This is a genomic window from Celeribacter ethanolicus, assembly GCF_001550095.1.
GTDB lineage: Bacteria > Pseudomonadota > Alphaproteobacteria > Rhodobacterales > Rhodobacteraceae > Celeribacter > Celeribacter ethanolicus.
This window is the reverse complement of record NZ_LRUC01000010.1, coordinates 222,034-276,045: the sequence shown is the minus strand read 5'-3', so window position 1 is coordinate 276,045 and position 54,012 is coordinate 222,034. Positions and strand designations below refer to the sequence as shown.

The 54,012-nt window shown below is 61.2% G+C and carries 63 protein-coding genes (1 of these 63 only partly in view); 29 read left to right on the top strand and 34 right to left on the bottom strand.

Annotated elements, in window-relative coordinates:
* Positions 1-303 precede the first annotated feature (303 nt).
* The 5 genes from NH195_RS05825 to NH195_RS05805 all read right to left on the bottom strand — a co-directional run bounded on the left by NH195_RS05825 (position 304) and on the right by NH195_RS05805 (position 2,312).
* Positions 304-465 carry a hypothetical protein gene (locus NH195_RS05825; protein WP_155846082.1) on the bottom strand — a complete coding sequence of 54 codons (162 nt, stop codon included), beginning with the start codon at positions 463-465 and terminating at the stop codon, positions 304-306.
* A gap of 63 nt (positions 466-528) precedes the next feature.
* Positions 529-747 (bottom strand): hypothetical protein, encoded by a 219-nt coding sequence (locus NH195_RS05820; RefSeq protein WP_066704459.1) that lies wholly within the window; start codon positions 745-747, stop codon positions 529-531.
* 56 nt (positions 748-803) lie between these two features.
* A complete protein-coding gene (locus NH195_RS05815) occupies positions 804-1,010 on the bottom strand; it encodes a cold-shock protein (RefSeq protein ID WP_066704457.1) in 207 nt (68 codons plus the stop codon).
* A gap of 222 nt (positions 1,011-1,232) precedes the next feature.
* Positions 1,233-2,054: a transglutaminase-like domain-containing protein gene (locus tag NH195_RS05810; protein WP_066704455.1), complete on the bottom strand. Its 822-nt coding sequence runs from the start codon at positions 2,052-2,054 to the stop codon at positions 1,233-1,235.
* Positions 2,055-2,117: 63 nt separating this feature from the next.
* The gene (locus NH195_RS05805) at positions 2,118-2,312 is read right to left on the bottom strand and encodes a hypothetical protein (RefSeq protein WP_066704453.1); all 195 of its coding nucleotides are present in this window, start codon (positions 2,310-2,312) and stop codon (positions 2,118-2,120) included.
* A gap of 748 nt (positions 2,313-3,060) precedes the next feature.
* On the opposite strand from NH195_RS05805, the gene NH195_RS05800 reads away from it, so the two are divergent.
* Complete coding sequence (locus NH195_RS05800; RefSeq protein ID WP_066704452.1) at positions 3,061-3,324, top strand: DUF982 domain-containing protein; 264 nt, start codon at positions 3,061-3,063, stop codon at positions 3,322-3,324.
* Positions 3,325-3,617: 293 nt separating this feature from the next.
* Complete coding sequence (locus tag NH195_RS05795) at positions 3,618-4,442, top strand: glycosyltransferase (RefSeq protein ID WP_066704451.1); 825 nt, start codon at positions 3,618-3,620, stop codon at positions 4,440-4,442.
* Positions 4,443-4,547: 105 nt separating this feature from the next.
* Here NH195_RS05795 and metG read toward each other — a convergent pair whose 3' ends face one another.
* Both metG and NH195_RS05785 read right to left on the bottom strand, forming a co-directional pair.
* Positions 4,548-6,266, bottom strand: coding sequence for a methionine--tRNA ligase (gene metG, locus NH195_RS05790; RefSeq protein WP_066704450.1), 1,719 nt, complete (start codon positions 6,264-6,266; stop codon positions 4,548-4,550).
* A gap of 138 nt (positions 6,267-6,404) precedes the next feature.
* Positions 6,405-7,160, bottom strand: a complete 756-nt coding sequence (locus NH195_RS05785; RefSeq protein WP_066704448.1) for an SDR family NAD(P)-dependent oxidoreductase — start codon at positions 7,158-7,160, stop codon at positions 6,405-6,407.
* A gap of 208 nt (positions 7,161-7,368) precedes the next feature.
* Here NH195_RS05785 and NH195_RS05780 point away from each other — a divergent pair, with 208 nt between their 5' ends.
* From NH195_RS05780 to NH195_RS05765, 4 genes are all read left to right on the top strand, one after another.
* A complete protein-coding gene (locus NH195_RS05780) occupies positions 7,369-8,409 on the top strand; it encodes an aldo/keto reductase (protein ID WP_066704446.1) in 1,041 nt (346 codons plus the stop codon).
* 35 nt (positions 8,410-8,444) lie between these two features.
* On the top strand, positions 8,445-8,798 hold the full coding sequence (locus tag NH195_RS05775; protein ID WP_066704444.1) for a hypothetical protein: 354 nt from the start codon (positions 8,445-8,447) through the stop codon (positions 8,796-8,798).
* 50 nt (positions 8,799-8,848) lie between these two features.
* On the top strand, positions 8,849-9,301 hold the full coding sequence (locus NH195_RS05770) for a lipocalin family protein (protein WP_162265850.1): 453 nt from the start codon (positions 8,849-8,851) through the stop codon (positions 9,299-9,301).
* 99 nt (positions 9,302-9,400) lie between these two features.
* The gene (locus tag NH195_RS05765; RefSeq protein ID WP_066704442.1) at positions 9,401-10,768 is read left to right on the top strand and encodes an MATE family efflux transporter; all 1,368 of its coding nucleotides are present in this window, start codon (positions 9,401-9,403) and stop codon (positions 10,766-10,768) included.
* Here NH195_RS05765 and NH195_RS05760 read toward each other — a convergent pair.
* The gene (locus tag NH195_RS05760; protein WP_066704437.1) at positions 10,765-11,169 is read right to left on the bottom strand and encodes a hypothetical protein; all 405 of its coding nucleotides are present in this window, start codon (positions 11,167-11,169) and stop codon (positions 10,765-10,767) included. The genes NH195_RS05765 and NH195_RS05760 overlap by 4 nt on opposite strands.
* Positions 11,166-12,368 (bottom strand): pyridoxal phosphate-dependent aminotransferase, encoded by a 1,203-nt coding sequence (locus tag NH195_RS05755; protein ID WP_066704510.1) that lies wholly within the window; start codon positions 12,366-12,368, stop codon positions 11,166-11,168. The genes NH195_RS05760 and NH195_RS05755 overlap by 4 nt, the downstream gene beginning before the upstream one ends.
* Before the next feature lie 134 nt (positions 12,369-12,502).
* Here NH195_RS05755 and NH195_RS05750 point away from each other — a divergent pair, with 134 nt between their 5' ends.
* Positions 12,503-12,781 (top strand): succinate dehydrogenase assembly factor 2, encoded by a 279-nt coding sequence (locus NH195_RS05750; RefSeq protein ID WP_066704435.1) that lies wholly within the window; start codon positions 12,503-12,505, stop codon positions 12,779-12,781.
* 139 nt (positions 12,782-12,920) lie between these two features.
* Complete coding sequence (locus NH195_RS05745) at positions 12,921-13,418, top strand: MarR family winged helix-turn-helix transcriptional regulator (RefSeq protein WP_066704433.1); 498 nt, start codon at positions 12,921-12,923, stop codon at positions 13,416-13,418.
* Between the two features lie 24 nt (positions 13,419-13,442).
* Here the strand turns inward: NH195_RS05745 and NH195_RS05740 are convergent, their stop codons facing one another.
* Together NH195_RS05740 and NH195_RS05735 are read right to left on the bottom strand one after the other, a co-directional pair.
* Complete coding sequence (locus NH195_RS05740; RefSeq protein ID WP_162265849.1) at positions 13,443-14,180, bottom strand: DUF1194 domain-containing protein; 738 nt, start codon at positions 14,178-14,180, stop codon at positions 13,443-13,445.
* Positions 14,174-14,596: a VOC family protein gene (locus tag NH195_RS05735; protein ID WP_066704429.1), complete on the bottom strand. Its 423-nt coding sequence runs from the start codon at positions 14,594-14,596 to the stop codon at positions 14,174-14,176. The genes NH195_RS05740 and NH195_RS05735 overlap by 7 nt, the downstream gene beginning before the upstream one ends.
* Positions 14,597-14,740: 144 nt before the next feature.
* Here NH195_RS05735 and NH195_RS05730 point away from each other — a divergent pair, with 144 nt between their 5' ends.
* The 4 genes from NH195_RS05730 to NH195_RS05715 all read left to right on the top strand — a co-directional run bounded on the left by NH195_RS05730 (position 14,741) and on the right by NH195_RS05715 (position 16,887).
* Positions 14,741-15,535 carry a thymidylate synthase gene (locus NH195_RS05730; protein WP_066704427.1) on the top strand — a complete coding sequence of 265 codons (795 nt, stop codon included), beginning with the start codon at positions 14,741-14,743 and terminating at the stop codon, positions 15,533-15,535.
* A gap of 10 nt (positions 15,536-15,545) precedes the next feature.
* Entirely contained in the window at positions 15,546-16,019 is a 474-nt protein-coding gene (locus NH195_RS05725) for a dihydrofolate reductase (protein ID WP_066704425.1), read from the top strand.
* A 123-nt stretch (positions 16,020-16,142) separates the two neighbouring features.
* Complete coding sequence (locus NH195_RS05720; RefSeq protein ID WP_066704424.1) at positions 16,143-16,457, top strand: hypothetical protein; 315 nt, start codon at positions 16,143-16,145, stop codon at positions 16,455-16,457.
* Between the two features lie 91 nt (positions 16,458-16,548).
* On the top strand, positions 16,549-16,887 hold the full coding sequence (locus tag NH195_RS05715) for a hypothetical protein (RefSeq protein ID WP_066704422.1): 339 nt from the start codon (positions 16,549-16,551) through the stop codon (positions 16,885-16,887).
* Here NH195_RS05715 and NH195_RS05710 read toward each other — a convergent pair.
* Both NH195_RS05710 and NH195_RS05705 read right to left on the bottom strand, forming a co-directional pair.
* Positions 16,862-17,497, bottom strand: a complete 636-nt coding sequence (locus tag NH195_RS05710) for a GDSL-type esterase/lipase family protein (protein ID WP_066704509.1) — start codon at positions 17,495-17,497, stop codon at positions 16,862-16,864. The two genes, NH195_RS05715 and NH195_RS05710, sit on opposite strands and share 26 nt — an antisense overlap.
* 76 nt (positions 17,498-17,573) lie before the next feature.
* On the bottom strand, positions 17,574-17,780 hold the full coding sequence (locus NH195_RS05705) for a cold-shock protein (RefSeq protein ID WP_066704420.1): 207 nt from the start codon (positions 17,778-17,780) through the stop codon (positions 17,574-17,576).
* 245 nt (positions 17,781-18,025) lie between these two features.
* Here NH195_RS05705 and NH195_RS05700 point away from each other — a divergent pair, with 245 nt between their 5' ends.
* A complete protein-coding gene (locus NH195_RS05700; protein WP_066704418.1) occupies positions 18,026-18,337 on the top strand; it encodes an arsenate reductase family protein in 312 nt (103 codons plus the stop codon).
* 52 nt (positions 18,338-18,389) lie between these two features.
* Positions 18,390-18,758, top strand: coding sequence for a hypothetical protein (locus tag NH195_RS05695; protein WP_066704416.1), 369 nt, complete (start codon positions 18,390-18,392; stop codon positions 18,756-18,758).
* Here NH195_RS05695 and NH195_RS05690 read toward each other — a convergent pair.
* The gene (locus NH195_RS05690) at positions 18,755-20,257 is read right to left on the bottom strand and encodes an SLC13 family permease (protein WP_155846081.1); all 1,503 of its coding nucleotides are present in this window, start codon (positions 20,255-20,257) and stop codon (positions 18,755-18,757) included. The two genes, NH195_RS05695 and NH195_RS05690, sit on opposite strands and share 4 nt — an antisense overlap.
* Before the next feature lie 116 nt (positions 20,258-20,373).
* The gene (thrS, locus tag NH195_RS05685; RefSeq protein ID WP_066704414.1) at positions 20,374-22,320 is read right to left on the bottom strand and encodes a threonine--tRNA ligase; all 1,947 of its coding nucleotides are present in this window, start codon (positions 22,318-22,320) and stop codon (positions 20,374-20,376) included.
* A 190-nt stretch (positions 22,321-22,510) separates the two neighbouring features.
* Here thrS and NH195_RS05680 point away from each other — a divergent pair, with 190 nt between their 5' ends.
* From NH195_RS05680 to NH195_RS05670, 3 genes are all read left to right on the top strand, one after another.
* The gene (locus NH195_RS05680; RefSeq protein ID WP_066704411.1) at positions 22,511-23,182 is read left to right on the top strand and encodes a DNA-3-methyladenine glycosylase I; all 672 of its coding nucleotides are present in this window, start codon (positions 22,511-22,513) and stop codon (positions 23,180-23,182) included.
* 93 nt (positions 23,183-23,275) lie between these two features.
* Complete coding sequence (locus NH195_RS05675) at positions 23,276-24,043, top strand: alpha/beta hydrolase (protein ID WP_066704409.1); 768 nt, start codon at positions 23,276-23,278, stop codon at positions 24,041-24,043.
* Between the two features lie 57 nt (positions 24,044-24,100).
* Entirely contained in the window at positions 24,101-24,814 is a 714-nt protein-coding gene (locus NH195_RS05670) for an alpha/beta fold hydrolase (RefSeq protein WP_066704408.1), read from the top strand.
* Between the two features lie 56 nt (positions 24,815-24,870).
* Here the strand turns inward: NH195_RS05670 and phaZ are convergent, their stop codons facing one another.
* On the bottom strand, positions 24,871-26,145 hold the full coding sequence (gene phaZ / locus NH195_RS05665) for a polyhydroxyalkanoate depolymerase (protein WP_066704407.1): 1,275 nt from the start codon (positions 26,143-26,145) through the stop codon (positions 24,871-24,873).
* Between the two features lie 191 nt (positions 26,146-26,336).
* On the opposite strand from phaZ, the gene phaC reads away from it, so the two are divergent.
* From phaC to NH195_RS05645, 4 genes are all read left to right on the top strand, one after another.
* Positions 26,337-28,154 (top strand): class I poly(R)-hydroxyalkanoic acid synthase, encoded by a 1,818-nt coding sequence (gene phaC, locus NH195_RS05660; protein WP_066704406.1) that lies wholly within the window; start codon positions 26,337-26,339, stop codon positions 28,152-28,154.
* Positions 28,155-28,340: 186 nt separating this feature from the next.
* Positions 28,341-28,784, top strand: coding sequence for a Phasin (locus NH195_RS05655; RefSeq protein ID WP_066704405.1), 444 nt, complete (start codon positions 28,341-28,343; stop codon positions 28,782-28,784).
* 335 nt (positions 28,785-29,119) lie between these two features.
* On the top strand, positions 29,120-29,659 hold the full coding sequence (gene phaR / locus NH195_RS05650) for a polyhydroxyalkanoate synthesis repressor PhaR (RefSeq protein WP_066704403.1): 540 nt from the start codon (positions 29,120-29,122) through the stop codon (positions 29,657-29,659).
* 101 nt (positions 29,660-29,760) lie between these two features.
* Entirely contained in the window at positions 29,761-30,705 is a 945-nt protein-coding gene (locus NH195_RS05645) for a LysR family transcriptional regulator (RefSeq protein WP_066704401.1), read from the top strand.
* Between the two features lie 54 nt (positions 30,706-30,759).
* Here the strand turns inward: NH195_RS05645 and NH195_RS05640 are convergent, their stop codons facing one another.
* The 11 genes from NH195_RS05640 to NH195_RS05590 form a co-directional block, all read right to left on the bottom strand.
* The gene (locus NH195_RS05640; protein ID WP_066704399.1) at positions 30,760-31,962 is read right to left on the bottom strand and encodes a DegT/DnrJ/EryC1/StrS family aminotransferase; all 1,203 of its coding nucleotides are present in this window, start codon (positions 31,960-31,962) and stop codon (positions 30,760-30,762) included.
* A gap of 164 nt (positions 31,963-32,126) precedes the next feature.
* Complete coding sequence (locus tag NH195_RS05635) at positions 32,127-33,479, bottom strand: glutamine synthetase family protein (RefSeq protein ID WP_066704395.1); 1,353 nt, start codon at positions 33,477-33,479, stop codon at positions 32,127-32,129.
* Positions 33,480-33,481: 2 nt separating this feature from the next.
* On the bottom strand, positions 33,482-34,174 hold the full coding sequence (locus NH195_RS05630) for a type 1 glutamine amidotransferase (RefSeq protein WP_066704393.1): 693 nt from the start codon (positions 34,172-34,174) through the stop codon (positions 33,482-33,484).
* Between the two features lie 107 nt (positions 34,175-34,281).
* Entirely contained in the window at positions 34,282-35,625 is a 1,344-nt protein-coding gene (locus NH195_RS05625) for a glutamine synthetase family protein (protein WP_066704392.1), read from the bottom strand.
* A gap of 9 nt (positions 35,626-35,634) precedes the next feature.
* Entirely contained in the window at positions 35,635-36,441 is an 807-nt protein-coding gene (locus NH195_RS05620) for an ABC transporter permease (protein WP_066704389.1), read from the bottom strand.
* Entirely contained in the window at positions 36,438-37,328 is an 891-nt protein-coding gene (locus tag NH195_RS05615) for an ABC transporter permease (RefSeq protein ID WP_066704385.1), read from the bottom strand. Before NH195_RS05615 ends, NH195_RS05620 begins: the two co-directional genes overlap by 4 nt.
* Before the next feature lie 63 nt (positions 37,329-37,391).
* Positions 37,392-38,105, bottom strand: a complete 714-nt coding sequence (locus tag NH195_RS05610; protein WP_066704378.1) for a transporter substrate-binding domain-containing protein — start codon at positions 38,103-38,105, stop codon at positions 37,392-37,394.
* Positions 38,106-38,138: 33 nt separating this feature from the next.
* A complete protein-coding gene (locus tag NH195_RS05605; RefSeq protein WP_066704376.1) occupies positions 38,139-38,930 on the bottom strand; it encodes an ABC transporter ATP-binding protein in 792 nt (263 codons plus the stop codon).
* Positions 38,931-39,150: 220 nt separating this feature from the next.
* Complete coding sequence (locus NH195_RS05600; protein WP_066704374.1) at positions 39,151-39,591, bottom strand: tellurite resistance TerB family protein; 441 nt, start codon at positions 39,589-39,591, stop codon at positions 39,151-39,153.
* 99 nt (positions 39,592-39,690) lie between these two features.
* Positions 39,691-40,602, bottom strand: a complete 912-nt coding sequence (ppk2, locus tag NH195_RS05595; RefSeq protein WP_066704372.1) for a polyphosphate kinase 2 — start codon at positions 40,600-40,602, stop codon at positions 39,691-39,693.
* 86 nt (positions 40,603-40,688) lie between these two features.
* Complete coding sequence (locus tag NH195_RS05590) at positions 40,689-41,282, bottom strand: LysE family translocator (protein WP_066704370.1); 594 nt, start codon at positions 41,280-41,282, stop codon at positions 40,689-40,691.
* 110 nt (positions 41,283-41,392) lie between these two features.
* Here NH195_RS05590 and NH195_RS05585 point away from each other — a divergent pair, with 110 nt between their 5' ends.
* The 3 genes from NH195_RS05585 (at position 41,393) to NH195_RS05575 (ending at position 43,021) form a co-directional block, all read left to right on the top strand.
* On the top strand, positions 41,393-41,836 hold the full coding sequence (locus NH195_RS05585) for an Lrp/AsnC family transcriptional regulator (RefSeq protein WP_066704505.1): 444 nt from the start codon (positions 41,393-41,395) through the stop codon (positions 41,834-41,836).
* A gap of 132 nt (positions 41,837-41,968) precedes the next feature.
* Positions 41,969-42,598, top strand: a complete 630-nt coding sequence (locus NH195_RS05580) for an FMN-binding negative transcriptional regulator (RefSeq protein WP_066704367.1) — start codon at positions 41,969-41,971, stop codon at positions 42,596-42,598.
* 75 nt (positions 42,599-42,673) lie between these two features.
* Entirely contained in the window at positions 42,674-43,021 is a 348-nt protein-coding gene (locus NH195_RS05575; RefSeq protein WP_066704364.1) for a gamma-glutamylcyclotransferase family protein, read from the top strand.
* Positions 43,022-43,088: 67 nt separating this feature from the next.
* Here the strand turns inward: NH195_RS05575 and rpiB are convergent, their stop codons facing one another.
* The 3 genes from rpiB to secG form a co-directional block, all read right to left on the bottom strand.
* A complete protein-coding gene (gene rpiB / locus NH195_RS05570) occupies positions 43,089-43,538 on the bottom strand; it encodes a ribose 5-phosphate isomerase B (RefSeq protein WP_066704359.1) in 450 nt (149 codons plus the stop codon).
* A gap of 12 nt (positions 43,539-43,550) precedes the next feature.
* Entirely contained in the window at positions 43,551-45,194 is a 1,644-nt protein-coding gene (locus NH195_RS05565; protein ID WP_066704353.1) for a CTP synthase, read from the bottom strand.
* Positions 45,195-45,409: 215 nt separating this feature from the next.
* A complete protein-coding gene (secG, locus tag NH195_RS05560) occupies positions 45,410-45,775 on the bottom strand; it encodes a preprotein translocase subunit SecG (protein ID WP_066704351.1) in 366 nt (121 codons plus the stop codon).
* A gap of 134 nt (positions 45,776-45,909) precedes the next feature.
* Here secG and NH195_RS05555 point away from each other — a divergent pair, with 134 nt between their 5' ends.
* Complete coding sequence (locus tag NH195_RS05555) at positions 45,910-46,455, top strand: GNAT family N-acetyltransferase (RefSeq protein WP_066704348.1); 546 nt, start codon at positions 45,910-45,912, stop codon at positions 46,453-46,455.
* Here the strand turns inward: NH195_RS05555 and NH195_RS05550 are convergent.
* Positions 46,413-47,498 carry a bifunctional transcriptional activator/DNA repair enzyme AdaA gene (locus NH195_RS05550; protein WP_066704346.1) on the bottom strand — a complete coding sequence of 362 codons (1,086 nt, stop codon included), beginning with the start codon at positions 47,496-47,498 and terminating at the stop codon, positions 46,413-46,415. The two genes, NH195_RS05555 and NH195_RS05550, sit on opposite strands and share 43 nt — an antisense overlap.
* A gap of 208 nt (positions 47,499-47,706) precedes the next feature.
* Between NH195_RS05550 and NH195_RS05545 the strand changes: the two genes are divergently transcribed.
* On the top strand, positions 47,707-49,002 hold the full coding sequence (locus NH195_RS05545; protein WP_066704344.1) for an adenylosuccinate synthase: 1,296 nt from the start codon (positions 47,707-47,709) through the stop codon (positions 49,000-49,002).
* Positions 49,003-49,015: 13 nt separating this feature from the next.
* Positions 49,016-49,249: a DUF2842 domain-containing protein gene (locus tag NH195_RS05540; RefSeq protein WP_066704342.1), complete on the top strand. Its 234-nt coding sequence runs from the start codon at positions 49,016-49,018 to the stop codon at positions 49,247-49,249.
* 47 nt (positions 49,250-49,296) lie between these two features.
* Here the strand turns inward: NH195_RS05540 and NH195_RS05535 are convergent, their stop codons facing one another.
* Complete coding sequence (locus tag NH195_RS05535) at positions 49,297-51,582, bottom strand: hypothetical protein (RefSeq protein ID WP_066704337.1); 2,286 nt, start codon at positions 51,580-51,582, stop codon at positions 49,297-49,299.
* Positions 51,583-51,716: 134 nt separating this feature from the next.
* On the opposite strand from NH195_RS05535, the gene NH195_RS05530 reads away from it, so the two are divergent.
* A complete protein-coding gene (locus tag NH195_RS05530) occupies positions 51,717-52,403 on the top strand; it encodes a thiamine diphosphokinase (protein ID WP_066704503.1) in 687 nt (228 codons plus the stop codon).
* On the opposite strand, the gene NH195_RS05525 is transcribed toward NH195_RS05530, so the two are convergent.
* Both NH195_RS05525 and NH195_RS05520 read right to left on the bottom strand, forming a co-directional pair.
* Entirely contained in the window at positions 52,400-53,335 is a 936-nt protein-coding gene (locus NH195_RS05525; RefSeq protein WP_066704333.1) for a DMT family transporter, read from the bottom strand. The genes NH195_RS05530 and NH195_RS05525 overlap by 4 nt on opposite strands.
* Before the next feature lie 38 nt (positions 53,336-53,373).
* Entirely contained in the window at positions 53,374-53,730 is a 357-nt protein-coding gene (locus tag NH195_RS05520) for a YbaN family protein (RefSeq protein ID WP_238379700.1), read from the bottom strand.
* Between the two features lie 183 nt (positions 53,731-53,913).
* On the opposite strand from NH195_RS05520, the gene rpiA reads away from it, so the two are divergent.
* Positions 53,914-54,012, top strand: the 5' end (the start) of a protein-coding gene (gene rpiA / locus NH195_RS05515; RefSeq protein WP_066704329.1) for a ribose-5-phosphate isomerase RpiA. Its footprint extends 687 nt past the window's final position; 99 of the gene's 786 nt are visible here — the first part of the coding sequence; the start codon lies at positions 53,914-53,916; its stop codon lies off the right edge, out of view.

Below are 54,012 nucleotides of genomic sequence, written 5' to 3'. Positions count from 1 at the left end.
CCCATTCGGGAACCGCAAATTCTGCGCTCGCAAACATCAGTTTTTCAACAGAATCGGCGGAGAGCCGCCATTCGCTGCACAGCAAACAAATGACCGCATGCGCAACGAAGCGAAAAACGTGGATAATTTAAAGCACAGCATCCCATGAAACGCGGTTTGTAAAAGCAAAGCGGCAGAGGCTATGCTCTGCCGCTTCACCTTCCGGTGGTGCATCAACGAATGCTGATCGGCTCTATCGTCGCCTGATCGCGCTCAGTCGGACCACCGAAAACGCCATCTTCCATACGTTATAGAGAGATGACGTCATTCCTGGACGTTTTGCGGCAAGGCTTGTCGCGTGTCCAAAGTTTTGTCCGCTACAAGGTGTTCAAAAAAATGATGCCAACCGAGGTCGGATTTATTCTTTTGAGTAAGCGTCATCATCGCAGAGCTTTGCGCGCCTGCGGGGGTCTTTTTGAGTGTCATGTTTGGCCCTCCATCGTATTCCGAAAACATCCCGGAATTTCATCTTGAGCCCATGAAATCGGCTCAAGTGCTTTTCTTGTCGAAAGCAGGTGGAGCGTCAGTTGCGTCCTTGCCTGCATCGCGCGCCAGTCGTGCGGCCTTGAGGCTGGCCGTCAGGTCGGCACGTCGTGCTGCCTCCGTTTCGATGATCTCGCGGGCCGCCGCAGCCGTACGGTCATGCGGCGTGGCTGGCTTGCTCGTCGTTTGGCGAAACAGGGAAGCGGCCTTGTCTTTATGGGGCATGAAGCCTCCTTGATCGAGGGACCCGGCGATGAACGCCGGGTCCGAAACCGGTCAGATCAGGCGAGTGCCAGATTGGTTGCGGACTCGCGTCCGTCGCGTCCGGCTTCGACATCGAAGGTCACGTCTTGACCTTCATCCAGCTGCGCGATGCCACCGCGTTCCATCGCCGAAATATGGACGAAAATATCGCGACCACCGGATTCCGGTGCGATGAAGCCGAAGCCTTTAGTTTGGTTGAACCATTTCACAGTGCCATTGGCCATTGTGATGTCTCCTTGAGTATTTTGCAGCCCACGTGAATGCGGTTGCCCGGCACAGTCTGATCGAAATGGCAGACTGGAACCGATAAGGGAGACAGGATGCAGATGGAAAAAACGTTGCTCCTATTGGGTACAGGACGAGGCTCCGAATAGCAAAGGAAAAGAAATAAAAGATTTTTTGTGCGCAGCGCGCCCCGTCTCTCGGAATTGTCTTATAGCGGCACATCAGCTGATCTGATCACTCCAGACTTCGAACCCCGTCAGGACGTTCTCGCCGAAAGAATGGGTCAGAGGCACGTCCGCGGCATCGCGCCCCTGCGCGACCAGAACGCGCCCAATGCGCAGCATGTTGTTGCGCGGATCGAACACCCACCAGCGCCCATCGAGCCAGACCTCCATCCAGGCGGCGAAATCGCCCGGCGGATAGGGCGGCTCCATGCCGATGTCGCCGAGATAGCCGGTGCAGTAGCGAGCCGGGATGTTCATACAGCGGCAAAAGGTGATCGCCAGATGCGCGTAATCGCGACAGACGCCCTGCGCGTCGCGATAGGCCTGCGCGGCGCTGCGGGTGGCATCCGCAGCAAGGTAATCGAAACGGATATGTCCATGCACGAAATCACAGATCGCCTGCACCCGAGCCAATCCGGGGGGCGTGTTTTGAAACAACTGCCAAGCCGTGTCGGATAGCGTGTCGGTGTCGCAATACCGGCTGCCCAAAAGATAGACGAGCACCTCGTCCGGTAGGGCCTCAACGGGGGCCTGTGCGCCGATTTCGGGGCGCGCATCGGGCAGGCCGCTATCCCGGATGATCGTCTGCGTCTCGACGGTGAAACGCCCTTGTGGTGCAACCAGCCTCGTGCACCAATTGCCGAATCCGTCACGATAGCCGCTCATCGGTACGCGAGGCATGGTGGTGAGGTGATCGGGGTATTCCAGATCGCTGACCCGTGAGAAATGGACGTTCAAAAGAGCGATTATCGGGGTCGGTTGCGGTAGCTCGAACTGGAAACGGCAGCCGAGTTTGATGCGAAGATCAGGCGGGGTCATGACATGGCTCCTGTCCGGTGTCATCAAACTCTACGGGTGTCAGGAAGGACACCTGCGTCGGCTTCATGATTTGCGATTATGGCGCGACCATGCCTTGCGCAATTCGGAGCCGACGGGGGCATAGGACTCATCGAAAATCGAGCGACGCGGTTTCGGTGCCTCGCCAGTGGTCGGCTTAGTGGTCTTGATCTGGGGCTTTTGTGTGATGGGTGTTTTCTCGGCGTCGGTTTCGGTGCCGTGAGCAATGTGTTTTGTCATGTTGAGTGTCCTTTCCGGGAGCAACCTGCGGATGCGGAAAAGACGCCACAGACATGTGGCAGCCTCCTCGGGATCGGCAACTTGGGACCAGTTCGTTTGGTGTGTCGTCCGGATACGAGGAGAAACTGGGGGCATATTGCGCACCGCAGCGATGGCGCGGGTCGTCGCCCGCCTGTGAGAATTTCCTTGTAACCTCAATAGATATGGGGGATCGCGCACCGCATTACCAGTGAAATGACATGCGAGCGGCGCAACTTGTCCCCAAAGTCACCGTGGGATGGCAAGACGCAGCCCCACTTGCCCAAGTTTCAGAAAATAATAGTGATTGTTTTCCATAGCTAAGGCGGGTTTCGAGGCTTTCTCAGAAAAATGCCTCGTATTTCGGTGGCAGAGCATCTATCTATGCCTCATACGTCTGGCCCGTGGCGCATTTACCGAATGGCCCGCAGATGTGTCGATGTCTCTCTGTAATCCGCGCGAGGCAGACGACGCGATTGATTGCTCAATCGCAAAATTTATCACCTGACCAGAACGATGGGTCCGCAGCACGGTGCAATAAGCCCGTGCGACGCAGGTGCATGGTGGAGACATTCCCCTGCGCCGTGCCCACGTCCGGTCATTTCTCTTGAGTTCATCTGAACCAAGTCACCCAAAAGGGCGGATGCCGTTGGCCGCACGCCACGCACTGCCCAAAACCGCGCTCCCGTCTTCACGGCTTCGCGGTTTGCATCCGAGAAGGAAGAAGATCTTGATAGAAATTTACTGGGGCACCCCCCTGTCGCTCGTCACTTCACCCGAGGGCGACGTGCATAAATTCGGCACCATCGAAAAAGCGCGCCACTGGCTTCACCGTAAATGGCCCGTGTCAGACGACGCGCGGCAACGCGCGCTAGAGACAATTGAAGCGGCAATGGATTGCATGGCCCCTGTCGGCGAGGCGCGCAAAGCGTTTATGATGGCCGCGAAAACCGCAGGTTTCTTGCCTGTGGTGGCAACGCAGACAGTCGCATAGCCGAGTTATCCCTCAGGTGTCTGCTTTCGGCTCCCACCGGACATTTTCTGCTCAATGCGTGAAGGTCGGGTCAGGGCCGGGTGCGACACGTTGTACGAGAAAAATGCCTATTTCCTAACTTCCATAGGCCTCTTTTGTTCTATTTTTGTTTGCGTGAGAAAAAGTTTCTAAGCCATTGTTTGTATTGTGAGCGAGCTTGACTTAAAATCCTTAGGCCGTATAGGCCGTGCCGGTTCGAGTCCGGCCGCGGGTACCAGGGTCTCCGGAAGACCGTCTGAGCAAAGGGATGCGCCGTGCAATTCACGTCCGAAGTCATCATCGCGACCTATAACAAGCCGGACTATCTGCGCCTGTGTCTCAAGAGCATTGCGGAGCAGAGCCAGCGTCCCACCTCGATCTGTCTGGCCGATGACGGCTCCGACGCCCGGATCGCCCCGGTGATCGAAGCTTTCCGTGAGGCCCATCCTGATCTGCCGCTGCGCGGGTCGTGGCATGAGGATCTGGGCTTTCGCAAATCCGTCGCGCTGAACCGGGCGATTGCTGGCTCGACCTGCGACTATCTGGTGTTTCTCGACGACGATGTGATCCTGCACCCCGAGGCTCTGGCGCGGCATTTCTCCTGTGCCACGCGCGGGCGCTATCTCACCGGCTCGCTGATCCGTCTCGATGCCGATCTGACGGGGCGGCTTCTGGAGGCGCAGAGCTATGGCTGGGCAGAAGGCCGTCTCGCGGGCTGGACTCCGAAAGGCCGCTCGCAATGGCTCAAATCCATGCCCTTTCCGTCGGCTGTCATGGCGCTTTTCGACCATCTCTCGCCGGTCGCACCGAATTTTCAGGGGGCCTGTGCTTCGGTCTGGCGCGAGGACGTTCTGCGGGTCAACGGCTTCGAGGGCAACATGTCCTATGGCGGGCTCGACAAGGAGATCGGCGTGCGGCTGCGCAATGCGGGCATTCGTGGTCGCCATGTGCGCTACACCGCCCCGGCCTATCACCTCGATCACGGGCGTTCCTATGCCGATCCGAAGGTCAAAAGCGCGAACCGGGACTATATTCTCGCGCTGCGCAAATCCGGTGAAACGCGCGCCGTGAACGGCATCGCCGAGCTGGACGCCGTCTGAGCGGTCCGACAAAAGTCCGACAGGTGTCCGACGCAAATCCGACACTAAAAAAGCCCTCCGTCTGGAGGGCTTTCTTGTCTTATTCGAACATTTGCGCGATGCGGCTTAGCTGCGAATCCCGGCGAATTTGGCCTGCCACTCTTCGCGCTGCTCGTCGTCGATTTTGGCGAAAAGATTGTCGGGAACGACGAAAGCATGACCGGGTTTCAGCGCCTCAAGCGCCCCCGCAACGTCCTCCGGCCAATCGAGATCCGTCAGCGCCAGAGCGGTCTGGAGCTTGCCCGCCGTGTCGGGGATGAAGGGCGCGGAGAGGCGCGCGTAAAGCCCGATCAGGTTGAGGCCCAGACGGACCTGTGCGGCAGCCTTCTTCGGGTCTTCCTTGAAGGTCGACCAAGGGGCGGCCGATTGCAGATACTCGTTGCCCGCGACCCAGATGGCGCGGAGCGCATTGGCGCCCTTCCGCACGTCAATTGCGTCCATATGGCTTTGATATTCCGCCACTTTCGCGGTCAGGTCGGCAATCAGCGCCTGTTCCTGTTCGCCATATTCCCCACCTTCCGGCACGGTTTCGCCAAACTTGGAGCGGCAGAATTTGGTGATCCGCGAGACGAAGTTGCCCAGCACATCGGCGAGGTCTTTGTTCACCGACACCTGGAAGTTTTCCCATGTGAACTCGCTGTCCGAGCTTTCCGGTGCGTGGGACAAAAGCCACCAGCGCCAGTAATCCGAGGGCAGGATCGACAGGGCCTGATCCATAAACACACCGCGCCCGCGCGAGGTGGAGAACTGGCCGCCGTCGTAGTTCAGATAGTTGAACGATTTGATGTAATCGACCATCTTCCACGGTTCGCCCGCGCCCAGCATGGTGACCGGGAAAGACAGGGTATGGAAGGGCACGTTGTCCTTGCCCATAAATTCCACATATCGAACATCGTCCGCGCCCTTATCGGTCCGCCACCAACGTTCCCAGGCCTCGTCCCCAAGCCCTTGTTTCTCGGCCCATTCCGCGCCGCAGGCAATGTACTCGATCGGGGCGTCGAACCAGACATAAAACACTTTGCCGTCCATGCCCTCCCAGGGCGCGCCCTCGAATTGCACCGGCACGCCCCAGCTCAGATCGCGGGTGATCCCACGGTCCTGCAAGCCGTCGCCGTCGTTCAGCCATTTCTTGGCAATCGACGTGGTCAGAACTGGCCAGTCGGTCTTGCTGTCGATCCAGTCATTGAGTGCATCACGCATGTTCGACTGTTTAAGGTAGAGGTGTTTCGTAACCCTTTCCTCAAGGTCCGTTGCGCCAGAGATCGTCGAATGCGGGTTGATCAGATCGGTCGGATCGAGCTGTTTGGTGCAATTGTCGCACTGATCACCGCGCGCGCTGTCATAGCCACAATTGGGGCAGGTGCCCTCGATATAGCGATCCGGCAGGAAACGCCCGTCTGTCACGGAATAAATCTGTGTCTCTTCAACCACTTCGATCAGGCCGGCCTCGTAAAGCCGGGTGGCGAGATATTGGGTCAACTTGTGGTTCTGCGCCGAGGACGACCGCCCGAAATGGTCGAAGGACAGGCGGAACCCGGCGGCAATCTCCGCCTGAACGTCGTGCATCTCGGTGCAATAGTCTGCGACAGGCTTGCCCGCCTTCTGCGCCGCGATTTCGGCCGGCGTACCGTGTTCGTCGGTGGCGCAGAGGAACAGGACCTCGTCGCCCCGCGCCCGGCGGTACCGCGCGTAAAGATCGGCAGGGAGCTGGGAGCCCACGAGATTGCCGAGATGCTTGATGCCGTTGATATAGGGCAGGGCGGAGGTGATGAGCGTGCGTGCCATGTGGGTCGTCCGGTCGTCCGTTACAGATATCTTCCCGTTTCTCTATCGCGCCTGACCGCAAAGAGCCAGAGGGCAGGGGGTACAGACGAAAAAAGGCGCGCGGGGATGCCGCGCGCCAGTGTCCAACAGGGAGTTGAATCAGAGTGCCGTGTAGCCCGAATCCACGAGGTGATAGGAGCCGGTAATGAAGCTCGCCCGATCCGACAGGAGGAAGGCGACAAGCGCCGCAACCTCTTCGGGTTTGCCAAGCCGTTTCGCGGCATGGCGTGCGCGGAGATTTTCGAGCACCTCTTCGGGCAGGGAGCCGACCACGAGCGGGGTTTCGATATAGCCCGGCCCCACGGAATTGACGCGGATATTGTCGGCGGCCATTTCGAGGGCTGCCGCTTTCGTCATCCCCACGACCCCGTGTTTCGCGGTCACATAGGCGGAAATGTTGAGATCCGCGACGGAGCCAAGGATCGAAGCCATGTTGACGATTGCACCGCCGCCGGTGATCTTCATCGCCTGCGCGCCGTAATGCATGCCGTAGAACACACCCATCAGGTTGATGTCGATCACCTGTTTCCATTTTGCCGGGTCCACATCGGTGATCGGTGACAAGGGGCCGCCGATGCCTGCGTTGTTCACCAGAAGATCGAGCTTTCCTGTCTCAATGACGGCGAAATCCACCATGGCTTTGACGCTGTCGGGATCGGAAACATCCCCTGCGAAGGCCAGAGCCTTGCCGCCGGTTTTCTCTATCTTGGCTACTTCGGTCTTGGCCGCATCGCCGTGCAGATCGGCAACGATGATCGTGGCTCCGCCGCGCGAAAGCTCTTCGGCAACCGCCGCGCCGATCCCGGATGCGGCCCCTGTGACAATCGCGGTTTTGCCGTCGAAACGAAGGTCCATGATCCATTCTCCAATAATATCGGTCTTGTCTTTTCAAAAGATCAGATAAGCTGTTCCGGCACTTTGACGAGGCGCAAATCTGCATCGCAGATATGCGCGAATGTGGAGTTTCGGAAAACGTCGCGAAAAACTTTGTGCCGACGGCTTGCTCTGCGGCGCAGCGAGGCTAGTGTGAGCCGCAACTCGCACTGACACAGGACAGCTCCCCATGAAAATGCGCAAAATTGGCCGCAGCGATCTTCTGGTTTCCGAAATTTGCCTCGGCTCCATGACCTGGGGCAGCCAGAACACCGAGGCCGAGGGCCACGCCCAGATTGATCGGGCCAAGGAAGTCGGTGTGAATTTTATCGACACCGCCGAAATGTACCCGGTGAACCCGGTGCGCAAGGAGACGGCGGGGGATACCGAAGAGATCATCGGCCAGTATCTTGCGGCACGCGGCGGGCGCGAGGACTGGGTGATCGCCTCGAAAATCGCGGGCTCCGGCAATATCAACGAAGAGGGCATTCTGGCCTCGAACTTGGAGGCGCGTCTCGACGCGAGCCTCAAGCGGCTGAAGACCGATTATGTTGATCTCTACCAATTCCATTGGCCGAACCGTGGCTCCTATCACTTCCGGCAGAACTGGCGGTTCGATCCGTCGAAACAGCCCTCTAAGGCCGAGATCGAAGACAATATGCGCGGCGTGCTCGAGGTCATGGCGAGCTTGCAGAAAAAAGGCAAAGTGCGCGAATTCGGCACCTCCAACGAAAGCGCATGGGGCATGTCGGAATGGTTGCGGCTGGCGACCGAAATGGGCGCGCCGCGGATGCAGTCGATCCAGAACGAATATTCACTGATGTGCCGCCTCTACGACCTCGATCTGGCGGAGCTGGCGGTGCATGAGGAGATCACGCTTCTGGCCTATTCGCCTCTGGGGGCGGGTCTTCTGACCGGCAAATACGAGGGCGGCACGGTGGTGCCGAAAGGCTCGCGCATGGATTTGAACGGCAATCTCGGCGGCCGTGTCGCCGAACGCACATGGCCCGCCGAGCGCGCCTATGTCGCGCTTGCGCAAAAACATGGACTCGACCCGACGACCATGGCCGTGGCCTGGACCCTGACGCGGCCTTTCGACACCATGCCGATCATCGGAGCGACCTCTGTCGAACAGCTTGAGAAATCTCTCGACGCGCGCGATATTGTGCTCGACGCGGAGCTGCTCAAGGAGATCGAGACCCTCCATAAGGCACATCCGCTGCCCTATTGAGCCGCTATTGAGGCCCTGTTGAGGATTGATCGAGTATGCGTAAATTCGTTTTGCCGGTGCTTGTCGCACTGGCGTTGACCGCCTGTCAGGCCGAGACGCCGGAGCCGGATGCGGGCTATGGCCTCGCGGGGTATAACCCAAAAGCGTCAGAGAGCGAAAAAGCGGCCTGCGAGGAGCAAGGCGGCGAGTTTCGCGCCGCCGGCCTCGGCGGTTTCATGACCTGTTTCACAACTCCGAAGGATGCGGGCAAGAGCTGTTCGAAATCCACCGATTGTTCGGGCAACATATGTCTGGCCCGCTCGCGCAGCTGTGCGCCGATCATGCCTTTGTTCGGCTGCAACGACATTCTGGATGCCGAAGGGCGGCAGGTGAGCCTGTGCGTGGATTGATCTCTCGGGGATGGGTTGCCGCGCTTTCTCTTGCGGTTCTGAGCGGCTGCATGACCCCGGCGCCGAATGCCGGTGGGTTTCGCGATCCGCAGGCCAACATGTCTTCCATCGCTGCGCTCGATGCGCTGAAATTCTCCGGTCGCTGGTATGAGGTGGCGGCTTTCGTGCCGGAAGGCGCGTCCTGCGTCATCGGCGCGGTGACCTTCACCCGTCAGAAGAGCGGCGATCTCATGGTGACCGAGGGGCCCTGTGCCGATGGTCGCCCGCGTCAGGGGCTGGCACGGCAGGTCGGTCCGGGGCGCTATGCCTTTGCGGGCGATGAGTTCTGGGTGCTCTGGGTGGATGCGGAATACCACACGGCGGTGATCGGATACCCGTCCGGTCAGGCCCATGTGCTGTCGCGCGACATGGTCCTGCCGCCGGATCGCAAACTGGCGGTCCAGGGCATCCTCGAATGGAACGGCTACGACATCTCCCGCCTCCGTCCTGCGCGCCGGAAATGATCTGACGGCAAGCGGTTTCGCGCCCCTTCACGCGGTGTGATGGGGCAGGCCAAAATTTTTGACTAGGCGGTTCGGAAAAACCCGCCTATAGGCCCTTTCATGATCATGGAACGCACATATTTCGAGCACGCGAAAAAGATTCTCGCGCTGGGCCTGCCCTTGGCGGGCTCTCAATTGGCGCAATTCGCGGTGCATATGACCGATGTCATCATGATGGGGTGGTACGGGCTCGATGAGCTGGCCGCCCTCGTGCTGGCCTCGGGCTTCTGGTTCATCCTGTTCATTCTCTTCGCGGGATTTGCCTTTGCCGTCATGCCTTTGGTTGCCACGGCGGCGGGGCGGGGCGATAGCACGACCGTGCGCCGCGCCACCCGCATGGCGATCTGGCTCTCGCTGATCTCGGGCGTGGTGATCTATCCGATCTTCGGGTTTTCCGACGACATTCTCGTCATGCTCGGTCAGGAGCCGCATATCGCCGCGCAGGCCCGGCCCTATCTCGCCGTCGCCGGGATCGAAATGTTCCCGGCGCTCATCGTTGCCGTCTTCCGCAGCTATTTCTCCGCGCTCGAACGCACCCGCGTCGTGCTGTTTGCGGTGGTCGGAGCGGTTCTGCTCAATGCGGGTCTCAATTACATCCTGATCTTCGGCAATTTCGGCGCACCGGAGCTGGGCGTTCTGGGCTCCGCCATTGCCTCGCTGATCGTCAGCATCTGCATGATGATCGTGTTGGCACTCTATGCCGCCAAGGCGACGCCGGAAAACGATCTGTTCCGCAATCCGTTCAACCCGGATTGGGCCATGTTCTCCACCGTGTTCAGGATGGGCGTGCCGATCGGCCTGACCTCGCTCGCCGAGGTGGGCCTGTTCAATGCCGCCGCCCTGATGATGGGCTGGATCGGCACCGAGACGCTCGCCGCGCACGGCATTGTTTTGCAGCTCACGGCCATCGTCTTCATGGCCCAGATCGGCCTGTCGCAGGCGGGAACGATCCGCGCGGGCAACGCCATGGGGCGCGGTGATGAGGCGGATCTGCGCAAGGGCGCGCGTGTCGTCGTCGTCATGTCGCTGGTGATGGCCGGTCTGGCGTCTCTGCTGTTCATCCTCGTGCCGGATTTCCTCATCGGGCTGTTCATCGCCCCCAACGAACCCGCCCGCGACCAGGTGCTCGCCATTGGCGGTACGCTCATCATCATCGCGGCGGCGCAGCAGTTCTCCGACGGCGGTCAGGTCGTGGCCCTGTCCCTGCTTCGGGGCCTGCACGACACGGCGGTGCCGATGTGGCTCGCCAGTTTCAGCTATTGGGTGCTGGGCCTGCCCGCCGCCTATATCTTCGGCTTTGTTCTGAACTGGGGGGCGACGGGGGTCTGGATGGGCTTTGTCTTCGGTCTGACCGCCGCATGGGTGAGCATGAGCTATCGGTTCTGGAAATACAAATCCCACATCTCGCGGGGCGCGGGGGCGGCTTAATCCTTTTTCAGGATCCGGTCGGCCTTCTTGCGCACCAGAACCGTGCGCAGGTCATGCATCGCCAACAAAAGCGCATCGGTCACGTTCTCCAACTGCTCGTCTGTCGCCCGGGTCTGCACCCAATGGGCGGTCAGGTTGAGGTAGTCGATGGCGCGGTGGATGTCGTCAATGTCGCGTTGCGCCAAAAGCGCGACGCGTTCCGCCATCCACTCTTCGATCACGCGCAGATCCTCGGGCGTCAATTCACGCCCGCCATGCGGCTTGATCTCCCCGTTTTTCACGTTCACCGCCGCGATCTGTTCCATCTCGATCCGGCGCTGACGGTTTTCCGTGTCCACCCGGAACACAAAGGCGCCGTTGTCACGGACACGGAAGTAATATTCGGGGAGATCGACGCTCATTTCAGCCCTTTGCAGAAGGCTTGGATGCGGGTGCAGGCCTCTTTGAGGGCCTCGTCCGAGGTGGCGTAGGAGACGCGGAAGTTGGGCGAAAGACCAAAGGCCGCGCCGAACACCACGGCGACGCCGTTTTCTTCCAAAAGGGCGGAGGCGAATTCCTCGTCATTGGTGATCTTGGCCCCGCCCGCCGAGGTCTTGCCAAGGCAGCCCGCGATGTCCGGGTAGACGTAAAATGCGCCCTCGGGTGTCGGGCAATGGATGCCTTCGGCCGCGTTCAGCATCTCGACCACCATGTTGCGGCGGCGCACGAAGGCTTCGTTGTTGGTGGCGATGAAATCCTGCGGCCCATTGAGGGCCTCGACTGCGGCATATTGCGAGATCGAACAGGGGTTCGAGGTCGATTGCGATTGCACCTTGCGCATCGCTGCAATGAGTTCCACCGGACCCGCCGCATAGCCGATCCGCCAGCCGGTCATCGCATAGGCCTTGGACACGCCGTTCACGGTCAACGTGCGCTCGTAGAGACCCGGCTCGATCTCGGCGGGGGTGCAGAATTCGAACCCGTCAAACGCGAGGTGTTCGTACATATCGTCCGACATCACCCAGACATGCGGATGTTTCATCAGCACGTCCGTGAGCGCTTTCAGCTCTTCTTTCGAATAGCCCGCGCCCGTCGGGTTCGAGGGCGAGTTGAAGATGAACCATTTGGTCTTCGGCGTGATCGCGGCGTCGAGTTGGTCGGCCGTGATCTTGAACGCGTTCTCCAGCTTGCCCTCGATCGCGACCGGCGTGCCGCCCGCGAGCAAGACCATATCCGGGTAGGACACCCAGTAGGGCGCGGGGATGATCACCTCGTCGCCCGCGTTCAGCGTCGCCACCAGCGCGTTGTACAACACCTGTTTGCCGCCCCCCGACACAGAGACCTGCGCGGGCACATAATCGAGGTTGTTGTCGCGTTTGAACTTGGCGCAGATCGCTTCTTTCAGCTCCGGCAGCCCGTCCACGGCGGTGTATTTCGTTTTGCCTTCCTCAATGGCGCGGATGCCCGCCGCCTTGATGTTCGCGGGCGTGTCGAAATCCGGCTCACCGGCACCGAGGCCAATGACATCCTTACCCGCGGCCTTCAGCTCGCGCGCCTTGTTGGTCACGGCGATGGTCGGGGAGGGTTTCACACGGGAGAGCGTTTCAGAGAGGAAGGGCATGGTCATGAGTCCATTTGCGTTAGATCGCCGTAGTGATAGCGTCAAAACCGGCTCGCCGCCAAGACGTCCCCTTGCGATAAAGCCGCAATGCGTGCAAAAAGCCTGCGATCACCGGAGAGCGCGGGAAGAAAACCATGACCGAGACCATCGACATTCGCCGCAAACGTCTGAAAATCCGGGCCTGGCGGCGTGGGATCAAGGAAATGGACCTGTTGATCGGCGGCTATGCCGACGACCATCTTGCGACCATGACCGAGGTCGAACTCGATGAATTCGAACGGCTGATGGACGAGCACGATCAGGATCTTCTGTCCTATGCGACCGGCCTGAAACCCGTGCCCGAGGCGATCAGGCCGATGCTCGACAAACTCATCGCCTCTGCCGATCACGCCTCCTGGGGCATCAAGGGTTAAGGCCCGCTTACCGGAACCGGCGCCGACTTCACGCAATTTTTCCATCAATTTGCGACGATTCGAGAAATTTGCGCGATTTAACTATATTTTGGGAAATTCGCGGCAATCTGCCTCCGATGAGCCTTTGGCGGAGTGACAGATGAGCATGCATTCAACATTCGTAAAACCGGTCGAAACCCCCTTCATGTCGCAATATCTTGAGGCGCTTTCGCTCGTCGAAAGATTGCACCGGCTGTTGCTCGACGTGATCAAGGATGAATTCGAACGGGTCGGTATTCTCGAAATCAACGCGGTTCAGGCGCTTTTGCTGTTCAACATCGGCGAGAACGAAGTGACCGCCGGGGAGCTGAAATCCCGCGGCTATTATCAGGGCTCGAACGTGTCCTACAATCTCAAGAAACTGGTGGATATGGGCTATATGCACCATCAGCGCTGCGAAATCGACCGCCGCTCCGTCCGGGTCAAGCTCACCGACAAGGGCAACCATGTGCGTGTCACCGTCGCTGATCTCTTTGCCCGCCACGCCGAAGGGCTTCAGGGCAAGGGCGTGATTTCGTCGGAGGGTATCGAAGACATCAACAGCTCGCTGCGCCGGGTCGAACGCTATTGGGCCGATCAGATCCGCTATATCTACTGAGGGGGGGCGCGCCTCTCTCCCCCGTCACTTCGCCAGAGCCCCCGTCTCCTCGAGCCATCCGACCGACACCGTCTGCAATTCCTTGAGCAATTTTCGGGTCATCGCGTGCTCGTAATCCTCATAATTACGCGCCCGCTCGACAAAGGCCCCATGGCCCTTGAGTACGGCCCCCCGGAAATAGCTTTCCAGCATGTTGAGCTCCGCCTCGACTGCTTCGGCACTGGCCTGATCCGATCCCGTCGAGACGATCAGCCCGTTGATGGTAACATCCGCCAGCTCCGGTTCAAACCGCACCCGCTCCGGTTTGTTCCCTGCGTTCGAGCGTCCGTCTGCGGAGAGATCGAGCGTCAACCGCCAACAGTCCTGCCGCTCCCGCAACAAGACCCCGCCATGGCGCATCGCCTCGCCAAGCGCCGTGCCGATGCCATGCGGCACCCGCTCTGTCGCCCGCAACGTGGCTTGTACCTCGGCCAGATCTTCGGTGCTCCGGATCGGCCGCCACGCCACAAGATCGCGCGGCGCATCGTCCGCCGCCCATTCGTAAACCGCGATCCAGACCGGCGCGCCTTCCATCGCCAAAAACGCCCGCTGAACCTCGGGTGCCGCGAGCGCACTTGCCAGCCCTTCGATCTGGAGATGCCATTCCACGGTATCCACAGACCCCGACACATCGAGCCCAAGCGCCAGCGCCTGACGACAAGTCTCCGCCTCTGCGGTTCCCGCGCCCAACAGCGCCAGTGCGATGAGGCTCGATTTTACCAATGCCCGGTGTTCCCCATTGAGGCCCATGGCTCGGCGGGGGCAAGGCTCTCGCCCTTTTGCAAAAGCTCGATCGACACATTGTCCGGCGAGCGCACGAAGGCCATATGCCCGTCGCGCGGTGGCCGGTTGATCACCACACCCGCGTCCATCAGTTTCTGGCAGAGCGCGTAAATATCTTCGACCTCATAGGCCAGATGGCCGAAATGTCGGCTGTCCGACGGAAGCCCTTCGTCGCCATCCCAGTTATACGTCAGTTCCACCGGGCATTCCGGCTGACCTTCGGGGGCCATGAAAATCAACGAAAACCGCCCGGCCTCGCTTTCATGGCGTTTGGTCTCCTTGAGCCCCAAAAGCTCGAAAAACGCCATGGATTTTTCCAGATCCTTCACCCGGACCATCGTGTGCAGATAGCGCATAGGACTTCCTCCTGTCTGTCTTTGTCCGAACTCTAGCCTCTCATTTGGCAAATTCCACGTTTTTGCGCGCTTGCCGCTTGGCGAACCCCCTTTGCATTTGTATGACTGGACTCCCGGAACCCACAACATCTTGGGGGATGCGACGTGCAGCAATACCACGACCAGCTCAAAACCATTCTGGCCCATGGGGTCGACACTACGGATCGCACCGGCACTGGCACGCGATCCTATTTCGGACTTCAGGCGCGCTACGATCTGGCCGATGGGTTTCCGATGGTCACCACGAAAAAGCTGCACCTGCGCTCGATTATCCATGAACTTCTGTGGTTTCTGTCGGGTGACACTAATATTCGCTACCTCAAGGAGAACGGGGTTTCGATCTGGGACGAATGGGCCGACGAGAACGGCGATCTCGGGCCGGTCTACGGCGCGCAATGGCGCAAATGGCCGGGGCATGAGCGCGGGTCGATTGACCAGATCGAGAACCTTCTGGCCGCGATCCGCAACAGCCCCGATTCCCGCCGCCTCATCGTCTCCGCCTGGAACCCGGCAGAGGTCGACAACATGGCGCTGCCGCCGTGCCACACGCTCTGGCAGGTGAAAATCCTCGGCGGCAAGATGCATCTCCAGCTTTACCAACGCTCCGCGGACATGTTCCTCGGCGTGCCGTTCAACATCGCCTCCTATGCGCTTCTGCTCGCCATGCTGGCGCAGGTCACGGGCTATGAGCCGGGCACATTCGTGCATTCCATCGGCGACGCGCATATCTATGCGAACCACATGGATCAGGTGGAGCTGCAACTCTCGCGGACGCCGAAAGCCCTGCCGAAACTCCGGCTCAACCCGGATGTGACAAACCTGTTCGACTTCAAATTCGACGACATCGAGATCCTCGACTATGACCCCGATCCGGCGATCAAGGCGCCGGTGGCGGTCTGAGGGCGCGCGCATGATCACACTCATCGCAGCCCGCGACCGCAATGGCGTCATTGGCAAGGACAACACCATCCCTTGGGAGGCCCCGGAGGACATGCGGTTCTTCATGCGCGAAACCATGGGGGGCGCGGTCATCATGGGGCGTCACACCTGGGACAGCCTGCCGTTCAAGCCTTTGAAAAATCGCCTCAATCTCGTTGTGTCCAGTCAAGGTGTCGATCATGAACATGTCTTCGCCACGGTTGAGGAGGCAATCGCCTTTGCCCGTGCCGAGGGCCGCGCCCGGATCTACGCCATGGGGGGCTTCGGGATTTACAAGGCCATGTTGCCACTGGCCGACCGGCTCGTGATCACCGAGGTGGACACGGAAGTCGAGGGGGCTGACACATGGTTCCCGGCTTTCGATCCGATGGACTGGCGCGAGGTCTCCCGCATGGTGCTGCGCGAAGCGGCACCGCGTTGTGACGTTGTGGAGTGGGTGAGGTAAATCTTCTTCTGCGGCGCGGATTGTTTTGGATGGGTGGACAATCTGCCGGGGGAGCGAAGCAAAACTTGCCGCCTATGCCGCAGAGGGCTAGGCTTTTGCCAAGTTCACCATGGAGTATGAGTGATGAAAAACGCCGTTCTCGCCGCCATCGCAACCCTTGTTGCCGCACCGGCCTTTGCCCAAGGCACACAGCCCTATAGCTACACCGTGCCGACCGTCGCCTACACCGGGGCCAGCGCCAATTACTGCCCTGCGGGGTTGCAGCCGGTGATGGGACCCGATGGCATAAGCTGCGGGCGTCCGACCATGGCGGGACCTGCCGCCGCCGCGCCGCGACCGATGCCTGCGAAACCCGCAGCCCCGGTCGAGGCCTCTGCCGTCACGCCCACGCCGCCCGCCGCCTATGAACCCGACACGATCATGATGGGTGGAAACTGACAGTCGCGAAGAGCCCAGTTTCTGCGCTTCCGTGCGGATTTTAGCGCGCTGAGTGTCATTTTCATGTTACATTTGATGCATGAGCATTCGAATGACAGGCCTTTTGACGGCAGTGACCGGTCTATGCGCCAGTTTCGGCGCCGGATTGGATGCGCAAAATCTGATCGGGGAGGTTCTGTGCGGCGCACAGGACGAGATTCACGCGAAACTCACCCGCCAGTTCGGTGTAGTGAAAACGGGTGCGGGGCTGCGCGGGCCGGAAGCGATCATGGAAATCTGGACCAACCCGACGACCGGCGACTGGACCTTGGTGCAAAGCTATGCCGAGGGACGTGCCTGTATTCTGGCCATGGGAGAGGCCTGGGAGATGAGCGGGTCTGAGACCGGTGAGACCGGGCCTGCTCCTAGTCTTCAATCTCCGAAAGGATGAACGCCGCAACCGCACGACCGAGCACCTCATGGGCTGCGGCATCGAAATGCACGCCGTCGAGATCGGAGACGGAAATCACCTCATTGGCGTCGAACACCGCCACATCGCGCGCCTCCGCCTCGGCGCGCATCGCGGCTTGTACCGCCTCTGCCTTCTCCGCCGCCCCCGCGTAAGTCTCGGCCAGACAGCCGGCGCCATGGGGACGCGGTGGCAGGATCAGGATCGGCTCGAACCCACCGTGCCGTGCCTGCATCTCTTCGGAAAGCGCCACATCGAGGTGGAAACCGCAGGCTGCGGCAATGTCCTCGGGATCGGCTTCGAAATGCGCCTTGAGATCGTTGGTGCCGAGCATGATGGTCATCGCATCAATCGGCCCGTGGCTCTCCAATGCGATGAACAGCCCCAGACGCCCGTCCATATGCGGCCCCATCTCCGGGTCGGGGAAGGCGAATGTCCGCCCCGGCAGGCCCTCTTCGACCAGATCCCAGCCCAGAGTCTCCGCCATCGCCACCGGCCAGCGCCGGGCAAGACGCGGCAGGTCGGAGGGACGGCTGCGCATCGGTTGCGTGCCATGGGTGTTGCTGTCGCCGAAGGTGAGGATCGAAGGCATTGCGGTCTCCATATGAAAAGCGGCCCCGGGCATATGCGCGGAGCCGCCGAATTTCAATCACATGTCCGATCTCGGATCAGAGCGCCTGAAGCTCGGTCGCCGAGGCGCGGCCGTCACGGCCTTCGCGCAGTTCGTAGCCGATTTTCATGTTGTCCGCGAGGCCGGTCATCCCGGCGCGCTCAACCGCGGAAATATGGACGAAAACGTCCTTGCCGCCATCATCGGGGGCAATGAAGCCGTAGCCTTTGGTGGTGTTGAACCATTTTACGGTGCCGGTGGGCATATCCCGTCTCTCCTTGTCGTTTCATCCGCCGCAACGTGCGACGGGCCGGTGCAGCCAGGTCTTCCAAGTCTTCCTGCTGCCCCATAGATAAAGGAGCGGTCGTTCGAAAGTCAGCAGTCACGCTTTCGAGTGTGAAGAAAGTGCGTATAAAGGCAAGCGACAAAATCGTAACAGTCGGGGCGGACAGGCGAATTTGCCTGAAAAGCCGCCAAAGCGCCACAAAATGGACCACTGAGGAGAGCGAAATGACGCTGATTTATGGGATCAAGACCTGCGATACCTGCCGAAAAGCGGTGAAAGCGCTGGGGGAGGAGCTCACGGACATCCGGGAAACGCCGTTGTCGCGGGCACAACTTGAGCGATTCCATGCGGCCTTTGGCGAGGCGCTGGTCAACACCCGTTCGACCACATGGCGCGCTCTGTCGGAGGCGGAGCGCGCCCGCGATCCGCTCGATTTGCTGACGGATCATCCGACCCTGATGAAACGTCCGGTGATCGAGCGCGACGGCACGCTCTATCTCGGCTGGGGCAAGGATGTGCAGGCCGCACTTCTTTAATCCCGCCGCAGGCGCGCCTATGTAGAGGCGACAGGCAAATCAGGAGCAACAGATGCGCAACGCGGCACTGGTCTTGGGCATTTTGGGCGGCGTGCTCGCCATGCTCGTCGGGTTCTTCAGCTACGGCTACACCGAAGCGATTGACCATTGGGGCGAGGTCGAGGGGCTGTTCGAACAGGTCCGAAACGTCGATCTGATCCGGGCGACGAGTTTCTTCGCGCCGATCCTTGCCATCGCCGGCGGTGCCATGGCCCGCGCCCGCGCGCTTTGGGGCGGGGGGCTGATGTTGCTGGCCGCAGCCCTGATGTACAATGGTTTCGGCTTCAACGTCTTTACCATGTTCCCGCTGGGCTTCTGCGTCTTGGGCGGTCTTCTGGCACTGGCTGCCGGCAAGCCCGACGAGCCGAAAGCGCATTTCTAAATCCCGAAGACCAGCGGCGCCAGAAGCTCCATCACCGCGAAAATCACCAACCCGGCGAGGATGTTGAGCCAGAATCCCGCCCGGACCATATGTTTCAGCGTCAGCTTTTCATAGGAAAAGATGATCGCATTGGGCGGGGTCGCGACCGGCATCATGAAGGCCATGGATGCCCCCATCGCAACCGGCACGGTGAGCCAGAGCACGTCGATCTGAAGCCCCACGGCAACGGCGGCGAGGATCGGCAGGAAGGTGGCGGTCGAGGCGGTGTTGGAGGTGATCTCCGTCAGGTAGATGATCGCAAAGGACACCACGAGGATCAAAAGCCAGAGCGGCACATGTTCCAGTGCCCCGACCCGGTCGCCGATCCATTCCGCAAGCCCCGTGGCCTCGAACGCCCCGGCAAGCGCCAACCCGCCGCCAAAGAGCAACAGCACGCCCCAGGGCAGGGTGCGCGCGACGCTCCAGTCGACGAGAAACCCTTTGTCCCGGCTGATCGGCAGGGCGAAAAGTGCCAGTGCGGCGGCAATCGCGATGCCCGCATCGCCGATGGGCAGGCCGAGAAAGCCGCGACTGATCCAGAGAAAGGCCGCAACCCCGAAGACCAGCGCCACGAGTTTCTCCGCCCGGCTCATCGGCCCGAGCGCCTTGCGCTCATTGTCGATGACACCGCGCACGGAGGTCATCTCCAAGGTGCGGGAGGGGAAAATCACTCGTGTCAGAAGCACATAGGTCAGCGGCAGCATGATCAACACGACCGGAATGCCGATTTTCATCCAGCCGAAAAAGCCGATCTCGATGCCGTAGTTCTCCGACAGAAGGCTGGCGAGAAGCGCGTTCGGCGGTGTGCCGATCAGCGTGCCGACCCCGCCGATGGAGGCGGCATAGGCGATGGCGAGCATGAGCGAAATGCCGAAGCGGTCGGCTTCTTTATGGTCGCGGGTTTGTGAGGCGATGAAGTCGATGACGGAGACCCCCACCGCATACATCATCACCGCTGTTGCCGTGTTGGAAATCCACATCGACAGAAAGGCGGTGGCCAACATGAAGCCCATCACGATGCGCGAGGGTGTGGTGCCGATGGCCGCGACGATGCCAAGCGCGATGCGCCGGTGCAGCCCCCATTTCTGCATGGCGGCGGCCAGGATGAAGCCGCCGAGGAAGAGAAAGATCAGATGCGAGCCATAGCGTGCCGTGACATCGCCCACGGGCATGATGTTCATCAGCGGAAAGATCACGACGGGCAAAAGCGCCGTGGCTGGCAGCGGTAGCGCCTCGAACAGCCACCAGATCACCATCCAGAGCGTCACCGCAATGAGCTGCCATGCTTCGGGCGTCATGCCCGTGGGCGGCGGCAGAAGCAGCAAAAGCGCCATGGCCAGAGGCCCGGCGATCAGGGCCACGAGGCGCGTCGTGGAAATCCGGTTGTCCGTGCCGGTTTGAGGCAGGTGCGACGGCTCGGTCTGGGCCTTAAGTTCCGGTTTCTTGAGATGACTGGTCATGGGCTCCTCCCAAAGCGCTCTGTATATATGTCTTGCAACCGGAGCGGGGGAGGGGATGCGACAAAAGAACCGCGCGCTCCGGGGGGAACGCGCGGCGGTTTCTCATCGGATCAGGCTCAGGCCAGATCGGGCGCCTGCGCGTCTTTCGACAGTCCGGCGACGATCTCGTCCAGCGCCACGACGGCGGTTTCCTTCTGGCCCAGACGACGCACGGTGACGGTCTTCTCCTCGACCTCACGGGCGCCGACGGCCAGAATGACCGGCACTTTGCCAAGGCTGTGCTCGCGCACCTTGTAGTTGATCTTCTCGTTGCGAATGTCGGCCTCGGCGCGCACGCCTGCAGCTTTCAGTTGCGCGACCACCGCGTTCACGTAATCGTCGGCCTCCGACACAATGGAGGCGACCACGACCTGGCGCGGCGCAAGCCAGAACGGCAGGTGCCCCGCCGAGTTCTCGATCAGGATGCCGATGAAGCGCTCGAACGAGCCAAGCACGGCCCGGTGCAACATGATCGGACGATGTTTCGCGCCGTCCTGACCGATGTAATTCGCATCCAGTCGTTCCGGCAGGTTCGGGTCGACCTGAAGCGTGCCGCATTGCCATGCCCGCCCGATGGCGTCGGTCAGAACGAATTCAAGCTTCGGCCCGTAGAACGCGCCTTCGCCTTCCTGAATCTCGAAATCGTAGCCGGCGGCCTTGCAGGCATTGCCCAGCGATTCCTCGGCGTGATCCCAGCTTTCTTCCGACCCGATGCGCTTTTCGGGCCGGGTCGACAGCTTGATCTCCCAGTCGTCAAATCCGAGATCGGCATAGATTTTCGCAAGAAATTCAATGAATTTCTTGGTCTCCGCCTCAATGTCCTTTTCCTCGCAGAAGATATGCGCGTCGTCTTGGGTAAACCCGCGCACCCGCATGATCCCGTGCAGCGCGCCCGAGGGTTCGTAGCGGTTGCAGGACCCGAATTCCGCGATCCGCAAAGGCAGGTCGCGATAGGATTTCAGACCCTGGTTGAACACCTGAACGTGGCAGGGGCAGTTCATCGGTTTCAGCGCGTTGACGGTCTTCTCGCGGGCATGATCCTCGTCCACTTCGACGATGAACATGTTTTCCTGATAATTGTCCCAGTGCCCCGAGGCTTCCCAGAGCTTGCGGTTCACCACCTGCGGTGTGTTCACCTCGACATAACCGTCACGCTCCTGCTGACGACGCATGTAGTCCTGAAGCGTGGTGTAGATTTTCCAGCCGTTCGGGTGCCAGAATACCTGACCGGGGGCCTCTTCCTGCATGTGGAACAGGTCCATTTCGCGGCCCAGCTTGCGGTGATCGCGCTTGGCAGCCTCTTCCATCATGATTTCCCAGGCTTTCAGATCCTTGCGGTTCTTGAAGGCCACGCCGTAGATGCGCTGCAACATCGGCCGGGAACTGTCGCCCAGCCAATAGGCGCCCGCCACATGGGTCAGCTTGAACGCATCCGCCGGAACTTGCCCGGTGTGCTGGAGGTGCGGGCCACGGCAGAGATCCTGCCAGTCGCCATGCCAATACATCCGAAGCGGCTCGCCTTCGGGAATGCGGTTCACCAGCTCGACTTTGAACGGCTCGTTGCGGGCGTTGTAATAGTCAATCGCCTCGTCGCGGCCCCAGATCTCCGTTTTGACCGGTTCGCGGGCGTTGATGATGTCCTTCATCTTCGCCTCAATCGCGCCGAGATCCTCGGGCGTGAACGGCTCTTCGCGGTCGAAGTCGTAGAACCAGCCATTGTCGCGCACCGGGCCGATGGTCACTTTGACATCGGGCCAAAGCTCCTGCACCGCCCGCGCCATGATATGCGCAAGGTCGTGACGGATCAGTTCGAGCGCGGGGGCGTCGTCTTGCATGGTGTTGATGGCGATGCTTGCGTCCTCGTTGATCGGCCACTGGAGGTCCCAGTGCTGACCGTTGACGGACGCGGAGATCGCTTTCTTCGCAAGGCTGTTCGAGATGCTTGCGGCCACATCGGCAGGGGTCACGCCAGCATTAAACTCGCGCGAATTGCCATCGGGGAATGTGAGAGAAATCGGTGCCATGTCGGCTCTCCTCGTCGGTTTGGCGCCTACCAAGCGCCCGGTTGCGGGTATATAAGTGTCGCGCTTTTCGCGCGCAGATCTGCCTATGTCAATTGCAAACAGGCTTTTAACATCCAATTGTTACACGAGTTTTCTTGATTGTAGCCATTCCGGGCAGCAATCTTTCTCTGTCCGACATCAGGAGATTCACATGCATACTTATGACGAAATCCTTGCCATCGCCGCCGAACGCAAAGGCGGGGCGGAAGAGGTTCTTCGCGACGTTTATATCCCGAAACTTCCGCATGAAATGGCCGAGACCCCCGATGCGGTCTGGCTGGCGGAGATGGCCAAACATATTTTTCAGGCCGGCATGTCGTGGAAGGTGGTGGAGGGCAAATGGCCCGGCATCGAAGAGGCGTTTCACGGCTTCGATGTGGCCTATGTCGCGGGGCTTTCCGAAGACGAGATCGCGGCGCTGACGAAAGACGCGCGTCTGATCAAATCCGCGCCCAAGATCAAGGCCGTGGTCGACAATGCGAAATTCATCGCCAAGGTCAGCGCCGAGAATGGCGGCTTTGGCAACAAGATCGCCTATTGGCCCGCCGAAGAGTATTTCGACCTTCTGGACTGGCTGAAAAAAGAGGGCGCGCGTCTGGGCGGCAACACCGGTGCCATGGCGATGCGCTGGTGTGGCCGCGATGGGTTCATCCTGTCCGATAGCGTCGTGGCCCGGCTGATCGCCGAGGGCGTGATCGACAAGGCACCGACCTCGAAAGCCGCGAAAAAGGCCGTGCAGGAGGCGTTCAACACCTGGCGCGAACAGTCCGGCCAGACACTCAACACGATCTCGCGGGTGCTGGCCCAGAGCATCGACGCCTGAACCGAGCAGATGTGACCCTACGCCGTCTTGGCATCTCTGCGCCCGGCCCTATGCTGGGCGCGAACCAACAGGGAGTGAGCAGGGGAGTACGCCATGACCGATTTTCTCGACACGCCTTCGGGGCGCAAGGTCGCCTATCACCGTTTGCCGGGTGTCGGGCCGGGCATCGTGTTCCTCGGTGGCTTCATGTCGGACATGGAAGGCACCAAGGCCATCGCATTGGAGGCCTGGGCCCGCATTCAGGGCCGCCCCTTCCTGCGCTTCGACTATTCCGGCCACGGCCAAAGTTCGGAAAACTTCGAAGACGGCTGCATTGGCGACTGGGCCGCAGATGCGCAGGCGGCGATCGAGGCCCTCACGGACGGCCCTCAGATCCTCGTCGGTTCTTCGATGGGCGGCTGGATCTCGCTTCTGATGTGCAAACGCATCCCCGACCGTGTCGCCGGTCTCGTCACCATCGCCGCCGCGCCGGATTTCACCGAGGACGGTTTTTGGGCCGGATTCGACGCGATACAGCGCGCCACGCTCAACCGTGACGGCGTCGTCATGATGCCTTCGGGGTATGACAGCGATTACCCGATCACCAAACGTCTGATCGAGGATGGGCGCAGCCAACTGGTGCTGCGCGATGCGCTGCCCTTGCCCTTCCCGGTGCGGTTTTTGCAAGGCACGGCGGATACCTCCGTTTCCACCGAAACCGCGATCCGGCTCTTGGGCCATGTGACAGGCGACGACATCCGCCTCACCCTTGTGAAAGGTGCCGATCATTCCTTCTCGACCCCGGACTGCCTCGCCACCATCGAGGCGGCGATCACCGAGGTGACAGGGCGGATCCCGGCCGGTTCCGTGCGACCCGCTTGACCTTCGCGGCAGGTCGCGCCATTTGAAAAGGGACCAGAATTCTCAGGACCAGCCCTCATGACCGAAAGCCTCGTGCTTTTGCCCGGTTTTCTTGCCGATGGACGTGTGTTCACCGATCAGATCGTCGATCTGAGCCGGGATCATGCGGTGATGGTCGCACCCTTGCAGGGCGAAAGCCTCACCGAGATGGCCGATGCGGTTCTGGCCGTCGCGCCGCCGAAATTTGCGGTCGCGGGCCATGATCTCGGGGCCTCCGTCGCCACCGAAATCTTGCGCCGCGCGCCGGGCCGCGTCACCCGCATTGCGCTGATCTCCGGCTCCGCGCAGGCCGAGCCGCCCAATGCCGCCGCCGCCCGTGAGCCGCGCATGGTCAAGGCCCGCACCGGGCGTTTCGGCGAGGTTCTGCTCGAAGAACTGCCCTCGACCGCGCTTTACGAAGGGCCGCATCGCAACGCCATCCGAGATCATTGGCTCGATATGGCGATGGAGGCGGGGCTCGACGCCTATCTCACCCAGTCGCGCATCCTGCAACGCCGCCCGGATCATCAGAACGTGTTGCGCCGCGCCCGCATCCCGGCCCTGGTCATGGGCGGGGCCGCCGATACGATCTGCCCGCCGCGCCGTCAGGATTTCATCGCCCAACTGATGCCGCGCGCCGATTTCGTGCTGATCGAGAAAGCTGGTCACATGCCCATGCTCGAAGCGCCGCAAACCGTGTCCCGCGCGCTCAAGACCTGGCTCGAGGCCGAAGCCCCCTTCGTTCTGCGCTGATCTCCTTTGCTGGAGAAATACTCAAAAGAAACGGCGCCCTGTGGCGCCGTCTTTCGTTACCCTGCCTTGGCTTCGGTATCTTTCCCGGCCACCACCCGCGGTCCGGAATTGGCGTCGATGAAATCGAGCACCAGAGGCCGGATGTTGGTGCGCCAGCTCTTGCCCGCGAAAATCCCGTAATGCCCGGCGCCGGGTTCGAGGTGATTGGCCTTCTTGCTGTCCGGCAGGCCGGTACAGAGATCGAGCGCGGCGACACATTGGCCCGGCGCGGAAATGTCGTCTTTTTCGCCTTCGACGGTTTTCACCGCCACATCGGTGATCTTGCCAATATCGACCTTTTTGCCCGCCACGGTGAACTCGTTCCTGGCAATCTCAAGCCCCTTGAAAATGCGCTCGACGGTCGAAAGGTAGAACTCCGCCGTCATGTCCATCACGGCGAGATATTCGTCGTAGAACTTGTTGTGCCGGTCATGCTCGCCCGCCTCACCCTTGGCGACGCGCTGAATCTGATCGGCGAAGGCCTTGGAATGGTTGTCCATGTTCATCGCGATGAAACTCGAGAGCTGCAACAGCCCCGGATAGACCTTGCGCCCGACGCCCTTGTACTTGTAGCCGACGCGCTGGATCATCGCCTGCTCGAGCTGGCCCATGGTGACGCGGTTGCCGAAATCCGTGACTTCGGTCGGGGTCGCGTCCGGGTCGATCGGCCCGCCAATGAGCGTGAGCGAGCGTGGCTGCGCCTTCGGGTCTTCCTCGGCGAGATAGGCGGTGGCCGCAAGCGTCAGCGGCGCGGGCTGGCACACGGCGATCACATGGGTGTTCGGTCCAAGATGTTTCATGAAGTCGACGAGGTAGAGCGTGTAATCCTCGATGTCGAACTTGCCTTCGGAAACCGGGATGTCGCGGGCGTTGTGCCAGTCGGTGATATAGATCTCGCAATCCGGCAAAAGCGAAATGACGGTGGTGCGCAGAAGCGTCGCATAATGCCCCGACATCGGCGCAACCAGAAGCACCCGACGCTTCATCTCGGCGCGGCCCTGCACCTTGAAATGAATGAGATCGCCGAAGGGGCGCGGCACCTCGACCTTGACCTCGACAAGGTGATCGCGACCGTCTTCGCCGACGACCGAGCCGATGCCCCAGTCCGGTTTCGCCACCATGCGGGAAAACGCCCGCTCCGTCACCTCGCCCCAGGCGCGCAGCCATTGGAAGGCGGGGTTCGGCATCATGGCCACCGCCGGGTAGGAGCCAAGCGCCAGCGCCGAGGCGCCGAGCCACTGGTTCGTGTTGCGGATCGTTTCCATCATGTCGTAGGTGGCCATGTAGCGCATGTGCATCTCCTTTGGACGTCCAGGGCTGCGTCTGATCCGACCGCGCCTTTCGGGGCGGTCCTCTCGTCTCATGTGGGACTCTGTGCCATCTCGATCGGCCTTCCCACGGGCGCACTCTGACGTTATCGTGATGAATATATTCTTACAGCAAACCGCAGTGCTGCAAGTGCAAAATATTGGGAGGATGCGTGATGACAGGGGACGGAGCTGTTAAAACGCCTGAGAACACAGTTGAAAAGACGTTGGATCTGGACAAACTCAACGCCAATATCCTGAAGATTGAGGAATTGTCGTCCCGGCTGGCTGCTGCGCTTGCACAAAAGAAACCGATTCCCCCCGCCCTGCAGGGGCCGGGGCAGGAGCTTTTCGTCAAGGCCGCGAGTGCCTACATGGCCGAGATGATGAACAACCCGGCCCGGGTCATCGAGCATCAGGTGGGCTATTGGGGCAAGACCCTCAAGCATTACATCGAGGCACAGAACCGTCTTGCGCAGGGCAATCTGTCCCCGCCGCCCGACGAGACGCCGAAGGACCGCCGCTTCGCCAACCCGCTCTGGGAAACGAACCCGTTCTTCAACTTCCTTAAACAGCAATATCTGATGAATTCGGACGCCCTGCATGAGGCGGTGAGTGATCTCGAACTTCTCGACGGGCACGACCGCAAGCGGGTGGATTATTTCACCAAGCAGCTCATCAACATGATGGCACCGACGAATTTCCTCGCCACCAACCCGGATGCGCTTCAGCATGCGGTGGAGACCGAGGGCGAAAGCCTCGTGAAAGGGCTCGAGAATCTGGTGCGCGATCTGGAGGATCACCACGGCGAGCTGGTCGTCAATCTCGCCAACAAGGAGGCCTTCAAACTGGGCGAAAACATCGCCACGACGGAGGGCTCCGTGGTGTTCCGTAACCGGATGTTCGAACTGATCCAATATGCGCCGACGACCGAAACGGTGCACAAGATTCCGCTTCTGCTCTTCCCGCCCTGGATCAACAAATTCTACATTCTCGACCTGCGCGAACAGAATTCGCTGATCAAGTGGATCGTCGATCAGGGCTATACCGTCTTCGTCGTTTCCTGGGTCAACCCGAACGAGGGCTATGCCGAGGTCGGCATGGACCAATATGTCGAGGAAGGCTTCCTCACCGCCATCGCACAGGTCAAGGAGATCACCTCCGAGCCGAAGATCAACGTCATCGGGTATTGCATCGCGGGCACGACCCTGTCGCTGACACTGGCGCTGATGAAGCAACGCAAGGACAGCTCGGTCAAATCCGCCACCTTCTTCACCACGCTGACCGATTTCTCCGATCAGGGCGAATTCGGGGTCTTCCTCGATGACGATTTCGTCGATGCGATCGAGGCGGAGGCGAAGCGGACCGGTCTCATGAAATCGCTCTACATGAACCGCACCTTCTCCTATCTGCGCTCGAACGACCTGATCTATCAGCCCGCGATCCGCAGCTACATGATGGGGGAGGCGCCGCCCGCCTTCGATCTTCTGTACTGGAACGGCGATGCCACGAACCTTCCCGGAAAGATGGCGGTGGAATACCTGCGCGGTCTGACCCAGCGCGACGAATTCGCCACCGTGGGCTATAAGGTCTGCGGCACCACCGTGCATCTCTCCGAGGTCAATGTGCCGCTCTGCGCCATCGGCTGCGAGACCGATCACATCGCGGCGTGGAAAAGCTCCTACAACGGCATCCGTCAGATGGGCTCGAAGAACAAGACCTTCCTCCTTTCCGAAAGCGGTCATATCGCCGGGATCGTCAACCCTCCCTCGAAAGGCAAATACGGCCATTACACCAACCCGGACATGACCCTGTCGCCGGAGGACTGGCAGGCCGGGGCGGAGTTTCACAAGGGCTCGTGGTGGCCGACCTGGGAGGCCTGGCTCAAACCGAAGTCGGGCAAGATGGTGCCTGCGCGGGTTCCGGGCGATTCGGGACGGGAGATTCTCGCTCCGGCCCCCGGCACCTATGTGAAGATGACGGCGACGCCCTGAGATAACCGTCTGGGACTGCGTCGTTTTGGGTATATTTCTGCACTGCAGCATAAATCTCTTGATTTTCTGCGGCGCGGCATGCATATTCTATGGCAAGCGCAGCAAAGGCATGATGCCAAAGCGCGCATCACCAGCGAAAACCCGGAACGGGCCGCTTTCGCACCCAAAGCCAGAAGGATATGTGACATGGCCAAGACCGACGATTTCACCAAGATGATGAAAGACATGATGGGCAACTTCCCGCTCGACATGTCCGCGATGCAGGAAAGCTTCAAAACCCAGGCGTCTTTCGCCGAAAAACTCTCGAAAGTGGCCATCGAAGCCGCCGAGAAATCCACCGAGCTGTCGTCCAAATGGACCAAGGACACCCTGGCGAAAGTCTCCGACATGACCGCCGTCAAGGAAGAACCCGCCGATTACACCAAGGCGCTGACCGAGTTCGCCTCCGTTCAGGCCGAAATGGCCGCCGAGAACATGGCCGCCTTTGCCGAAGTCGCGAAAAAAGTCCAGATGGAAACCATCGAGCTGGTTCTGGCTGCCGGCAAGGACATGGGCGAAGACATGACCGCCGCCGCGAAAAAAGCGACGGACGAGATGACCAAAGCCGCGAAAAAAGCGACTGCGAAGTAAGGCATCCCTTACCTCTCCGCGTTTCTCCTCCTCCCTAGAAACGTGGATCATGAACGGGCCCCCATCTGCGGGGCCCGTTTTCGCATCTGCAAAAGCGGTTCTTCTGGTTGCGGTAACAAAAACATCCTGATTTCTTTTGCTTTTGAAAAATCGCTCGCATAGGCTTGCTGCATTGCCAATACGGCGTCTGCCCCGGATGGGAAGACGCCCTGTTTGTGAACCGCTGACGACGTTTTCCGGGAATTCCGGACATTCGATAAAAACTCCGACGGGACATTCCGGCGAGAAAAACCGGCGGCGTGTTCGCAGGAAACGCCTTAGGGAGGGGAGCCCAAATGGCCGACAAGAAAGATCCTTTGCTGATCAAACGCTATGCTTCGAGACGTCTCTACAACACGGAGACCTCCGATTACGTCACACTCGAAGACATCGCGGGTTTCATCCGCGAGGGCCGCGACGTGCAGATCGTGGACCTGAAATCCGGTGACGATCTCACGCGCCAGTACCTGTTGCAGATCATCGCCGAACACGAAAGCCGTGGGGAAAGTGTGCTGCCTCTGGGCGTGCTGACCGATCTCGTGCGCAGCTACACCACCGACATCCAATCCGTCGTGCCGCAGTTTCTGGCGCAGAGCTTCGACATGCTGCGGCAGGGTCAGGAGCAGATGATGCAGAATTTCGGCACGCAAATGCCGCAAATTCCCGGTTTCGAAGCGCTTCAGGCCCAGCAGGAGGCCTTCCTGAAGGCGATGACCGGCGGCATGGGCAAGAACTGGTCCTCACCGAAACAGGACACGCCTGAAGGGGGCGAAGATCTCGGCGAGATCAAGAAGCAGCTCGCTGAGCTTCAGGAAAAGCTGTCCAAGCTGTCGTGATCGCGCCACATGACCCCGGACAAACCCCGCAACCTGCGGGGTTTTCTTTTTTCTGTGAGCTTTTTTGAGTATTTGGATCAGCAAAGGAAACGGGGGGCATCATGAGCGACAAGGTCGGACGTTTGACGCTTTGGGGTGTCGAGGTGTTTCTCGCCGTCTCCGAGGAGGGCTCCGTGTCCGCGGCTGCCAAGCGTCTCGGTGCCTCGCCCTCTGCGGTGTCGCAACAGATCTCCAATCTGGAGACCGCGCTGGGCACCGAACTGATCAACCGTCGTGAACGGCCGATGTCGCTGACGCCTGCGGGCCGGGTTCTGCGGCGCCGGGCGCAGAGCATCCTGCTCGAAGCGGCCCGTGCGCGTTCCGAGATCGCCGGGCTGGATCTGAGCCATCTCGCGCAATTGCGTCTCGGCATGGTGGAGGATTTCGAATCCTCCGTGACCCCCTTGCTGATCACCCAGATGGCGGATCGTCTCACCGAAACCCGCTTCGAGCTTGAGACCGGTCCGTCGCACCGGTTGCTCGACCGGCTGGAAAACCGTGCGCTCGATGTGATCGTCGCCGCCGAACTCAGTGACGGTGGGGACTGGTCGGAGAGCCATCCCTTGTTGCAGGATCCGTTCGTGGCCGTGGTGCCGAAAGGGCGCCATGCGGCGGTGAAGGAGCTGCCGCTGATCCAGTACACCCGCCGCCATGCCATGGGACGGATGCTCGCCGAACATCTGGCAGTGCAGGGCATGACGCTCACTCATCGCTTCGAGCTCGACAGTTACCGCGCGATGATCGCCATGGTGGCGGGCGGCACGGGCTGGACGATCCTGTCTTCTCTGGGGGTGCTCAACGCCGGACGCTATGCCGACCAGATCGAGGCCATTCCCCTTCCGGTCGCGCCCTTGTCGCGGCAAATCTCGCTGACCGTGCGCCACGACGGCATGTCGGAAATGGCGCGTGAAGTGGCCGATCAACTCGTTCCGCTGTTGCAGGCGCAGGTGGTCGATCCAATGGTTGCGACCTATCCGTGGCTCGGCGGCTATCTCAAGATTCTGTAATGCAAAACGCCTCCCCGGTGGGAAGGCGTCAAAGTCTTGCGGAGCAGGGTGGGCTTATTCCGCCGCGACCCGCACGCCCTTGACCTCTCCGGCCGCGGCCAGAAGTGCGTCGGCGATGAAGTCGCAATCCTCTTCGGTCAAACGCGCCGGAAGCCGGGTGTCGCAGGCTTTCGACAGCATCTCGCGGGTTTTCGGCAGATCGGGCGTTTCGCCCAGGAACTGCCAGTTCCAGAAGGCGCGGGCGTTGTCGGTCGAGAGGCCAAAGACCTGAACGGACACACCGCGCGCTTTGGCGGCGCTCTGGAAGGCCAGCGCCTCTTCGCGGGAGAAGTCCACGAGGTTGAACTGGAGGCTGTCCGGCGCACGCAGCTCCTTGTCGAGCTTCGCGGGCACGGTCAGATGCGGCGAGGTTTCAAGACGCGCGGCGGTGTAATCGTGGTTGCGACGCCCATCGGCGACACGGCGCGGCACCTCTTTCAACTGCGGGCGCACCAGCACGGCGGACATGTTCGACAGCCGGGTGTTGTAGAGCGGCAGTTGGTTTTGCCACTTGGCGAATTCGGCGGAGAGCGCATTGTCGCGCTGTGGGTTGTGCTTCGCCCAGTTGTGTTCGTAAGCGCCAGACATAATCACGGCGCGGGCCATGATTTCGGGATCGTCGGTGATCATGATCCCGCCTTCGCCGGCATTCAAAAGCTTGTAAGACTGGAAAGAGAAACAGCCGATTTTACCGATGGTGCCGATGTTCTGGCCGTCCCAGACGGTGCCGAGCGAGTGGGCGGCGTCTTCGATGAGCGGAATGCCCTTGGCGTCGCAGGCGGCCTTGATCGCATCCATGTCAGAGGTATGGCCGCGCATGTGGGAAATCATCACCGCATCGGCCTCTTCAATCTTGGCGTGGAAATCGTCGAGGTCGATCCGGTAATTGTCATTGCACTCGACCAGAACCGGCTTGCAATCGGCATGCACGATGGAGGAGGGCACGGCGGCAAAGGTGAAGGCCGGGATCAGAACCTTGGCGTCACGCGGCAGGTTCAGCGCCTTGAGCGACAGGAACAGCGCGGCGGAGCAGGAGGCCACGGCAAGAGCGTATTTCGCACCCAGCATCTCGGCGAATTCGCGCTCCAACAGCGTCACGGGCGCATTGCCCGGCGCGGTGTAGCGGAACAGATCGCCCGAGCTCAGAAGCTGTTCGACAATCTCGCGCGCTTCTTCGGGGATCGGTTCGGCGTCGTAGACATTGGGCCCGAGACTCATGATTTCACCTTTTTGAAATTCTTCTTTCAGAATAACTGTAAGTGTTGTGAGGTCGGAAATCTACTCCCTCGCCGGGCGGCAGGCGAAATTTCGCAAAAGCTTCATGGAAATGCGTGCGAAAAAGGGGGCGCATCGGCCCCCTTTGTCTTGGTCTGTGATTTGGCTCACACGTTGAGCAAAAGATGCTCGCGCTCCCAGGGGGAAATGACCTGAAGATAAGCTTCGTTCTCGGCCCGTTTCACAGTGGTGTAGACCCGCACGAAGTCCTTGCCCAAGACCTCCTGCATCTGTGTCGCGCCTTCGAGCAGGTCGAGTGCGGAGGCGAGCGTTTCCGGGATGCCCTCGGCGGAATCGTAAGCGTCGCCGACATATTCCGCCCGCGGTTCGCGCCGTTCCATGAGGCCGAGATACCCACAGGCCAGCGAGGCGGCAATCGACAGGTAGGGGTTGACGTCCATCCCCGGCAGGCGGTTCTCGATGCGCCGCGCCTCGGGGCCGGAGATCGGCACGCGCAGCCCGGTGGTGCGGTTGTCGCGGCCCCATTCGAGGTTGATCGGCGCGGCGAAATCGCGGACGTAACGGCGATAGCTGTTCACATAGGGCGCATGGATCGCAATCGTGGAGGCGAGGTGGTTTTGCAGCCCCGCGATGAAATGCAGGAAGGCCTCGGATTCCGATCCGTCCGGGTTGGAAAAGATGTTCTCGCCCGTGTTGATGTCCACCACCGAATGGTGGATGTGCATCGCCGAACCCGGCTCGTCCTGAATGGGTTTCGCCATGAAAGTCGCGAAACAATCGTGACGTAGCGCGGCCTCGCGAATGAGCCGTTTGAAATAGAACATCTCATCGGCCAGTTTCACCGGATCGCCATGGCGCAGGTTCATCTCGATCTGCCCGGCGCCGCCCTCTTGCAGGATGCCGTCGATCTCCAGCCCCTGCGCTTCGGCAAAGTCGTAAATGTCGTCAATGATCGGCCCGTATTCATCGACCGCCGACATGGAATAGGCCTGCCGCTGCGCCGCGCGGCGACCCGTGCGGCCAATCGGCGGTTCGACGGGTTGGTTCGGATCGGTGTTCTTCGCGACGAGGAAGAACTCCATTTCGGGCGCCACGATCGGGTCCCAGCCCTGTTCGTGATAAAGCTGCACCACGCGTTTCAGCACGTTGCGCGGCGCGACCGGGACCATCTGGCCGCTTTGATCGAGCACATCGTGAATGACCTGAAGCGTGCAGTCGGCGGTCCAGGGGGCAGCGGTCGCGGTCTCGAAATCCGGAACCAGAACCATGTCCGGTTCGGTGAAGGGCGCATCCGCATCTTCCACCCAGTCGCCGTTGATCGACTGCAAGAAGATCGAGTTCGGCAGGTAGAAATGCTTTTGCTTTTCGAATTTCATCGCGGGCATGGCCTTGCCGCGCGCGATGCCGGACAGGTCGGCGACGATGCATTCCACCTCGTCGAGTTTGCGCCCGTCCATAAAGTCCAGCGCCGCCTGCGGCAGTTTGTCGAGAAATTCCATGGTCAAAGCGCCTCCCGGCCGCGGGTCAGAAAATCCACCATCAGATCGGCAAAGCGTTTGTCGTCGGTGGGCAGTGTGTTCTCTTCCTGCGCCCGTTCCATGAGCGCGAGCGGATAGGCCGGATTGCCCATGCGCGAGGAAATGTAATCGGCGATGATCGGATTGCTCAGTTCCGGGTGGGGCTGAATGGTCAGGATGCTGTCGCCATAGACCAGCGCCGCGTTTTCGCAGAACGCGTTGCCGCCCAGAACTTCGGCTCCTTCGGGCAGCGTCGTGACCTGATCCTGATGCCAGGCATTGAGATGGATCGGCCCCAGAGGCGCGATGTCATAGGCCTGCCGTCCGACGGCCCAGCCGCCTTTGAATTTCTCCACCGTGCCGCCAAGCGCCGTGGCGATGATCTGATGGCCGAAACAGATCCCGGTCATGCGTCGGCCGGAGGCATGAATGTCGCGGATCAGCGCTTCGAGCGGTTTGATGAACGGATGATCCTCATAGGCCCCGTGGCGCGAGCCGGTCAAAAGCCAGGCGTCGGCATCCTCCGGGCCTTTCGGGAAATCCATGTGCTCGACGTCCCAGGCCTCATAGGAAAAATCTGGCCGGTCGAAGAGCCGTTTGAACATCAGTGGAAAATCCCCGTGAATTTGCGCGACGGGGTCGGGCGCGTGTCCGCATTGCAGAATGCCGAGTTTCATAAGTCACCAAGAGCTTTGGAATGATCCGACGCTAGCGCTTCGCCGCGCACCCGACAAGAGGGCAGGCGGCAAAGCGCAGAAATTTGATCAAAAACATCGGGGGCCGCTCAGACCGTGTCCAGATAAAGCTCCACCTGCTCCTCGGGGGTCAGCTCCATCCAGTCGCGAAGCTCCTGACGTTTGGTCAGCGTCAGGTTCTGGATCAGTTCCGCCGGGAAGATGCGGCGCATCATCTCCGAGGTTTCGAACTCGGCAATCGCCGTGCCCCAGTCGCCTGGCATCTCGGGCAATTCCTGTGCATAGGCATTGCCGGTGATCGGTGGCGGGGCTGTCATCTTGTCTTCCATGCCGATCAAAGCCGCGCCAAGGATGGCCGCGATCATCAGATGCGGGTTCACATCGCCGCCCGACACCCGGTGTTCGATCCGCCGCGCCTTGTGCGAGCCGCCCGGCACGCGCACCGCCGCCGTGCGGTTGTCATAGCCCCAGCAGATCCGGGTCGGCGCGTGCGCCCCGGGCACCAGACGGTCATAGGAATTGCCATGCGGTGCAAACAGGATGGTCGACGCCGGGATCGCCGCAAGGCACCCGGCAATCGCATGGCGCATCATATCCGTGCCTGCGGCCGTGCCATCGTCAAAGATATTGTCGCCGTTCTCATCGAGCATCGAGAAATGGGTGTGCATGCCGTTGCCGGCATATTCGTCGTAGGGTTTCGCCATGAAGGAGGCGGCAAAGCCATGTTTGCGCGCCAGCCCCTTGACCATCAGTTTGAACAGCCACGCGTCATCGGCGGCCTTGAGCGCATCGGGCGAATACACGAGGTTGATCTCGAACTGCCCGAGACCCGCCTCGGAAATCGCGGTATCCGCCGGGATGTCCATCGCCTCGCAGGCCTCGTAGAGATCGGTGAAGAACCGGTCAAACGAGTCGAGCGCCCGGAGCGCCAGCGTCTCCGCCCCCGGACGGCGTTTGCCAGAGCGCGGCGAGCGCGGCACGCGCAGTTGACGGGAACTGTCATCGACAAGGTAGAATTCCAGCTCGGTCGCCACAACAGGGGTCAGCCCCTTGGCCTTGTAACGCTCCAGCACACGCGCCAGCACCTGACGCGGATCGCCATCGAATGGCCGCCCGTCCTCATGGAACATCCACATCTGCAACAGCGCCGTCGGCCCTTCGAGCCAGGGCATCGGAATGAACCCGCGCTCGGTCGGCAGCAAAACCCCGTCCTTGTCGCCGCTCTCGAATACCAGCGGGCTGTTCTCGATATCCTCGCCCCAGATGTCGAGGTTCAGAACGGAGAGGGGAAAGCGCGTGCCCTCGGTTTCCACCTTGTCGGCATAGCGCGCGGACATGCGCTTGCCACGGGCCTGACCGTTGAGGTCAGCCGCCGCGATGCGGATGGTTTTAACGTCGGGATTCTGGGCAAGCCAGCTGTGGGGGGAAGTCATGAGACACCATTAACGAAAGATTTGCGCCAGCATCCGGGGCCGTTTCTGGCGAGGTTGCGGAAGGTGGCGGTTCAGCCGCTTTCCGATCAGGCCATAGACCGTGATGATGCAGAGCGTCGCCACGACGAAATAGCCCGCGAGGATCGGGTAGGGGATGAACGGGTTGAAGGTCTTGTCGGCAAAATAGGAGGCGTAATAAAGGGCGTCGCCCTTTTGCTGCAAGGCCGGGAAACCGGAGAGGAACACGAGCGTTGTCGAGTGGAAGATGAAAATCGCCTCGTTCGTATAGGCGGGCCAGGCGAGCCGCATCATGGTCGGCCAGACGATCCGGCGGAAGCGTTTGAACCCGGTAAAGCCATAGGCATCGGCGGCCTCGAGATCGCCTTTGGGGATCGCCATCAGCGCGCCATAGAAAATCTCGGCGGAATAGGCCGTGGTGTTGAACCACAAGACGATCGCCGCCCCCAGCCATGCGTTCGTCAGATTGCTCAGCATCGGCACCGATTGCTTGATCGTCAGGAACAGGAAATAGGCAAAGAAGAACTGGATGAACAAGGGCGAGCCGCGGAACACGAAAATGAACCATTCGGCGGGTTTGCGGATCAGCGGATTGGAAGAGGTCTTCGCCAGCGCCAAGGCCTGCGAGGTGAAGAACCCCAGCAGGATCGCCAGAATCCCGAAATAGATGTTCCAGATCATCCCCGATCCGATCAGGGTCACCTGATCGCAGAGCGTGATTTCCGTGGTCGGCAGGCGGCGTTCGCCATAGCCCAGCGACCGGAAGGCATAGCTTGCAAGCGTTTCGGAACAGCTCATGCCGTGGCCCCCGCTTTGCGCATCGCCTCACCGGCGGCGGTGGCCTGACCGCGCGACAGTTTGCGGGTGATCCGGGCGAGCACAATCTCCGAGACTTTCGTAAACAGCAGGTAGAACACCAAAAGCCCGAAGAAATAATACACCCGCCAGTCGCCATGGGGATAATCGGTGAACCGCGCCGTCTTGGTGTTGCCAAGCTCGCGCGCCCAATAGACCACATCCTCGACCCCCAACAGGAACAGCAAAGGCGTGGCCTTGATCAGCACCATCCAGAGGTTCGACAGGCCGGGGATCGCATAGGTCCACATCTGCGGCACCATGATGCGCCAAAACGTCTGGCGCTTGGTCATGCCATAGGCCTCCGCCGTCTCGATCTGACCATGCGGCACCGCCTTGAACGCGCCCGCCAGCACATTGCCCGCAAAGGCGCCGAACACGATGGCAAAGGTCAGCACGGCAAGGCCGAAGCCGTAAATCTGGTGATAGATCTCGGGCGCGGAATTCAGCGGCAGCTTGGCCGCCGGGCAGACGATGAAATCATTGCCCTGCCGGATCGGCTGATCCCAGTCGGGACAGAGCACCTGATGCCGCGTCCATTCGAAGGCCTGATCGAGGGCGATGACGAAAAACAGGAAAAACACGATGTCCGGCACGCCGCGCACGATGGCCATGTAGATGTTCGACAGCCATTTCAGCGGGAAAAAATGCGACCGTGATCCGGCGGCGGCAGCAAAGCCGAAGGCCAGCGCCAGCGGCGCGGTCACGGCCAGAAGCAAAAGCACCGTCCCGAAGGAGGTGTAGAAAGCCATATGCTTCCCGGTCGTCAGGTAACAGCTCAGCCAATGCAGGCGGTCGAGCGTGTCAGGATCGGCGCAATAGGAAAAGATGGGACACCTGTTGGGCAGGGGGACGTGTGGCGGGGCGCGAACGCCCCGCCTCGGAAGGTCCGATCAGAAGGTCGGGCTGTCTTCGAGCCATTCCTTGATCAGCGCGTTCAGGGAGCCGTCGTCCTTCATGGACTGGATCGCCGCGTCGAATTTGGCGCGCAGCTCCGGGTCGGATTTGCGGAAGGCCATGCCGATGCCGCCGCCGAGCGGAACATCTTTGCCCACGAACATCAGGGTGCCTTCGCCGACGACCGGCATCAACGTGTCCTTGTCGGCCAGAACCGCATCGGCCTCGCCGGAGGTCACGGCGGCGACGCTGTCCTCGAAGTTCGGGAATTCAAGCAGGGTCGCACCGGTTTCCACCACATGCGCGGCCTGAATCGTGGAGGCCTGCGCCGCGACGATGCCGCCGTCCACATCCACGCCTTCGCTCATCGCCGCATAGGCGGAGGCCGACGGCGGGGTGTAGTTCTGCGAGAAGTCCACCTTCTCCTTGCGCTCGTCGGTGATCGACATGCCGGCGATGATCGTGTCGTAATTGCCGGAGAGCAGGTTCGGGATGATGCTGTCCCAGTCGTTGGTCACCCAGGTGCACTCAAGCTCGGCACGTTTGCAAAGCTCATCGCCCAGCACGCGTTCGAACCCGGCCACTTCGCCGTTGTCGTCGATGTAGTTGTACGGAGGGTAGGCGCCCTCCGTGCCCAGACGCACGGTCTCGGCGCTTGCTGCACCGGCCAGCAAAGCCAGGGCGGCGGCGGAAAGAAGGATCTTCTTCATGTGGTACTCCCCAATAGTCAGCGCAGATTGTGGTTAGGCCGGAACAGTCGCGCTCAGGAACTGTTTCAGGCGTTCGGATTTCGGGGCGCCGAACAGGTCGGAGGGATGTCCCTCTTCCTCGATCAGCCCCTGATGAAGGAAAATCACATGGTCCGAGATGTCGGAGGCCATGCGCATGTCGTGCGTCACGATGATCATCGTCCGGCCCTCTTCCGCCAGCGCCTTGATCACCTTGATCACTTCTTGTTCAAGCTCCGGATCGAGCGCCGAGGTCGGCTCGTCGAACAAAAGTGCGCGCGGCTCCATGCAGAGCGCCCGCGCAATCGCCGCGCGTTGCTGCTGCCCGCCGGACATCTGTGCCGGGTAAACGTCGCATTTGTCGCCGATGCCCACCTTGTCGAGATACATCCGCGCCTTTCCCTCGACCTCCTTGCGGTCGCGACCCAGCACCGTGATCGGCGCTTCCATGACGTTCTCAAGCACGGTCAGATGCGCCCAGAGATTGAATTGCTGGAACACCATCGACAGGTTGGTGCGGATGCGCATCACCTGTTTCGGGTCAGACGGGCGACGATGCAGCCCCTCGCCCTTCCACGAAATCGGTTCGCCCTCGAACAGAATTTCGCCCCGCTGGCTGTCCTCCAACAGGTTGGCGCAGCGCAGAAGCGTGGATTTGCCCGAACCGGAGGAGCCGATAAGCGAGGTCACATGGCCGCGCGGGGCGGTCATGGACACGCCCTTGAGAACCTCGAGATCGCCGTAGGCCTTGTGCAGGTCACGGATCTCGATGACGGGCGTCGCGGGATTTGAGTTATTGGTCAACATTGCCAAGAGTTAGGGCTAAACTTTCAGCAGATGCAACAATGAACGGCGAAGTGCCGTGGGGTTCTGCCCGAGTTTTGATCAAATCGCGGGGCGGCGCACAGCCCTTGGGCGAAAAGCGCGTGCTTTGTCCCGTTAAAGGGCAGTAAGGCTCATGAAACGGGCAATTCGGGAGATCATGCAGGCAGAAACGCGCGGCGACGATTCCCCGACGTCAGGCGGGTTACTGTCGCGCCTCGATCCTTTGGCGAGCCAAGGCGCTGTCGCGATCGTTGATACCCAGAAGGTTCGACACCAGCCGCAAAAGCGCGTCTTCACCCTCGTCACGCTTGCCATCGGCGAGAACCACGGACCAGAGCCCCTCCAGCACGCCGATCCGTTCTTCGAACGGCACCGCCTCCTTGATGGCACGGGTGAAGCGCACGGTGTCGGGGGCTTCCGACTCCAACTGCTCCGCCTCGCCCCGGAGCTTCGCCGCCTCGAACGGCGACAGCGCGTAGCGGCTCATCAGAACTTTCGCGATCCGTTCCGCCTCTTCCGGGGCATAGCGCCCATCGGCGCGGGCCACCCGCACCAAAAGTGCGGCCAAGGCCAGACGCGCGTCCGCATCGGGAAGCTGGGCAGGCTGCGGTTGCAGCAGGGTTTTGAGAAAATCGCCGAACATGAGACCGATATAGGGCAGGGCGCGGCGGCGGGGAAGCCTCCGCGTGTATCACGTTTTAGCGTGGTGGCACGCGCGCGCCCCTGCGTCCAGCCTTGCGGCTCAATATTTCTTCGGCACGTAAAGCTCTGGCGGCAGCACGGCGCGTTCGTAATCCTTCTTGTAGATCCGTTCCGGCAGGTGGATCTCATCATGCGGGATCTCGTGATAATCGAACAGCGACAAGAGGTGGTCGATGCAATTCAAACGCGCGCGTTTCTTGTCGTTGCCTTCAACGATATACCATGGCGCTTCCGGGATATTGGTGCGGAAGAACGTGTCTTCCTTGGCCTTGGTGTAATCCTCCCAACGGATGCGCGATTGCAGGTCCATCGGCGAGAGTTTCCACTGTTTCATCGGGTCGTGAATGCGCATCAGAAAGCGCATTTGCTGTTCCTCGTCGGTGATCGAGAACCAGTATTTCACCACCTTGATGCCGGAGCGCACCAGCATCCGCTCAAACTCCGGAACGTCCTGAAAGAACTGTTCGACCTGATCCTCATCGGCAAAGCCCATGACCCGCTCGACACCCGACCGGTTGTACCACGAGCGGTCGAACAACACGACCTCGCCCGCGGCCGGAAGATGCGGCACGTAGCGCTGGAAATACCATTGCGATTTCTCGCGATCCGACGGCGCCGGAAGCGCCACCACACGCACCACGCGCGGGTTGAGCCGCTGGGTGATCCGCTTGATCACGCCGCCCTTGCCCGCCGAGTCGCGCCCTTCGAACAGCACCACGACCTTCTGTCCGGTCTCCTGCACCCAGTCGTGGAACTTGATCAGCTCCGCCTGAAGCCGCAGCAATTCCCGGAAATAGATCGACCGTTCGAGCATATCCGGATGCTCTTTCTGGTAAATCTTCTTGATCTCCCGCGACAGGATCGAATCCTCGAGCTCAATCTCCCATTCCTCGTCCAGCGTGTCCGCGAGTTCCGCTTCCAGCCAGTCCTGGGCATCCTTGTCAAAGCTCATGATACGCTCCTGCCTCCCGTCTCTTGAAATCCGCCATCGGCGGCGCAAATGCCTCGCCGCTTTAACCACTCATATATGACGGTTTCTTAATGGAAAAGGATCGGCAGCAAGGACGCGACCAAAAGTGCCGCCATCGTCCAGTTAAACGCCACCAAACGCCGCGGATTGGTCAGAAAACGGCGGATTTCCTGCCCGAGCCAGGCCCAGAGCGAAATCGCCGGCAGGTTCATCAGCAGAAATCCGAAAGCGACGATCCCCGCAGCAAGCCATGTCGTGTCCTGCGCGTAATTGGTCTGCGCGCTGATCGCCATGATCCAGGCTTTCGGATTGACCCACTGGAACGCCGCCGCCTGCAAAAAACTGAGCGGCTTGCCCGTCGCTTCTTTCTCTCCGGGGGCTGCGGCATGCGCGATCTTCCACGCCAGCCACAGCATATAAAGCACCGCCACGACCATCATCACCTGCCGCAGCACCGGGAAGGTCTCGAAGGCTTCCGCAAGCCCAAGGCCCACGATGAACACCATCAGCGTGAACCCGAAGGCGATGCCAAACATATGCGGCAGGCTGCGGCGGATGCCGAAATTCGCGCCCGAGGCCAGCAACATAAGATTGTTCGGTCCCGGTGTCACCGAGGTGACGAAGCCGAAAGCGAGAAGCGCGAGAAAGAGCGTCATATCCATGCCGGTGAGTTTCCATGCCAGAACACATACCGGTGAAATTAGCCTTCCTCCGGCGCAATGACCGTGCAAAGATCGTTCTGAAGATCAAAAAATTGCACGAAATCACGGCCATGGATCGTATTGACGAAGATATATTGCGCGAACTGTCGCGCGACGGGCGGCAAAGCAACCTCGAACTTGCCGAGCGCGTCGGCCTGTCGCCTTCCGCCACCTCGCGTCGGGTCAGTGAGTTGGAACGCTCCGGCGTGATCCGAGGCTACCGCGCCGTGACCGATCCGCAAAAGACCGGACGCGGGTTCGTGACCTATATCGCCGTTGGCCTCTCCGCCCATAGCAAGGAGGCGCAAAAGGGCTTCGAGCGCGCCATGGAGGCGGCGTTCGAAGTGAAGGAATGCCATAACATCGCGGGCGCCTTCGAATATCTCCTGCGGATCGAGACCTCGGGGCTTGAGGCCTACAAGCGCTTTCATACGGAGGTCCTGGCGACCGTGCCGAACGTGGCCTCGATCACCTCCTACATCGTGATGGAAAGCCCCAAGGACCTGCGCGGCTGAACCGGTTTTGAGTATTTGCGGCACAAAGGAAACGGGCGCTCGGTGCTTTTCCTGCGTGCACCTTTCTGCCAGCGGCAAAAACATGTGCGGTCCGGTGGCAGGCGTGTTAGGTCGGGGCAACAGGAGACCGCCATGTACCGACCGAACAATTCCGCCATCGACGATCCCGAGGTTCTGCGCCATGTCATGACGGAGATCGGCTTTGCGGCCCTTGTCACGCCGCATGAGGCGGGGATCGAGGTCAGCCATGTGCCGGTTGTGGTGCGGGAGGAGGGCGGGGCGTCGGTGATCGAGACCCATCTGGCGCGCGCAAATCCGCACTGGAAACTGGCGGGCGCGCGCTCCGTTCTGATCTTTCAGGGACCGCAGGCCTATATTTCGCCGTCGTTTTACCCGTCGAAACAGGAGCATGGCAAAGTCGTGCCGACTTGGGCCTATATCGTGGTCCATGCCCATGGCGCCTTCGAGACGTTCAATGACGCGGAGGGGCTGGGCGCACATCTCGATGCGCTGACCGACCGGCACGAGGCGGGCCGCGCGGAGCCCTGGTCGGTGGCGGATGCCCCCGTGCCTTATGTCGCCGCTCTGAAACGCGGCATCGTCGGGCTGCGTTTCGTGCCGGAGCGGTTGGAGGGCAAGTGGAAGGTGAACCAGCACAAGAGCCTTGAAGACCGGCAGGGCACCTATGCGGGACTGATGGCCTCGGGCGAGCAGGGCGTCGATCTGGCGCAGGCTCTGGCGAGTTTCCCGGAGGGGGAGTGACGCAGAACCGGCTTGCGCCCCCGTCCGCGCATTTGTAGAGCGCTGGCAGTTTCATTTTTTCAGAGAGAGCCTGTCATGACCGCCCCCCGAAACGTATTGCTGTTTTCCTATGGCACCCTGCAACTCGAGCCGGTGCAGCTTTCCTCTTTCGGGCGCCTGTTGAACGGCGAGACGGATGCGATGCCCGGGTTTCGCAAGGAGATGATCGAGATCACCGATCCCGAGGTGCTGGAAAAGAGCGGTGAGCGGTTCCATCCCGTCGTGATGCCGTCGGCAGATCCGTCGGATCGGGTCGAGGGCATGGTGTTCGAGATCACCGAAAGCGAGCTTGCGGCGGCGGATCGCTATGAGGTGTCCGATTACACGCGGATCGAAGTGGGGCTCTGCTCCGGGAAAACGGCCTGGGTCTACGTCAAAGCCTGAGGCGGCTGAAGCAACGCAAAAGGCGCCCAGAGAGGCGCCTTTTTCGAATCCGGTTTGAGCGAGGGTCTTACCCCTCGATCTCCATGATCATATCGACCCGCGTGCCATGGCGGCCGCCTTCGAACTCTGCCGACAGGAACGCCTCGACGATGTCGAGCGCAAGCCCTTCGCCGATCACCCGCGATCCCATGGACAGCATGTTGGCGTCGTTGTGCTGGCGCAGCATCTTGGCGGAATAGGCCTCCGAGCAGACGCCGCAGCGGATGCCCTTGACCTTGTTCGCGGCCAGCATGATGCCCTGACCCGTGCCGCAAAGGATGATGCCCAGATGGCAATCGCCGGAGGCCACGAGTTTCGCTGCCGCTTCGCCGTGTTTCGGGTAATGCGTGCTCTCCGGTGTGGTCGGGCCGATGTCCACCGGCTCCCAACCGAGGCTTGCCACATGGGCGGCAATGGCCTGACGCAGCTCGATGGCGGCGTGGTCGGAAGACAGCGCGATGCGTTTGTTGTCAGTCATTTGGGACGGTCCTTACACCAGACGGGAGTTTTCTTTCGCGGCGCGGATGAAATCGCGGAACAGCGGCGCGGGGGCGAAGGGTTTCGACTTCAGCTCCGGGTGATATTGCACGCCGATGTACCACGGGTGATCCTTGGCCTCGACGATCTCCGGCAGGCGCCCGTCCGGCGACATGCCCGAGAACACCAGCCCGCAGGCCTCCAGCTTGTCCTTGTACTTGATGTCCACCTCATAGCGATGGCGATGGCGTTCCTCGATCTCGGTCGAGCCGTAGATTTCCGCCACTTTCGAGCCTGGCTTGAGGCTCGCGGTATAGGCGCCAAGCCGCATCGTGCCGCCCTTGGCGTCATCCGCCTTGCGCTGCACGGTGTGGTTGCCCTGCACCCATTCCTTGAGGTGGTAAACCACCGGCTCGAACCGTTTCTTGCCGGCTTCGTGGTCGAATTCCTCGGAGCCCGCGCTCTCGATCCCGGCCAGATGCCGCGCCGCTTCGATCACCGCCATCTGCATCCCGAGACAAATTCCGAGATAGGGCACCTTGCGCTCGCGGGCGAATTGCGCCGCCTTGATCTTGCCTTCCGTGCCGCGCTCGCCGAAACCCCCGGGCACGAGGATGGCGTCGAAGCCTTCGAGATAGGGGGCGGGGTCTTCGTGCTCGAAGGTCTCCGCATCGACCCACTCGACCTTGACCTTCACCCGGTTGGCCATGCCGCCATGGGTGAGGGCTTCGCTCACGGATTTATAGGCGTCTTCGAGCTGCACGTATTTGCCGACGATCGCGACCTTGACCTCGCCCTCAGGGTTGAAGATCCGGTCCGCCACATCATGCCAGACCGACAGGTCCGGCTTCGGCGCGGGGGCGATGTTGAACGCGTCCAACACGGCCTGATCCAGCCCCTCGCGGTGATAGGCCAAAGGCGCTTCGTAGATGGATTTCAAATCCGGGGCCGCGATCACATCCTCCTTGCGGACGTTACAGAACAGCGCGATCTTCTCGCGTTCCTTTTCCGGGATCGGATGTTCGGAGCGGCAGACCAGCACGTTCGGCTGGAGGCCGATGGTGCGCAACTCCTTGACGGAGTGCTGCGTCGGTTTGGTCTTCAACTCGCCGGAGGCCGCAATGTACGGCAATAGCGTCAGATGCATGAAGATACACTGACCGCGCGGGCGGTCCTGAGCGAACTGACGGATGGCCTCGAAAAAGGGCAGGCCCTCGATGTCGCCCACCGTGCCGCCGATTTCGCAAAGCATGAAATCGACCTCGTCGTCGCCGATCTCGATGAAATCCTTGATCTCGTTGGTGACGTGCGGAATGACCTGAATGGTCTTGCCGAGGTAATCGCCGCGCCGCTCTTTTTCGAGAACATTGGTGTAGATGCGCCCGGAAGAGACGGAATCGGTCATGCGCGCCGAAACACCCGTGAACCGCTCGTAATGGCCGAGGTCCAGATCGGTTTCCGCCCCGTCATCGGTCACGAAGACCTCGCCATGCTCGAACGGGCTCATCGTCCCGGGGTCGACGTTCAGGTAAGGGTCGAGTTTGCGCAAACGCACCGAGTAGCCGCGCGCTTGCAACAAAGCGCCGAGGGCGGCCGATGCGAGACCTTTCCCAAGCGAAGAAACAACACCGCCGGTGATGAAGACATAGCGTGCCATGGGCTGGAGAGGCTCCCGTGATAGTCTGAATTCTTGTCTTACGCCGCTCCAAAAGCCAATTTATCCGATCTTATCGACCGGTTGGCCCCTGCTCGAAACAACGTGGTTCACGGGATTTAAGAAATAACAGATTCGGCCACCCCGCGCAACCAAACCGCAACATGTTGAGGGGAATTTCCCCTCAACTCTCAAGGTTTTGTTAATCTTTGGAAAGATCAGTCGGCGCGCGGCGGCGCAACCGGCGCATCTGTCGACGCCGGCGGCAGAAGATCGGCACCCGACGGCAGGGCCGGGGGCGTGGTGTCTTCGGTCGGTACGGTTTCTTCGGTGGTGACCCCATCCATCACGGAGGTGGCTGCCGCATCCTTGCGCGCCAGAACCGTCAGGGTCACCGAGGTGATGATAAAGCCGATGGCGAACAGCCAGGTCAGCTTGCTCAGCGCCGTGGCCGCAGCCCGGCCCGTCATGACGTCGCCGCCACCGCCCATGCCAAGACCGCCACCCTCGGATCGCTGCAAGAGCACAATGCCGATGAGGCAGAGCGCGAGGATCAGGTGGATGACGAGAATGACATTTTCCATGGATCAGGCCTTTGAGGTCGTACGATGGGGCTACTTAAGGGGTCTCATGATCTCGCGCAACCCTGATCTGGCCCGATGGGCCGGACAAAACCGCCGGGACTTGTGTTTCCGGCAGGCTTGCGCATTCTGCCCCCATGACCGAGACATTTTTCATCCGCCCCGCCACGCGTCAGGACGCTTTGCCGATTGCCGAGGTTCAGGTCGCCGTCTGGCGCTCTGCCTATCGCGACCTCTTGCCCGATGCACTCATTGACCGGATGACAGTGCCGGATCGGGAAAAAGGCTGGGTGAAAATCATCGACAGCTATGAAGCTTCGGGGCGAGGGGCGGTTTTTGTTGCGGTGCAAAACGATACTGTCGCGGGCTTTCTCTCCTGTGGCGATCAGCGCAACGCCGATCTCGTCAACGATTTCGCCGGTGAATTTTCGGCGATTTACGTCGCCTCCCCGCGCCAAGGCCTCGGCTCTGCGTTGATGGCCAGGGGCGCTCAGGCGCTTCGAGCCATGGGGCATGAGGCCGCCGCCCTTTGGGTGTTGACGGAGAACATGCCGGCGCGCGCATTCTACGAGGCTTTGGGCGGGAAACAGGTCGCCGAGCGGATCGACTCGCGCCCCGAAGCTGGGATCGACGAGGTCGCTTATGGCTGGGATACGCTCTCTGTTCTCGCCGCGCGGGCATAATCCGTCTCGATCTCCAAAAGCCGCTGCTTGCGCCACAATCCGCCGCCATAGCCGGTCAGCGATCCGTCCGTGCCGATCACCCGATGGCAGGGAATGAGAATCGCGATTTGGTTCGCCCCGTTGGCCCGCGCCACGGCCCGGCTCGCCGTGGGCCGTCCTATCTCGTCCGCAAGCGCGCCATAGCTGCGGGTTTCGCCCGCCGGAATCTCGCGCAATGCGTCCCAGACCTGTCCATAAAACCCGCTGCCGTGATAGGCCAGCGGGACGGTGAACACGGTCCTCTTGCCGTCGAAATACGCCGTCAATTCCCGCGCCGTCTGGTCATGGATCGCCGTCCGCCCGAACCCAAGCCGTCCCTTTGCCGCCTCCGCGAGTTTCCGCAGCTCGGTCGGCAGCGCCTTGCGGTCCATGAATTCCAGAAGATGCAGGCGGCGGTCATCCGCCACCGCGATCATCGGCCCCAGTGGCGTGTCGATCCAGTCGATGCTCAACAGCGGATCGGCACTCAGCGTACCGGGGGCCATCCCCAAAAGTGCGCCCACCCGCGCCCGGAATGCCGAGGCCGACGAGAACCCCGCCTCAAGCCCGGCTTCCAACACCGTACCGCCCTCGCTCATTACTTCAAACCCCCGCCGGAGCCGTTCCAGCCGAGCAAGCTCCAGAAAGCTCATCCCGAAATGCCGTTTGAACGCCCGGCGCACCGTGCCCCGGTCGTATCCCATCGCGGTTACGTCCGCCTCGCACCAGCGATGCTCCGGGCGTTCCCCGAGCGCGGTGAGCAACTCCTCGATCACCGGCTCCGCATCCGTCGCGGCCTTCAGGGGCTGGCAGCGTTTGCAGGGCCGGAACCCCGCCTCGATGCAGGCCCCGAGGCTGTCGAACCAGCGGCAGTTCTCGGGCTTCGGTTTGCGCGCGGGGCAGGTGAAGCGGCAGAACACGCCGGTCGAGGTCACACCCACCCAGGCGCGGCCCTCGTAAGACGGGTCGCGGGCGAGGAGCGCTTGATAGAGCGTGTCGGCGTCGGGAAGATCGAAAAGTGTCATGCGGGAAAGTGTAGCGGCAATGCGCGCGCCTGTCCGCCGGGAAAGCGGCGTCGATTTTCGCTCTCGTGCGGTGCGTGTCGGGGGCCGACAAAAGTCCGACGCAAATCCGACGCTTTGCCGACCGGTCCAAACAGCGCAGTTTTCGGTTTCATCGCCCGACACGGATCGCTATACAGCTCCGGGCTTCATCCAATCCAAAGGACTCATTATGGCTAATGTCGTCGTTGTCGGCGCCCAGTGGGGTGACGAGGGGAAAGGCAAGATCGTGGACTGGCTCTCGGAGCGCGCGGACATCATCGCGCGGTTTCAGGGCGGTCACAACGCTGGCCACACGCTTGTCATCAACAACCAGGTTTACAAGCTGAACGCGCTGCCCTCGGGCGTTGTGCGCGGCGGTAAGCTGTCGGTGATCGGCAACGGGGTCGTGCTCGACCCGTGGCACCTCGTCAACGAGATCGCCAAAATTCGTGAGCAAGGCGTTGATATTTCGCCGGAAACTCTGATGATCGCGGAGAACACCCCGCTCATCCTGCCGATCCACGGCGAGCTGGACCGCGCCCGCGAAGAGGCCGCTTCCAAAGGCACCAAGATCGGCACCACCGGTCGTGGCATCGGCCCGGCTTACGAGGATAAAGTGGGCCGTCGCTCCATCCGCGTCGCCGATCTCGCCGACGAAGCCACGCTCGAAGCGCGCGTCGACCGCGCCCTTCAGCACCACGATCCGCTGCGCAAGGGGCTTGGCATCGAGCCGGTGGACCGTGAGCGTTTGCTCAATGATCTCAAAGCGATCGCCAAGGAAATCCTGCCCTATGCCGGTCCGGTCTGGAAGGTGCTGAACGAGCAACGCAAAGCCGGCAAGCGCATCCTGTTCGAAGGCGCCCAAGGCGCGCTTCTGGACATCGACTTCGGCACCTATCCGTTCGTGACCTCCTCGAACGTGATCGCCGGTCAGGCGGCCACCGGCGTCGGCATCGGCCCGACCTCCATCGACTATGTGCTCGGCATCGTGAAGGCTTACACCACGCGCGTGGGGGAAGGCCCGTTCCCGACCGAGCTTCTCGACGAGGACGGCAACCGTCTCGGCACGCGCGGTCATGAGTTCGGCACGGTGACGGGCCGCAAACGCCGCTGTGGCTGGTTTGACGCCGCCCTCGTGCGCCAGACCTGCGCCACCTCCGGCGTGACCGGCATCGCCTTTACCAAGCTCGACGTTTTGGACGGCTTCGAGACGCTGAAAATCTGCGTCGGCTACGAACTCGATGGCGAAGTGCTGGATTACCTGCCGTTCGCCGCCGAAGATCAGGCCCGCTGCACGCCCGTGTACGAGGAAATGCCCGGCTGGTCCGAGTCGACCGAAGGCGCGCGGAGCTGGAACGATCTTCCTGCCAACGCCGTCAAATACGTCAAGCGCGTCGAAGAACTGATCGACTGCCCGGTGGCGCTTCTGTCCACCTCGCCCGAGCGCGACGACACCATCCTCGTCACCGACCCGTTCGCCGACTGAGGGGCGTGGTCTGATGGCGCTGTCCTACAAGGCACGCAGGCGTCTGGCGCTTCTGGTGCTGGTGCTCGGCCTGCCGCTCTATATCGTGATGGCCGTGACCCTCATGAACTGGATCGACCGGCCGGGGCTTTGGATGGAACTGGCGGTCTATGTCGGGCTCGGCGTGCTTTGGGCCTTTCCGCTCAAGGCGGTGTTCAAGGGCATCGGTCAACCCGACCCGGATGCCTCCGACGACCGTAACGTATAAAAAAGGCCGCCTCTCGGGGCGGCCTTTTTCATTGTCTTTAAACGGTTTTATTGCGGCTTGAACCGCGTCGTGTCTGCCACTGTGAACTGGCCCCGGCTTTGCTTGCGGATCTTGCCCTGACGCAAAAGCTGCCCGAAGGAGCGCAGACGTTCCTCGACCGGCACATCCTCCGGCATCGCCGCTTTCGCCAGATGCATGATCTGCGGCCGGGTCACCGTTTCGCGGCCCTGGACGAAACTCGAAAACGCTGCGGCGGCTTCGAGAATATCGGTAAGGCTCTCGGCCCCTTGGGCTTCGGCAAAGTCGGCGAAGGTGACGCCGGTGTCGGGCGCGGTTGTGCTGATCTCTTCGACCGTGTCGAGCGCTTCGGTTTCCTGCACCGCCAGAGCCGCGCGGGACACGCGGCGCGGGCGTACCGGGGTGATGTTGGCACCATTCGGCAGGTCTTTCGGCGTGTCGATGCGTTGTTCGGACACCAGCATCAGCGGCGGCAGTTGCCGACGCGTCTGACCGGCACCCTCGGGACGGCGGGGGCGCACGACGCGGGCGAGATCTTCCTTGTAGACCTCGGCTTCGTCTTCCTCGGCGACATCGCCTTTTTCGCTTTTCTCGGCGCGGATCGCGGTCACGGCGGCTTTCAGATGCTGGATCGCGTTGCGGCGGCGGGTGTTTTCGCCCTTGGCCATCTCGCGGTCGGCCTCATCCATCAGGCGCGACATCGAGGCATCGGAGGTGTCGAAGACATTGCGCGTGTCGCTGTCGTCCTCGGTCTCGTCCCCCTCGGCGAAGAGCGCGGCGGGGGCCTCGTCTTCGATGTCTTTCTCGATCTCGCCGTCTTCCTCGACCTCGGCGGCGATGGCAACCTCGGCCAGCTCGCGCATCAGCTCGTCTTCGTCTTCGGCATCGAGAGACGAGGAACCAAGCTCACGGCGCAGGGTTTCGGTCAGCGCTTCGGGTGCCTCGTTGGAAGCGGCCTCTTCAACCGGTTCTTCATTCGCAACCGGCTCTTCCTCTGCGGTTTTCGCCTCGAAATCGGCGCGGCGCATCTTCACCACACGAGCGCGAACACGCTGGAGCGGTTCGTTGATGGCGGGGCCGGCCTCGTCCTCGGCGGTCTCGACCGGACGCGTGGCTTCGGCGATGTCGGCGGCGAGATTGGGGTCCATCTCGTGCCGTTCGGCATCGTTGTCCGCCGCGTTGGCGATCTCATCGGCGATTTCGCCTGCCTCTTCCGCTGCCTCCTCCGAGACTTGCAGAGAGGAGAGCACATTGCCGAGCGTGACGTCTTCGTCCGTTTCCGGGGACAGGTCCGTAGCCATCTCTTCGATCGCCGGGGTGTCTTCGTAGGGCTCTTCCCCGGTTTCGCTCGCAGTTTCGATGCCTGTGATCGCGTCCGCGATGGCGTCCGTGCTCTCTTCAAGGGCCTCGTTCTCTGCGCTGTCGGCAATGTCGCCGTTCATTTCCGCGATGATTGCGGCGGCTTCCTGAAACGGTGCGGCGATGCGCGAGGGTTTCCCGGCGTCGGCCTCTTCGGGGGCGTCGGAGGGGGGGGCATCTGCGAGCGTGACTTCGGCCAGATCGTTCCCTGCCTCGACCACGTCCTCGGTGGCCGCTTCGGCCTCCGGTGTCACGACTTCGTCTTCCGCTGCGCTTTCTTCGATCTCCGGTACGATTTCGGAAACCGGCGTCGCCTCTGCCACGGGGACGTCGTCCCGCGCCGCTTCGGTCTCTTCGACGAGTTCTTCCTCGAAACGCTCATGCAGGGCGGTCCCGGCAAAATTCATCGCGGCATTCTGATCCTCGGCGAAATCGGCCTGATTGCGTTGCGCCACGGCCGCACGGATGCGTTCGAGCTTGTCGGCAATCGAGCTTCCGGCCAGAGTTCCGGCCAGAGCTGCCTTGGAGCTCGCCGGTTGCGGCTTGGACGTCTCGACTGGCGCAGGTTCGGAAACGGTGTCGCGGGCCGGAACGCTCGGTTGTTTCGTCTCAGGCGCGGGGGCTTCTGCGATGACCGGTGCGGCAGCGGGCTGCGACGTATCCGTCACGGGGGCAGCCATGGGCCGGGCACGCTGATCCTGCTCCATTTGACGCAGCACCAGACCGCCTTCCTGCATGCGGGCCTCCACCCGACGCTGGATTTCCTTTTCGGCAATGGAGCTCAGCATCTGTGGATCGGGGGTCGGCGGTTCCGCGCCGAAATAGCGATCGTCTGCGGCGAGGTCGCGGAAATATTCCGCGATGGACCGCATCGTGTTGAACGGATCGTCAAATCCCTCCAGCGTACAGGAGAAAGTTCCGTAGGATACGGTCAGAATTTTACTGTCACTCACCATGCCAATACTCACTTTCTGCACTTGCTCAGCAGTCTCTTGTTTACCATGAATTGGTTCGCAAATCGGAACAAAACCGGGAAATGGTCGTGATCTTTTCCTGTCCAAAATATGGCAAAGAGGTTAACGAAGTGGTCATGAAATCCATTGAACCCATTCTGAACACTCGAAAAAACGTCACTTTGCTGGGCGGCGGAGCCGTGCGGGCCGATCGTCTCACCGAGGCGCTGTCTTTCGCGCCAAAGCTCGTTGCCGCCGATGGCGGGGCGTCCAAGGCGTTGGCGCTCGGGCATATGCCGGATTGCGTGATCGGAGATTTCGACAGTCTGGGAGCGGAGAGTCGCGCTCGGATCGCAGCGGAGCGATTGTTTCACATTCCCGAACAGGACAGCACGGATTTCGAAAAGGCACTGATGCGGGTGCGCGCGCCGATGATCCTTGGCGTCGGTTTCACCGGTGCACGGATCGACCATGAGCTGTCGGTCTATGCGACATTGGCGCGGTTCCCGGACCGGCGCTGCATCATTCTCGGCGAGGACGACCTCTGTTTCATGGCCCCGCCCGCGTTGTGTCTGGCGACCCGGCCCGGAGATCGCGTTTCGCTCTTTCCGATGGGGCCCGTGTCGGGGCGGTCCAACGGGTTGTGCTGGCCGATCGAGGGGATCGGTTTTGCTCCCGACGGGCGGGTCGGCACGTCGAACAGGGCCGACGGCAGGCAGGTGGATCTGTGGTTCGATGCGCCGGGCATGATGGTGATTCTGCCGCGTGATATGTTGGGGCAGGAGCTGATCGCCCGGCTCGTGGCGGCGCCTGACTGGGGTTAAACCGCGTTGGGGTCGGCGGGGATCGCAGGTTTGCGCCGGTTCACTCGCTCGCGGTGGATGATGTAGAGCCCCGAGGCGACGATGATCGCAATGCCGAGCCAGACCACGGGGGCAGGGAAGTCGCCAAAGACGAGAAGCCCTGCCAGCGTCGAGAACACAAGCTCCAGATAACCCAGAGGCGCGACCGTGGCCGAAGGCGCATGGCGAAGGGCGAGCGTTAGCCCCTGGTGAGAGATGGTCGCGGCGACACCGACCCCCGCCAGCCAGAGCCAGTCCCACCCCGTGGGCCAGCTCGGATCGAGCGGCCCGCCCGTCCCGTCGAAGATGACGAGGAGCGGCCATGCGACGATCAGCGCCGCAATGGCGGTCGAGGCCTGAAGCGCGACCGGGTCGTAATGACGCAGCGCACGCGTCACCAGCATGTAGCAGGCGAAGAAGAACCCGGCCGCCAGCGGCAGGAGCGCTGCGCTGCCAAAGGCCAGAAGCCCCGGGCGTACCACGATCAGCACGCCGACAAAGCCGGTGACCGAAGCGATGAGCCGTCGCGGGCCAACCTCTTCGCCGAACAGGGCCCAGCCGAACAGCAGCAGGATGAAGGGCTCGATATAGGTGATCGCCAGCGCATCGGCCAAAGGCATGATCGACACGGCCCAGACGAAAGAAAAGGTGGCCGCCAGCGTGAGCAGCCCGCGCAGGAAGATCAGAGCGGCGTCGCGTCGTGACATGACAAGCGGCAGGCCAAGCCAGAGCGCGATGGGCAGCAGAATCGCGCCTTGCACAACGAACCGCCCGGCGGTGATCTGACCGACCGCATGATGCGCCGAAGCGAGCTTTGCGAAGACGTCGATGACAGGTGCCACGGCGCAAAAGCCGAGCATCATCATCATGCCGAACAGGGGGCGGTCTTCTGCGGAGGTCGGGCGCTGTGTCATGCGCCCTTGTCGGTGGGATCCGCGCCCGGCGCAAGGGCTCAGGCGTCCGGACGGGTCAGAATATAGAGCGCGCCTAGGGCGATCAGCACCGCCTGCAGCGCGATCCAGGGCCAGGACACGCCCATCAGTGTTGTCGGCAGAAAACTCAGCATCATCATGGAGATTGAAACCCATTTGATCCGTCGCGGGATCGCACCGGTTTCCTCCCATGCACGGATCGGCGGGCCGAAATGCGCATGATCGAGCAACCATTGCCGCAGCCGTGGCGAGCCCTTGGTGAAAAAGAACGCGGCAAGGATGAGAAAGCCGGTCGTCGGCATGACCGGCAGCACTGCACCGATGGCGCCCAGGAGCACGCAGAGCCATCCGAGGGCGAGGTGGAGATATTTCGACATCCGGTCCGTCATCACGTTTTCTAACACATCCCCCTTACTCGATCATTTACGTCGTAGAGCCGCGCTGTCCAGCCGCAAGCCCCGGATTTCGCCTATCCAAATGGTCGCACGCGGCCTATAAATGCCGCTGAACCTGCCATGCCTGAACGTGTTGCGCCTGAGTTGCGCCCTGGGGAAATCGTCATGTCCGATACGCTGTCGCCGATTGATACCGCCAAATTCGTGGCCGCCAGAAAGGCGCTGGATTATGTCGAGGACGGCATGAAGCTCGGGCTTGGCACC

Excerpts from the sequence above, each read along its gene's own strand:
- NH195_RS05825 (WP_155846082.1), bottom strand. The coding sequence starts at position 465 with ATGACACTCAAAAAGACCCCCGCAGGCGCGCAAAGCTCTGCGATGATG.
- NH195_RS05820 (WP_066704459.1), bottom strand. The coding sequence starts at position 747 with ATGCCCCATAAAGACAAGGCCGCTTCCCTGTTTCGCCAAACGACGAGC.
- NH195_RS05815 (WP_066704457.1), bottom strand. The coding sequence starts at position 1,010 with ATGGCCAATGGCACTGTGAAATGGTTCAACCAAACTAAAGGCTTCGGC.
- NH195_RS05810 (WP_066704455.1), bottom strand. The coding sequence starts at position 2,054 with ATGACCCCGCCTGATCTTCGCATCAAACTCGGCTGCCGTTTCCAGTTC.
- NH195_RS05805 (WP_066704453.1), bottom strand. The coding sequence starts at position 2,312 with ATGACAAAACACATTGCTCACGGCACCGAAACCGACGCCGAGAAAACA.
- metG (WP_066704450.1), bottom strand. The coding sequence starts at position 6,266 with ATGGCACGCACGCTCATCACCTCCGCCCTGCCCTATATCAACGGCATC.
- NH195_RS05785 (WP_066704448.1), bottom strand. The coding sequence starts at position 7,160 with ATGGACCTTCGTTTCGACGGCAAAACCGCGATTGTCACAGGGGCCGCA.
- NH195_RS05780 (WP_066704446.1), top strand. The coding sequence starts at position 7,369 with ATGAAAATGCGCAAAATTGGCCGCAGCGATCTTCTGGTTTCCGAAATT.
- NH195_RS05775 (WP_066704444.1), top strand. The coding sequence starts at position 8,445 with ATGCGTAAATTCGTTTTGCCGGTGCTTGTCGCACTGGCGTTGACCGCC.
- NH195_RS05770 (WP_162265850.1), top strand. The coding sequence starts at position 8,849 with ATGACCCCGGCGCCGAATGCCGGTGGGTTTCGCGATCCGCAGGCCAAC.
- NH195_RS05765 (WP_066704442.1), top strand. The coding sequence starts at position 9,401 with ATGATCATGGAACGCACATATTTCGAGCACGCGAAAAAGATTCTCGCG.
- NH195_RS05760 (WP_066704437.1), bottom strand. The coding sequence starts at position 11,169 with ATGAGCGTCGATCTCCCCGAATATTACTTCCGTGTCCGTGACAACGGC.
- NH195_RS05755 (WP_066704510.1), bottom strand. The coding sequence starts at position 12,368 with ATGCCCTTCCTCTCTGAAACGCTCTCCCGTGTGAAACCCTCCCCGACC.
- NH195_RS05750 (WP_066704435.1), top strand. The coding sequence starts at position 12,503 with ATGACCGAGACCATCGACATTCGCCGCAAACGTCTGAAAATCCGGGCC.
- NH195_RS05745 (WP_066704433.1), top strand. The coding sequence starts at position 12,921 with ATGAGCATGCATTCAACATTCGTAAAACCGGTCGAAACCCCCTTCATG.
- NH195_RS05735 (WP_066704429.1), bottom strand. The coding sequence starts at position 14,596 with ATGCGCTATCTGCACACGATGGTCCGGGTGAAGGATCTGGAAAAATCC.
- NH195_RS05725 (WP_066704425.1), top strand. The coding sequence starts at position 15,546 with ATGATCACACTCATCGCAGCCCGCGACCGCAATGGCGTCATTGGCAAG.
- NH195_RS05720 (WP_066704424.1), top strand. The coding sequence starts at position 16,143 with ATGAAAAACGCCGTTCTCGCCGCCATCGCAACCCTTGTTGCCGCACCG.
- NH195_RS05715 (WP_066704422.1), top strand. The coding sequence starts at position 16,549 with ATGACAGGCCTTTTGACGGCAGTGACCGGTCTATGCGCCAGTTTCGGC.
- NH195_RS05710 (WP_066704509.1), bottom strand. The coding sequence starts at position 17,497 with ATGCCTTCGATCCTCACCTTCGGCGACAGCAACACCCATGGCACGCAA.
- NH195_RS05705 (WP_066704420.1), bottom strand. The coding sequence starts at position 17,780 with ATGCCCACCGGCACCGTAAAATGGTTCAACACCACCAAAGGCTACGGC.
- NH195_RS05700 (WP_066704418.1), top strand. The coding sequence starts at position 18,026 with ATGACGCTGATTTATGGGATCAAGACCTGCGATACCTGCCGAAAAGCG.
- NH195_RS05695 (WP_066704416.1), top strand. The coding sequence starts at position 18,390 with ATGCGCAACGCGGCACTGGTCTTGGGCATTTTGGGCGGCGTGCTCGCC.
- NH195_RS05690 (WP_155846081.1), bottom strand. The coding sequence starts at position 20,257 with ATGACCAGTCATCTCAAGAAACCGGAACTTAAGGCCCAGACCGAGCCG.
- thrS (WP_066704414.1), bottom strand. The coding sequence starts at position 22,320 with ATGGCACCGATTTCTCTCACATTCCCCGATGGCAATTCGCGCGAGTTT.
- NH195_RS05680 (WP_066704411.1), top strand. The coding sequence starts at position 22,511 with ATGCATACTTATGACGAAATCCTTGCCATCGCCGCCGAACGCAAAGGC.
- NH195_RS05675 (WP_066704409.1), top strand. The coding sequence starts at position 23,276 with ATGACCGATTTTCTCGACACGCCTTCGGGGCGCAAGGTCGCCTATCAC.
- NH195_RS05670 (WP_066704408.1), top strand. The coding sequence starts at position 24,101 with ATGACCGAAAGCCTCGTGCTTTTGCCCGGTTTTCTTGCCGATGGACGT.
- phaZ (WP_066704407.1), bottom strand. The coding sequence starts at position 26,145 with ATGCGCTACATGGCCACCTACGACATGATGGAAACGATCCGCAACACG.
- phaC (WP_066704406.1), top strand. The coding sequence starts at position 26,337 with ATGACAGGGGACGGAGCTGTTAAAACGCCTGAGAACACAGTTGAAAAG.
- NH195_RS05655 (WP_066704405.1), top strand. The coding sequence starts at position 28,341 with ATGGCCAAGACCGACGATTTCACCAAGATGATGAAAGACATGATGGGC.
- phaR (WP_066704403.1), top strand. The coding sequence starts at position 29,120 with ATGGCCGACAAGAAAGATCCTTTGCTGATCAAACGCTATGCTTCGAGA.
- NH195_RS05645 (WP_066704401.1), top strand. The coding sequence starts at position 29,761 with ATGAGCGACAAGGTCGGACGTTTGACGCTTTGGGGTGTCGAGGTGTTT.
- NH195_RS05640 (WP_066704399.1), bottom strand. The coding sequence starts at position 31,962 with ATGAGTCTCGGGCCCAATGTCTACGACGCCGAACCGATCCCCGAAGAA.
- NH195_RS05635 (WP_066704395.1), bottom strand. The coding sequence starts at position 33,479 with ATGGAATTTCTCGACAAACTGCCGCAGGCGGCGCTGGACTTTATGGAC.
- NH195_RS05630 (WP_066704393.1), bottom strand. The coding sequence starts at position 34,174 with ATGAAACTCGGCATTCTGCAATGCGGACACGCGCCCGACCCCGTCGCG.
- NH195_RS05625 (WP_066704392.1), bottom strand. The coding sequence starts at position 35,625 with ATGACTTCCCCCCACAGCTGGCTTGCCCAGAATCCCGACGTTAAAACC.
- NH195_RS05620 (WP_066704389.1), bottom strand. The coding sequence starts at position 36,441 with ATGAGCTGTTCCGAAACGCTTGCAAGCTATGCCTTCCGGTCGCTGGGC.
- NH195_RS05610 (WP_066704378.1), bottom strand. The coding sequence starts at position 38,105 with ATGAAGAAGATCCTTCTTTCCGCCGCCGCCCTGGCTTTGCTGGCCGGT.
- NH195_RS05605 (WP_066704376.1), bottom strand. The coding sequence starts at position 38,930 with ATGTTGACCAATAACTCAAATCCCGCGACGCCCGTCATCGAGATCCGT.
- NH195_RS05600 (WP_066704374.1), bottom strand. The coding sequence starts at position 39,591 with ATGTTCGGCGATTTTCTCAAAACCCTGCTGCAACCGCAGCCTGCCCAG.
- ppk2 (WP_066704372.1), bottom strand. The coding sequence starts at position 40,602 with ATGAGCTTTGACAAGGATGCCCAGGACTGGCTGGAAGCGGAACTCGCG.
- NH195_RS05590 (WP_066704370.1), bottom strand. The coding sequence starts at position 41,282 with ATGGATATGACGCTCTTTCTCGCGCTTCTCGCTTTCGGCTTCGTCACC.
- NH195_RS05585 (WP_066704505.1), top strand. The coding sequence starts at position 41,393 with ATGGATCGTATTGACGAAGATATATTGCGCGAACTGTCGCGCGACGGG.
- NH195_RS05580 (WP_066704367.1), top strand. The coding sequence starts at position 41,969 with ATGTACCGACCGAACAATTCCGCCATCGACGATCCCGAGGTTCTGCGC.
- NH195_RS05575 (WP_066704364.1), top strand. The coding sequence starts at position 42,674 with ATGACCGCCCCCCGAAACGTATTGCTGTTTTCCTATGGCACCCTGCAA.
- rpiB (WP_066704359.1), bottom strand. The coding sequence starts at position 43,538 with ATGACTGACAACAAACGCATCGCGCTGTCTTCCGACCACGCCGCCATC.
- NH195_RS05565 (WP_066704353.1), bottom strand. The coding sequence starts at position 45,194 with ATGGCACGCTATGTCTTCATCACCGGCGGTGTTGTTTCTTCGCTTGGG.
- secG (WP_066704351.1), bottom strand. The coding sequence starts at position 45,775 with ATGGAAAATGTCATTCTCGTCATCCACCTGATCCTCGCGCTCTGCCTC.
- NH195_RS05555 (WP_066704348.1), top strand. The coding sequence starts at position 45,910 with ATGACCGAGACATTTTTCATCCGCCCCGCCACGCGTCAGGACGCTTTG.
- NH195_RS05550 (WP_066704346.1), bottom strand. The coding sequence starts at position 47,498 with ATGACACTTTTCGATCTTCCCGACGCCGACACGCTCTATCAAGCGCTC.
- NH195_RS05545 (WP_066704344.1), top strand. The coding sequence starts at position 47,707 with ATGGCTAATGTCGTCGTTGTCGGCGCCCAGTGGGGTGACGAGGGGAAA.
- NH195_RS05540 (WP_066704342.1), top strand. The coding sequence starts at position 49,016 with ATGGCGCTGTCCTACAAGGCACGCAGGCGTCTGGCGCTTCTGGTGCTG.
- NH195_RS05535 (WP_066704337.1), bottom strand. The coding sequence starts at position 51,582 with ATGGTGAGTGACAGTAAAATTCTGACCGTATCCTACGGAACTTTCTCC.
- NH195_RS05530 (WP_066704503.1), top strand. The coding sequence starts at position 51,717 with ATGAAATCCATTGAACCCATTCTGAACACTCGAAAAAACGTCACTTTG.
- NH195_RS05525 (WP_066704333.1), bottom strand. The coding sequence starts at position 53,335 with ATGACACAGCGCCCGACCTCCGCAGAAGACCGCCCCCTGTTCGGCATG.
- NH195_RS05520 (WP_238379700.1), bottom strand. The coding sequence starts at position 53,730 with ATGTCGAAATATCTCCACCTCGCCCTCGGATGGCTCTGCGTGCTCCTG.